The 57671-nt window shown below is 67.4% G+C and carries 46 protein-coding genes (1 of these 46 running past the window's edge); 29 read left to right on the forward strand and 17 right to left on the reverse strand.

Annotated features, from left to right (window positions below; translation table 11 throughout):
• Together ACREPD_RS03755 and ACREPD_RS03760 are read left to right on the forward strand one after the other, a co-directional pair.
• Positions 1 to 432: SPOR domain-containing protein (locus ACREPD_RS03755; protein WP_431598054.1), on the forward strand; the 432-nt coding region annotated here is incomplete at its 5' end.
• A gap of 98 nt (positions 433 to 530) precedes the next feature.
• Complete coding sequence (locus tag ACREPD_RS03760) at positions 531 to 1748, forward strand: D-alanyl-D-alanine carboxypeptidase family protein (protein ID WP_421569205.1); 1218 nt, start codon at positions 531 to 533, stop codon at positions 1746 to 1748.
• Between the two features lie 239 nt (positions 1749 to 1987).
• On the opposite strand, the gene ACREPD_RS03765 is transcribed toward ACREPD_RS03760, so the two are convergent.
• Positions 1988 to 3052, reverse strand: a complete 1065-nt coding sequence (locus ACREPD_RS03765) for a lipid A deacylase LpxR family protein (protein WP_431598055.1) — start codon at positions 3050 to 3052, stop codon at positions 1988 to 1990.
• A gap of 193 nt (positions 3053 to 3245) precedes the next feature.
• On the opposite strand from ACREPD_RS03765, the gene ACREPD_RS03770 reads away from it, so the two are divergent.
• From ACREPD_RS03770 to gnd, 7 genes are all read left to right on the forward strand, one after another.
• Positions 3246 to 3524, forward strand: a complete 279-nt coding sequence (locus ACREPD_RS03770) for a DUF493 family protein (protein ID WP_421569207.1) — start codon at positions 3246 to 3248, stop codon at positions 3522 to 3524.
• Positions 3512 to 4219 (forward strand): lipoyl(octanoyl) transferase LipB, encoded by a 708-nt coding sequence (gene lipB / locus ACREPD_RS03775; RefSeq protein ID WP_421569208.1) that lies wholly within the window; start codon positions 3512 to 3514, stop codon positions 4217 to 4219. Before ACREPD_RS03770 ends, lipB begins: the two co-directional genes overlap by 13 nt.
• Before the next feature lie 18 nt (positions 4220 to 4237).
• Positions 4238 to 5248: a lipoyl synthase gene (gene lipA, locus ACREPD_RS03780; RefSeq protein ID WP_431598056.1), complete on the forward strand. Its 1011-nt coding sequence runs from the start codon at positions 4238 to 4240 to the stop codon at positions 5246 to 5248.
• 508 nt (positions 5249 to 5756) lie between these two features.
• The gene (locus ACREPD_RS03785; RefSeq protein WP_431598057.1) at positions 5757 to 7934 is read left to right on the forward strand and encodes a carboxy terminal-processing peptidase; all 2178 of its coding nucleotides are present in this window, start codon (positions 5757 to 5759) and stop codon (positions 7932 to 7934) included.
• A 166-nt stretch (positions 7935 to 8100) separates the two neighbouring features.
• Positions 8101 to 8796, forward strand: a complete 696-nt coding sequence (locus tag ACREPD_RS03790) for a DUF2242 domain-containing protein (RefSeq protein ID WP_431598058.1) — start codon at positions 8101 to 8103, stop codon at positions 8794 to 8796.
• 13 nt (positions 8797 to 8809) lie between these two features.
• Complete coding sequence (locus ACREPD_RS03795; RefSeq protein ID WP_431598059.1) at positions 8810 to 10096, forward strand: hypothetical protein; 1287 nt, start codon at positions 8810 to 8812, stop codon at positions 10094 to 10096.
• A gap of 3 nt (positions 10097 to 10099) precedes the next feature.
• Entirely contained in the window at positions 10100 to 11005 is a 906-nt protein-coding gene (gene gnd, locus ACREPD_RS03800) for a phosphogluconate dehydrogenase (NAD(+)-dependent, decarboxylating) (RefSeq protein ID WP_431598060.1), read from the forward strand.
• 289 nt (positions 11006 to 11294) lie between these two features.
• On the opposite strand, the gene ACREPD_RS03805 is transcribed toward gnd, so the two are convergent.
• Positions 11295 to 12338 carry an oxidoreductase gene (locus tag ACREPD_RS03805; protein WP_431598061.1) on the reverse strand — a complete coding sequence of 348 codons (1044 nt, stop codon included), beginning with the start codon at positions 12336 to 12338 and terminating at the stop codon, positions 11295 to 11297.
• 171 nt (positions 12339 to 12509) lie between these two features.
• Here ACREPD_RS03805 and ACREPD_RS03810 point away from each other — a divergent pair, with 171 nt between their 5' ends.
• Positions 12510 to 12887 (forward strand): BON domain-containing protein, encoded by a 378-nt coding sequence (locus tag ACREPD_RS03810; protein WP_431598062.1) that lies wholly within the window; start codon positions 12510 to 12512, stop codon positions 12885 to 12887.
• Positions 12888 to 12943: 56 nt separating this feature from the next.
• On the opposite strand, the gene gstA is transcribed toward ACREPD_RS03810, so the two are convergent.
• A complete protein-coding gene (gstA, locus tag ACREPD_RS03815) occupies positions 12944 to 13549 on the reverse strand; it encodes a glutathione transferase GstA (protein WP_431598063.1) in 606 nt (201 codons plus the stop codon).
• Positions 13550 to 13674: 125 nt separating this feature from the next.
• On the opposite strand from gstA, the gene ACREPD_RS03820 reads away from it, so the two are divergent.
• From ACREPD_RS03820 to ACREPD_RS03835, 4 genes are all read left to right on the forward strand, one after another.
• Complete coding sequence (locus ACREPD_RS03820) at positions 13675 to 14556, forward strand: LysR family transcriptional regulator (protein ID WP_431598064.1); 882 nt, start codon at positions 13675 to 13677, stop codon at positions 14554 to 14556.
• Positions 14557 to 14772: 216 nt separating this feature from the next.
• On the forward strand, positions 14773 to 16593 hold the full coding sequence (locus ACREPD_RS03825) for a sensor histidine kinase (RefSeq protein ID WP_431598065.1): 1821 nt from the start codon (positions 14773 to 14775) through the stop codon (positions 16591 to 16593).
• Positions 16590 to 17030, forward strand: a complete 441-nt coding sequence (locus tag ACREPD_RS03830; protein WP_431598066.1) for a response regulator — start codon at positions 16590 to 16592, stop codon at positions 17028 to 17030. Before ACREPD_RS03825 ends, ACREPD_RS03830 begins: the two co-directional genes overlap by 4 nt.
• Positions 17031 to 17034: 4 nt before the next feature.
• Positions 17035 to 18549 (forward strand): ATP-binding protein, encoded by a 1515-nt coding sequence (locus ACREPD_RS03835; RefSeq protein ID WP_431598067.1) that lies wholly within the window; start codon positions 17035 to 17037, stop codon positions 18547 to 18549.
• 4 nt (positions 18550 to 18553) lie between these two features.
• Here the strand turns inward: ACREPD_RS03835 and ACREPD_RS03840 are convergent, their stop codons facing one another.
• On the reverse strand, positions 18554 to 19291 hold the full coding sequence (locus ACREPD_RS03840) for a 20S proteasome subunit A/B (RefSeq protein ID WP_431598068.1): 738 nt from the start codon (positions 19289 to 19291) through the stop codon (positions 18554 to 18556).
• Positions 19292 to 19376: 85 nt separating this feature from the next.
• Between ACREPD_RS03840 and folK the strand changes: the two genes are divergently transcribed.
• The gene (folK, locus tag ACREPD_RS03845; RefSeq protein WP_431598069.1) at positions 19377 to 19859 is read left to right on the forward strand and encodes a 2-amino-4-hydroxy-6-hydroxymethyldihydropteridine diphosphokinase; all 483 of its coding nucleotides are present in this window, start codon (positions 19377 to 19379) and stop codon (positions 19857 to 19859) included.
• Between the two features lie 75 nt (positions 19860 to 19934).
• Here the strand turns inward: folK and ACREPD_RS03850 are convergent, their stop codons facing one another.
• Positions 19935 to 20672 carry a pteridine reductase gene (locus ACREPD_RS03850; RefSeq protein ID WP_431598070.1) on the reverse strand — a complete coding sequence of 246 codons (738 nt, stop codon included), beginning with the start codon at positions 20670 to 20672 and terminating at the stop codon, positions 19935 to 19937.
• A 55-nt stretch (positions 20673 to 20727) separates the two neighbouring features.
• Between ACREPD_RS03850 and ACREPD_RS03855 the strand changes: the two genes are divergently transcribed.
• Positions 20728 to 21912 (forward strand): class I SAM-dependent methyltransferase, encoded by a 1185-nt coding sequence (locus ACREPD_RS03855; RefSeq protein ID WP_431598071.1) that lies wholly within the window; start codon positions 20728 to 20730, stop codon positions 21910 to 21912.
• 1 nt (position 21913) lies between these two features.
• Positions 21914 to 22303, forward strand: a complete 390-nt coding sequence (locus ACREPD_RS03860) for a VanZ family protein (protein ID WP_431598072.1) — start codon at positions 21914 to 21916, stop codon at positions 22301 to 22303.
• Positions 22304 to 22578: 275 nt separating this feature from the next.
• On the opposite strand, the gene ACREPD_RS03865 is transcribed toward ACREPD_RS03860, so the two are convergent.
• The 3 genes from ACREPD_RS03865 to ACREPD_RS03875 form a co-directional block, all read right to left on the reverse strand.
• A complete protein-coding gene (locus tag ACREPD_RS03865) occupies positions 22579 to 24915 on the reverse strand; it encodes a family 20 glycosylhydrolase (RefSeq protein ID WP_431598073.1) in 2337 nt (778 codons plus the stop codon).
• A gap of 91 nt (positions 24916 to 25006) precedes the next feature.
• A complete protein-coding gene (locus ACREPD_RS03870) occupies positions 25007 to 27667 on the reverse strand; it encodes a TonB-dependent receptor (protein WP_431598074.1) in 2661 nt (886 codons plus the stop codon).
• A gap of 115 nt (positions 27668 to 27782) precedes the next feature.
• Positions 27783 to 28757: a glucokinase family protein gene (locus tag ACREPD_RS03875; RefSeq protein ID WP_431598109.1), complete on the reverse strand. Its 975-nt coding sequence runs from the start codon at positions 28755 to 28757 to the stop codon at positions 27783 to 27785.
• A gap of 413 nt (positions 28758 to 29170) precedes the next feature.
• Between ACREPD_RS03875 and ACREPD_RS03880 the strand changes: the two genes are divergently transcribed.
• The 6 genes from ACREPD_RS03880 (at position 29171) to ACREPD_RS03905 (ending at position 37735) form a co-directional block, all read left to right on the forward strand.
• Positions 29171 to 30463, forward strand: coding sequence for a sugar MFS transporter (locus ACREPD_RS03880; RefSeq protein WP_431598075.1), 1293 nt, complete (start codon positions 29171 to 29173; stop codon positions 30461 to 30463).
• A 42-nt stretch (positions 30464 to 30505) separates the two neighbouring features.
• A complete protein-coding gene (locus tag ACREPD_RS03885; protein ID WP_431598076.1) occupies positions 30506 to 31573 on the forward strand; it encodes a LacI family DNA-binding transcriptional regulator in 1068 nt (355 codons plus the stop codon).
• A 7-nt stretch (positions 31574 to 31580) separates the two neighbouring features.
• Positions 31581 to 32609 carry an SIS domain-containing protein gene (locus tag ACREPD_RS03890; RefSeq protein ID WP_431598077.1) on the forward strand — a complete coding sequence of 343 codons (1029 nt, stop codon included), beginning with the start codon at positions 31581 to 31583 and terminating at the stop codon, positions 32607 to 32609.
• Positions 32609 to 33757: an N-acetylglucosamine-6-phosphate deacetylase gene (gene nagA, locus ACREPD_RS03895; protein WP_431598078.1), complete on the forward strand. Its 1149-nt coding sequence runs from the start codon at positions 32609 to 32611 to the stop codon at positions 33755 to 33757. Before ACREPD_RS03890 ends, nagA begins: the two co-directional genes overlap by 1 nt.
• Entirely contained in the window at positions 33754 to 34821 is a 1068-nt protein-coding gene (locus ACREPD_RS03900; RefSeq protein ID WP_431598079.1) for an acyltransferase family protein, read from the forward strand. Before nagA ends, ACREPD_RS03900 begins: the two co-directional genes overlap by 4 nt.
• Before the next feature lie 112 nt (positions 34822 to 34933).
• Complete coding sequence (locus tag ACREPD_RS03905; protein WP_431598080.1) at positions 34934 to 37735, forward strand: autotransporter outer membrane beta-barrel domain-containing protein; 2802 nt, start codon at positions 34934 to 34936, stop codon at positions 37733 to 37735.
• 257 nt (positions 37736 to 37992) lie between these two features.
• On the opposite strand, the gene ACREPD_RS03910 is transcribed toward ACREPD_RS03905, so the two are convergent.
• Both ACREPD_RS03910 and ACREPD_RS03915 read right to left on the reverse strand, forming a co-directional pair.
• A complete protein-coding gene (locus ACREPD_RS03910) occupies positions 37993 to 39234 on the reverse strand; it encodes a multifunctional CCA addition/repair protein (protein ID WP_431598081.1) in 1242 nt (413 codons plus the stop codon).
• Positions 39235 to 39238: 4 nt separating this feature from the next.
• A complete protein-coding gene (locus tag ACREPD_RS03915; RefSeq protein ID WP_431598082.1) occupies positions 39239 to 41218 on the reverse strand; it encodes a transglycosylase SLT domain-containing protein in 1980 nt (659 codons plus the stop codon).
• Positions 41219 to 41447: 229 nt separating this feature from the next.
• Here ACREPD_RS03915 and ACREPD_RS03920 point away from each other — a divergent pair, with 229 nt between their 5' ends.
• From ACREPD_RS03920 to ACREPD_RS03930, 3 genes are all read left to right on the forward strand, one after another.
• Entirely contained in the window at positions 41448 to 41855 is a 408-nt protein-coding gene (locus ACREPD_RS03920) for an ExbD/TolR family protein (RefSeq protein WP_431598083.1), read from the forward strand.
• 305 nt (positions 41856 to 42160) lie between these two features.
• The gene (locus tag ACREPD_RS03925) at positions 42161 to 45031 is read left to right on the forward strand and encodes a TonB-dependent receptor plug domain-containing protein (protein WP_431598084.1); all 2871 of its coding nucleotides are present in this window, start codon (positions 42161 to 42163) and stop codon (positions 45029 to 45031) included.
• A 122-nt stretch (positions 45032 to 45153) separates the two neighbouring features.
• Positions 45154 to 45783 (forward strand): LysE family translocator, encoded by a 630-nt coding sequence (locus ACREPD_RS03930; RefSeq protein WP_431598085.1) that lies wholly within the window; start codon positions 45154 to 45156, stop codon positions 45781 to 45783.
• A 5-nt stretch (positions 45784 to 45788) separates the two neighbouring features.
• Here ACREPD_RS03930 and ACREPD_RS03935 read toward each other — a convergent pair whose 3' ends face one another.
• Positions 45789 to 46271 carry a hypothetical protein gene (locus ACREPD_RS03935; RefSeq protein ID WP_431598086.1) on the reverse strand — a complete coding sequence of 161 codons (483 nt, stop codon included), beginning with the start codon at positions 46269 to 46271 and terminating at the stop codon, positions 45789 to 45791.
• 183 nt (positions 46272 to 46454) lie between these two features.
• Entirely contained in the window at positions 46455 to 48617 is a 2163-nt protein-coding gene (gene fhuE / locus ACREPD_RS03940) for a ferric-rhodotorulic acid/ferric-coprogen receptor FhuE (RefSeq protein WP_431598087.1), read from the reverse strand.
• Between the two features lie 304 nt (positions 48618 to 48921).
• Between fhuE and ACREPD_RS03945 the strand changes: the two genes are divergently transcribed.
• The 3 genes from ACREPD_RS03945 to ACREPD_RS03955 all read left to right on the forward strand — a co-directional run bounded on the left by ACREPD_RS03945 (position 48922) and on the right by ACREPD_RS03955 (position 51122).
• Positions 48922 to 49401, forward strand: coding sequence for a VOC family protein (locus ACREPD_RS03945; protein ID WP_421569238.1), 480 nt, complete (start codon positions 48922 to 48924; stop codon positions 49399 to 49401).
• Positions 49402 to 49473: 72 nt separating this feature from the next.
• Positions 49474 to 50187, forward strand: a complete 714-nt coding sequence (locus ACREPD_RS03950) for a hypothetical protein (RefSeq protein WP_431598088.1) — start codon at positions 49474 to 49476, stop codon at positions 50185 to 50187.
• Between the two features lie 56 nt (positions 50188 to 50243).
• Positions 50244 to 51122, forward strand: coding sequence for an EamA family transporter (locus ACREPD_RS03955; RefSeq protein ID WP_431598089.1), 879 nt, complete (start codon positions 50244 to 50246; stop codon positions 51120 to 51122).
• Positions 51123 to 51185: 63 nt separating this feature from the next.
• Here ACREPD_RS03955 and betA read toward each other — a convergent pair whose 3' ends face one another.
• The 5 genes from betA to ACREPD_RS03980 form a co-directional block, all read right to left on the reverse strand.
• Positions 51186 to 52856 (reverse strand): choline dehydrogenase, encoded by a 1671-nt coding sequence (betA, locus tag ACREPD_RS03960; RefSeq protein WP_431598090.1) that lies wholly within the window; start codon positions 52854 to 52856, stop codon positions 51186 to 51188.
• A gap of 25 nt (positions 52857 to 52881) precedes the next feature.
• Positions 52882 to 54354 carry a betaine-aldehyde dehydrogenase gene (gene betB / locus ACREPD_RS03965; protein ID WP_431598091.1) on the reverse strand — a complete coding sequence of 491 codons (1473 nt, stop codon included), beginning with the start codon at positions 54352 to 54354 and terminating at the stop codon, positions 52882 to 52884.
• 35 nt (positions 54355 to 54389) lie between these two features.
• Complete coding sequence (gene betT, locus ACREPD_RS03970) at positions 54390 to 56369, reverse strand: choline BCCT transporter BetT (protein ID WP_431598092.1); 1980 nt, start codon at positions 56367 to 56369, stop codon at positions 54390 to 54392.
• A gap of 80 nt (positions 56370 to 56449) precedes the next feature.
• On the reverse strand, positions 56450 to 57190 hold the full coding sequence (locus ACREPD_RS03975) for an endonuclease/exonuclease/phosphatase family protein (RefSeq protein WP_431598110.1): 741 nt from the start codon (positions 57188 to 57190) through the stop codon (positions 56450 to 56452).
• A gap of 52 nt (positions 57191 to 57242) precedes the next feature.
• Positions 57243 to 57671, reverse strand: partial view of a thiol:disulfide interchange protein DsbA/DsbL gene (locus ACREPD_RS03980; protein WP_431598093.1) — the 3' portion only. Its footprint extends 402 nt past the window's final position; the window shows 429 of its 831 coding nt (coding positions 403-831); its start codon lies off the right edge, out of view; the stop codon is at positions 57243 to 57245.

Below are 57671 nucleotides of genomic sequence, written 5' to 3' on the forward strand. Positions count from 1 at the left end.
GACCGGCTGGTCGGCAAGCTGCCGCCCGCGCCCGCGCCGACCCCGGCGGTCCCCGTCGGCACCCGTGCGGCGTCCACCCAGGCGGCTGCGATCGACGATCCGACAGTCGCGGTCAGCACCTTGCCGGCGGCCGCGCCGGTGGTGGCCGCGGCACGCCCATCCCCCGTTGTGGCGCCCACGCCTTCGCTGCAGCAGCAGGTCGGCAACGTGCTGCTGCAGGTGGCCAGCTTCGCCAGCCGCGACAACGCCACCCGTGCGCTGGGCAAGCTGTCCGCGGCCGGCATCGTGGGCGCCAGCATCAGCGATATCGTCAGCGGCGACCGCACCCTGTGGCGGTTGCGGGTGTCAGCGACCGACCACGCCACCGCCTCGGAACTTGCAGGCCGCATTGCCGGTCTGGGGTTCGGGTTGCCGCAGATCGTCAAAGACTGAATGCCTCCCGCCGGGCGCGCCTGCGTCCGGCCTCCCCATGGGCCTACAATGGCCGTCCCCTGTAATCCCCTTGGCGCCCTTCTGGAGCTTGCTGTCCGATGAAATTCCGCTTTGCCGCTGCTGCCATGGCCACGACCCTGTTCGTGGGCATGGTCTCCGCCCAGACCCCTCTGCCGACCCCGGCGCCGGCACCCGCTCCTGCCGCCGCCGCCCCGGCCTCCGTCGCCATCCCGCCGGCCCCCAAGCCCAGCGTGTCCAAGGCCTGGATCCTGATGGATTACGCCACCGGCCAGGTGCTGGCCGGCGAGAACATCAATGAACAGCTGGCCCCGGCCAGCATCACCAAGGTGATGACCTCGTACGTGGTCGCCGCCGAAGTGAAGAACGGCAAGGTCCGTACCGACGACCAGGTGATGATGAGTGAGCGTGCCTGGCGCGAAGGCGGCGCCGGCACCGACGGCAGCTACAGCGGCTTCCCGGTCAACCAGACCGCGCGTCTGGAAGACATGGAAAAGGGCATGGCGATCCAGTCGGGCAACGACGCCGCCATCGCGCTGGCCGAACACGTGGCCGGTAGCGAAGAAGCGTTCGCCTCGCTGATGAACAATTACGCCGCCAAGATCGGCATGAAGGATTCGCACTTCGTCAACGCGCATGGTCTGAGCGCTCCGGGCCACCACACCACCGCCTACGACCTGGCCCTGCTGGGCCGTGCGTTCGTGCGTGACTACCCGGAGACCTACGCCTACAACAAGGTGAAGGAATTCACCGTGGGCAGCATCACCCAGCCCAACCGCAACCTGCTGCTGTGGCGCGACCAGAGCGTGGACGGCATCAAGACCGGCCACACCTCCGAGGCGGGTTACTGCCTGATGAGCTCGGCCCAGCGTGGCGACCAGCGCCTGATCGCCGTGGTGCTGGGTGGCAGCTCGGAAAAGCAGCGCGCCGATGACAGCCTGGCGCTGCTCAACTGGGGTTTCCGCTTCTTCGAAACCCACCGCATGTACGAGCCGGGCAAGGCCGTGGCCGAGCACAAGGTGTGGAAGGGCAAGACCCCCACGCTGCAGCTGGGCGTGGCCCAGCCGCTGCTGGTGAGCGTGCCGCGCGGTCGTTACAACGACCTCAAGCCCAGCATCGACGTGCCCAAGACCCTGGAAGCGCCGTTCACGGCGGGCCAGCAGGTCGGTACGCTGAAGGTCACGCTGGACGGCAAGGTGGTGGCGCAGGCCCCGCTGGTGGCCGTGGCCGCGGTGGAAGAAGCCGGCTTCTTCAAGCGTTTGTGGGACAGCTTCTGGATGTGGTGGGAATCGGAGTAAAAGAGAGGCCCGCTTAACGCGGGCCTTTTTTTTGGGGAGAACCCGACGGGGTAGAGCCGACTGTTAGTCGGCTGCCCTCCGTTCCAACGTCATGAACACCTGACGCGCGGCTTCGTTTGATTGTTCAACCCGGCTTCAACCCTGCAGCGTTCAGCCCCCTGGCTCCGGACGCTTGTGCCGCGCGTTGGGCTTAAGCCGACTAACAGTCGGCTCTACCCAGTCGGCTCTACAGCAGGTCGCTATAGCGACCTGCTGATCGTGAAGGACCCATAGATCGGCGACTGGTCCTGTAGGTCGAACTCGCGGGTGCTGTGGTAGCGGGCGAGGGCGAACTTCCAGCGGTTGTACATCACCGCCAGGCCATACCCGCCTTGGGCGACCCAGTTGCGCTTGTCCACGCTGTGGCTGTTGCGGAAGGTGTTGCCGTCCAGCGTGATGTCCCGGATCACCCAGGCAGCATCGGAGGTGGCGAACAGGTGGAACGACCACCCCGTGGGCTTGCCGCCGCGCGTGGGCGCGGTGTTCTCACCGGCCGGGCGCAGCGGGGTGCTGCCGAAGTCGTCGGGCAGCTTCCAGCCGAAGCGGACTTCGCCACCGGCATTGAGGTGGGTGGCCAGGTTGCCGACCGCGCCGCCGTAGTGGCTGATCGCATCCCAGCCCCAACCGCTCAGGTTGTCTGTGGCATCGGCCGGCCAGCGGCGCATGCGCTCGTGGGTGAGCATGAACACCGGCTCGTTGTGCAGCTGGTTGTCCCAGCCCTGGAACTTCTCGTCGCCCAGCAGCTCGTGCACCGCGTTCTGCACCTGTTTGCCCTGCGCCCAGGGCCCCACCACGCCGAGCGCCAACTGCGTGGTCTGCAGGCGGTCGCCACGGCGGGCGTTGTAGCCGAAGCTGCCGATCAGCACGCCGGCATACGGCCGGTCGTCCTCGATCAGGTCTTTGCGGGTGAAGTCGGTGGGGGTGAAGATGCCCTGGGCCAGGCTGAAGATCATGTTCTGCTGCTCGAACTCGCCGGGGGCCAGGCGTTCGAGGTGGCGGTTGACCCAGCGGGCCAGCCGGGGCAGGCACGGATCGTCGGTGTAATCGACCAGGTTGGGCGAGACCAGGGTGATCTGGGCGCCGTTGGTATAGCCCTGGTCCTGGTCCGCGCCGCCGAACAGATCGTTGTCGACGCGGAAGTTGATCTGGGGCGGGTGCTCGCGCATCGCGTCGGGCCCGCATTGTTCGGCTGCCTGTACTGCAGGCACAGCTGCTGCAAGAACACCGGCGAGTGCGGCCGGCAACGCGTATCGCTTCAGAAGCATGAAGTTCCCGCTGAATGGTTTGTAATCTTGTAAGCGGCAGCAGCGTAGTCAGGGTGTGAGGCCGGGGCCAGCGCTGCGCACGCATTGCTGCGTTTTGCTGCTGAAGGCCGATTTTCACGTGGCGTTGGGCGCAACTGTGCACACGATTGCGCACCGCTTGGGTTCGGGCGCATCCGTCCCCATAATCGCGGTCATGGAAATCAAGTCTGACAATCCCGAACACGGCTTCCAGTTCCCCGGTCAGTTCGAGCTCAGTGCGATGGGCTCGGCGAACATCGGACTGGAGCACGACCTTCCACTGCTGCTGCAGGCCGCCGGCATCCAGGTGCTCAAAGAGCGCATCACCTGGAAGACCTCGTCCAACGGCAAGTACGTCTCCGTAAAGCTGGTCTTCATGGCGGAAACCCGTGAACAGCTGGACACGGCGCATGTCGCGCTGCGCGACCACCCGGAAGTGAAGTGGACGCTGTAGCCAGCTGCGATCTGAAGGCCGCCCCGGGCGAGCGCCCTGCGCTGCCGGCGGTGGTGCGCGACCTGGGCCGGCAGCCCTACGCGCCGGTCTGGCATGCAATGCAGCGTTTCACCGATGCGCGCACCGACGACACCCCCGACGAGCTGTGGGTGGTGGAGCACGACCCGGTGTTCACCTTGGGCCAGGCCGGCAAGGACGAACACGTGCTGGCGCCGGGCGACATTCCGGTGCTGCACGTGGACCGCGGCGGCCAGGTGACCTATCACGGGCCGGGCCAGATCGTGGTCTACCCGCTGCTGCAGCTGCGCCGGCTGGGGATCGGGGTGCGCGATTACGTGTGCCGGATCGAGCAGGCGATCATCGACACGCTGGACGAATGGAATATCGGCGCTGAACGGCTGGACGGGGCGCCCGGGGTGTATGTGGGCGGGGCCAAGGTGGCCGCGCTGGGCATCCGGGTCCGCCGTGGCTGCACGTTCCACGGGCTGGCCTTCAATGTGGCCATGGACCTGGAGCCATTCCACCGCATCAACCCCTGCGGCTACCAGGGGCTGCAGGTGACCTCGATGGTAGACTTGGGGGGACCGTCCGGCATGGCGGCCGTCAAGCCGGTGCTGCTGGGCCATCTGGCCCGCCAGTTCGGACTGGACCTCCAGCCTGCCGATGCTTTGCCCGATCTGACTGACGCGGCCTGAGTGCCGCCGACCAAGGCCATGACTGAAACCACCGCTCGCATCATTCCCCTGCAGGTCGTGCAGGGCGACACGCCGTCCGCCGCGCCGTTGCAGGCCGGTGTCAAACAGCTGGGCGGTGACAAGATCGGCCGCTCGCCGGTGCAGTTCGCCGACGCGCCGGTGCTGCGCAAGCCGTCGTGGATCCGCGTGCGGATTCCGTCCGGCAACGCGGTGCAGACGCTGAAGGCGAAGCTGCGCGAGAACCGTCTGGTGACGGTCTGCGAGGAAGCCAGCTGCCCGAACATCCACGAGTGCTTCAGCCACGGCACGGCCACGTTCATGATTCTGGGCGAGGTCTGCACCCGGCGCTGCTCGTTCTGCGACGTGGCCCACGGCCGGCCGAAGCCGCCGGACGCGGGTGAGCCGGCCAGCCTGGCGCAGACGGTGGCCGACATGGGCCTGAAGTATGTGGTGGTGACCAGTGTGGACCGCGACGATCTGCGCGACGGCGGTGCCCAGCACTTCGCCGACTGCATCGGCGCGATCCGGGCGAAGTCCCCGAACACCCGCATCGAGGTGCTGACCCCGGACTTCCGCGGCAAGGGCCGCATGGAGCGGGCGCTGGACATCCTGGCGACCAACCCGCCGGACGTGTTCAACCACAATATCGAAACGGTGCCGGACCTGTACCGCAATGTGCGGCCGGGTGCGGATTACCAGTGGTCGCTGACGCTGTTGAAGAACTTCAAGGCGCAGCACCCGGGCATCGCCACCAAGTCCGGCATCATGCTGGGCCTGGGCGAGGAGATGGACCAGGTGCGGGCGACGATGCGCGACCTGCGCGCGCACGACGTGGACATGATCACGATCGGCCAGTACCTGCAGCCGACCGCGCATCACCACCCGGTGCTGCGTTACTGGACGCCCGAGGAATACAAGGAGCTGGAGGTCTACGGCTACGAGCTGGGCTTCAGTCACGTGGCCTCGGGCCCGATGGTGCGCTCTTCGTACCATGCGGATGTGCAGGCCAAGGGGGCAGGCGTCGCCTGACCCCGGGCGGCGCTGGCGCGGCCGGGCAGGGCGCCGTAGAGCCACGCCATGCGTGGCTGTTCTTCGTTCCGAGGTCATGAACGCCGGATCGGCGGCTTCGGTTGGGTCTAAACGCCGGTTGGGTGGTCGCGAACGGTGTTTGGTCGGCTTCGGGGGGGTGTGCCGCGCGCTGCGCGGTGGCCACGCATGGCGTGGCACTACGAATTGTTACGGGCCCATTGGGACCCGGATACATCACCACGGGTTCCGGATACCCCCGTGGCCTCTGACACCCCTCCCGGCCTGAATGCCTGCCGACCGCCGAATGGTTCAGGCCGCTGCGCGGTTTCGCCCGAAAACCCCATTCCCTGCGGGAATTCCGCGTCATTCACAATTTGATACAGCGCCGCGTTTAGGCTGGAAATCCGCGTTCTGACGCGGTGGATGACAAACCCCGCAACTTTCGGCACTGTCGTGTGGTCTGATCCGCACGCAGTCTCCCCGTTGGCAAGGTGCCATGAGCAAGTCGATGAAACTCAAAGTTCCCGCATTCCTGATGGCCCTGGCGCTGACCGCGCCGCTGGCGCTGGCTGCCTACGCCGATTCGCCGGCATTGCCGTCGGCGGCGACGCCCGACCAGGTGACGACCTCCAAGCTGGTCTACGGCCTGCTCTCGGACAGCCGCTATGCCTACCGGCCGCGCGCGCTCGACGCGGCGACCTCCAAGGACGTGTTCAAGCGCTACCTGGAATCGCTGGACGGCAGCAAGCAGTTCTTCACCCAGGCCGACATCACCAAATTCGCGCCGTTCGAGGCCAATATTTCCTCGGCGATCCGCGGCGGTGAGCTGGAGCCGGCCTTCCAGGTGTTTGCGGTCTACAAGCAGCGGGTCGGCGAGCGGGTGGGTTACGCGCGCAAGGTCCTCAAGCAGGACTTCGATTTCAGCACCGACGAGCGCTTCGAGTACGACCGCAAGGACGTGCCGTGGGCCGCGAGCAGCGCCGAACTGGACGACCTGTGGCGCAAGTCGGTGAAGAACGACTGGCTGCGGCTGAAGCTGGCCGGCAAGCAGCCGGCCGAGATCCGCAAGACGCTGGACAAGCGCTATGCGCAGCTGGAAAAGTCGGTCAACGAGCTGAAGGGCGAGGACGTGTTCCAGTTCTTCCTCAACGCCTATACCAGCGCGGTGGATCCGCATACGGATTACTTCACCCCGCGCACGGCCGAGAACTTCAACCAGGCCATGTCGCTGTCGCTGGAAGGCATCGGCGCGCAGCTGCAGCGCCAGGACGACATGGTGGTGATCCGTGAGGTCATCGCCGGCGGCCCGGCGGCGGTCAATGGCACGCTCAAGCCGGGCGACCGCATCGTCGGCGTGGGCCAGGGCAAGTCGGGCCCGGTCGAAGACGTGATCGGCTGGCGCATCGACGACGTGGTGGCCAAGATCCGCGGCAAGAAGGACACCCAGGTGCGGCTGGAATTCATTCCGGCCGAGGAAGGCGTGGACGGCAAGCACCACATGCTGGTGCTGACCCGCCAGAAGGTGCGCCTGGCCGAACAGGCCGCCAAGGGCGAAACGCTGACCATCCCGGCCAAGGACGGTGAGCCGGAGCGCCGGGTGGGCGTGATCAAGCTGCCGACCTTCTACCAGGACTTCGAAGGCCGCCGTCGCAACGCGACCGACTACGCCTCGGCGACCCGTGACGTGGCCAAGCTGTTGGCCGGCTTCAAGAATGACAAGCTCGACGGCGTGGTGCTGGACCTGCGCAACAACGGCGGCGGTTCGCTGGACGAGGCAATCGAGCTGACCGGCCTGTTCATTGAACAGGGCCCGGTGGTGCAGGTGCGCGAATCCGGTGGCCGGGTCACGGTCAACAACGATCGCAGCGAAGTGGTGGCTTGGGACGGTCCGCTGGCGGTGCTGATCAACCGCGGTTCGGCCTCGGCCTCGGAGATCTTCGCCGGCGCCATCCAGGACTACGGCCGCGGGCTGGTGATCGGTGAGACCACCTTCGGCAAGGGCACGGTGCAGAACATCGTCGACCTGGACCGCTGGCCGAGCGGCGAGACCCAGCGCTACGGCCAGGTCAAGCTGACCATCGCGCAGTTCTTCCGCGTCAGCGGCAGCAGCACCCAGCACAAGGGCGTGGTGCCCGACCTGGCGTTCCCGGCCAGTGTGGACGCCAGCGAGTTCGGCGAAAGCACCTACGACAATGCGCTGCCGTGGACCCGCATCGCCGCCGTGCCGCACACCCAGTACGGCAACTTCGGCCCGCTGCTGCCCAAGCTGGAAACGCGGCATGCCTCGCGCATCGCCGCGGACAAGGAATTCCAGTGGTGGAATGAAGACGTGCAGCAGTTCCGCACCGAAGCCGCCAAGAAGTACATCTCGCTCAACGAGGGCGAGCGCCGTGCCGAGCGCGAGCGCCAGGACACCCAGCGCAAGCAGCGCCAGGCCATCCGCAAGGAACTGGGCCTGGACCTGGACCCGCTGGCCGACGACAGCAATGACGACGGCCTGACCGGCAACGAGCGCGACATCGTCAAGGACGCCGCGCGCGAGAAGGCCGCCGAGAAGCGCCCGGACCCGCTGCTGCGTGAGTCGGCCGCCATCCTGGCCGATGCGGTGAATCTGCTCGAGCAGGACCGCCCGCTGTCGGCGCAGGTGCTGCCGCAGTCGACCGCGGCGGGCCGCTGGGCCGACTGATGATCGCAGGGCGCCGGCCCCGACCGGTAGGTCACGACTGTTAGTCGTGACCGGCGTGAACCAACCGAAAACGAAGGGCCGGCGGAAACGCCGGCCCTTCGCGTTTAGACCCCGCGCATACGCGGCCGGGCCTATGCTGGGGCGATTCCCTCCTGCAGGAGCGCCCATGCGGCCTTCCCATGCACTGGCGGCCAGCCTGCTGGCCGTATCCCTCAGCGCCTGCGGCGGCCGTGCGGCCGACAGCACGCTGCTCCGCGAATCCTTCGATTCGGGGGATACCTATTCGCGCACCGTCCCCGGCACCCCCGCCCAGGCCTGCGAAGCGGCGCGGCGTACGCTGCTCAGCCAGGGCTACGCCATCGCGCGTGCCGATCCGGATGGGGTGGAAGGCAACAAGAACTTCCAGCCGCGCGAGGACGAACACGAGCAGCTGGTGCTGCGCATCTCGTGTGCGCCACGCGGCGATGAGGCGCTGGTGTTCATCAGCGCGGTGCAGGACCGCTATGCGTTGAAGAAGAGCCCGACCTCGGCCAGTGTCGGCGTGGGTGCGCTGGGCTCGGTGTCGCTGCCGTTCGGCAGCAACGACGATTCGCTGGTGAAGGTGGCCAGCAGCACCGTGCAGGACGCGGACTTCTACCGCCGCTTCTTCGCCCGCCTGCAGCAATACCTGCCGGCCGCGAAGGCGGGTACGCCGGAGCCGGTTCCGCCGGCAGCGGCGACGGTGCCGGCGACGGTGCCGCAACCACAGCCGCAGCCGCAGCCGCAGCCGCAGCCGCAGCCGACCGTCTCCGAGCCCGCACCCGTCCCCGTCCCCGCGCCAACGCCTGCGCCAACGGCCGATACGCCGATCCCGGCGAACTGAGCAGGCGCGCAGGGTGCCACGCGCGCGTCTCCGTTCCTGGTGCCGTGCGCATGCCGCAGGCGCGGCACTGGTCGCATTGCTCTGCGTCGGGTCAGTCGCGGGCAGTGAGGCAGATGCGGCCGATTGCCTGCAGCCACTGCTGGAGCGCCTGGGCTGGCAAATAGACGTCGCCGCCATCGATGCACCGCGTGTGCACGGTGGTCCGGTCTGCGAACGTGCCGACCTTCGCCAGGCACAGGCCGCAGGCGACCTGCGGGTGGAGCTGCCGCGGGCGTGGGCGGCCGACCAGCGCCAGCGCTTCCTGCAGACGTTGGTGGACGATCCGGCCACGGTCTGCGCGTATGCATTCGTTCTGGGTGAGGCGACCCGGCGCGCCGCTACCCAGTTGCAGGACAACCCGGGCTACCGGTTCTCTGCCCTGCAGCTGGGCTGGATCGGGTTTGGCGTGGGCGGTTCGCGTGCGCAGGGCTGGGAGGGCTTCCGCAGCCTCGGCCGCGGCTACCAGCCGGCAGGGAGCAACAGCGCGGCCCTGCAGGCGTTCTACGACGGCCGGGTGCGCAGCGAATGCGGCGTGGGCCGCCAGGTCGCGCAGTTGGCGACGCAGCGCGAACTGTATGGCGATGCCGCCTTCGATACGGCATTCACCCCGGGTGAGCTGTCCATCGGCACCTTCCTCACCCTGCACGACACCGACAGCATCCTGCTCGGCCACCACGCGGGGGAGTTCCTTGCCGACGGCAAGGCGGTGCGCACCGCGCAGCGCGGCCGCCAAGCGTTCATGGGCGCGCCGGGTTTCATCGAACACGTGTTCGACCGCGTGTATCTCGACGACATCAACAACCAGGCCGAGAACTTCGTCATCGTCGACGTCAGTGCTGCAGCGGTCGACGCACTGCGCTCGCATGGCGGATTCGCGTATTACGACCGCATCAACCACCGCATCTGGGAACTGGCCAGCCGCATGCCCGGCCCGGGCCTGCGCCGCTTCGAGCGGCTGCTGGCCGAGCGCGACCCCGAACTGCGCGCCGCGTTGCCGGCCGACCAGCAGCCGCTGCTGGCTGAACTGGACCGGCTGCTGGACGATCCGTTCTACCGGGAGTTCGTGATTTATGTGCACCCACGCGGTATACGTCCCGTGGGCTATTACATCGCACGCCTGCTCGACCGCAATCCGCGCACGCCGTTCGCGTTCGAGCTGGGCCTGCACAACCTGCATACCACGCTGTACCGCCGCTGGATCGACACGCAGCTTCGGCAGTGCGCGGCAGCAACGATCTATTCGCAAACCGAGCAAAGGTGAGTCATGGACATTGCAATGATTGGACTGGGGCGCATGGGCGCCAACATGGCCGAGCGGCTGCACCGCGGCGGCCACCGCGTCATCGGCGTGGATCCCGGTGAGGCGGCACGTACCAGCGCCGCCGCGCGTGGCTTCCAGGTCAGCGCCACCGCTGCCGAGGCGCTGGCCGCGCTGCCGGTGCCGCGCGTGGTGTGGCTGATGGTGCCGGCCGGCGAGGTGGTGGACCAGACCCTGGCCGCGCTGTCGCCGCACCTGTCCGAAGGCGACGTCGTGATCGATGGCGGCAACTCGTACTACAAGGACTCGATGCGCCGCGCAGAGCAGTTGCTTGAAGAGGACGTGGCCTACCTGGATTGCGGGACCAGTGGCGGCGTGTGGGGCCTGCAGGAAGGCTACAGCCTGATGATCGGCGGCGATGCCGCTGCGGTGGGGCAGGTCGAGGCGATCTTCCGCACGCTGGCGCCGGCCGAAGACCGTGGCTGGGCGCACGTGGGGCCGAGCGGCGCGGGGCACTTCTGCAAGATGGTCCACAACGGCATCGAGTACGGCATGATGCAGGCCTACGCCGAGGGCTTCGCGATCATGCAGCGCAAGACCGGGTTCGACCTGGACCTGGGCAAGGTGGCCCAGGCGTGGCAGCACGGCAGTGTGGTGCGTTCGTGGTTGCTCGACCTCAGCGTGGAGGCGCTGGAGCAGAACCCGCAGCTCGACGGCATTGCCCCGTTCGTGTCCGATTCGGGCGAGGGTCGCTGGACCGTGGCCGAGGCGATCGACCTGGATGTCTCCGCGCCGGTGATCACCCTGTCGCTGCTGGAGCGCCTGCGCTCACGCGAAAAGAATTCGTACAGCGATCGCATGCTGTCGGCGCTGCGCAATCAGTTCGGCGGCCACGCGATGGTCAAGGAATGATGCGGGACCACGAATGACCGGTGGCAATCGGCGGTAGGGTCGGTTCCCGAACGACTGCACGGAGGGATGATCGGCACTTGGACGCATGACCTTCGCCGGCGCGATGTCTCCGATGAGGTTCATGCCCCACCGCTCTGATCAGCCGTATCGGCAGTTGATCGGGATGCAACCCTACCCGCCGATCGCCTCGTCGGCAAAGAGGGCGGATTACCGCACCGCCGGATCGCCTCGTCGGCAAAGAGGGCGGATTACCCCACCGGCGGATCGCCTCGTCGACGCAGAGGGCGGATTACCCCAGCTGCACGCGCCGGCCGCTGTCGGCGCTTTCGCGGCCTGCTTCCAGCAGGCGCATCAACTGCAATGCTTCCTCCGTGCTGACCGGCGCATCGCCGACCCCCAGCATCGCATCGCGGAACGCCGCATAGAACCGCCGGTAATCGCCCAGCGCATTGTCCACGCTGTGGCGTTGCGCGTGCCCCTCGTCATCGACCCGTACGATCTGCCCATGCAGCGGGTCCAGGCCCCAGCCCGGTGCGCCGGGCGCGGTGCCCTGGCGCAGCTGGTCTTCCTGCACGTCGCGGCCGTCCTTCAGATAGCTGCCCAGGCTGCCATGCACCGCAAAGCGGGGTGCCGATGCCGCCACCAGCGAACCGGCATGCACGATCGCGCGCAGGCCCGGGTAATGCAGCACCGCATGGAAGTAGTCGTCGCTGCGCGCACCCTCGCGCTGTGCGGCGATGTCCGCGCTGATCGCCTCGGGCCAGCCGAACAGCTGCAGCATCTGGTCGAGCAGGTGCGGGCCCAGGTCCATCCACAGGCCGCCACCCGGTGCGTCACTCTCGCGCCAGCGGTCGCGTACCTGCGGGCGGAAACGGTCGAAGTGCGAATGGCATTCGGCAATGCGGCCCAGCGTGCCCTGTTCAACGACGGCGCGCAGGCTGAGGAAATCCGCATCGAAGCGTCGGTTCTGGAACACGCTGACCACGCGGTCGGCATCACGCGCGGCGTCGACCACCGCGCGCGCCTCGGCGCTGCTCAACGCGAAGGGCTTGTCCACCAGCACATGCTTGCCCGCGCGCAATGCGGCCAGCGCCAGCGGCGCGTGCTGCGCGTTGGGCGTGGCGATCACCACCGCGTCCACCGCCGGGTCGGCCAGCAGCGGCGCCACGTCGGCATGCACATGCACATCGGTGAAGCTGCGCAGCAACCGGTCGCGCTGCGAACTGACGATGCTGTGCAATGCCAGCCCCGGGGTGTGCTGGATCAGCGGCGCATGGAATACGCTGCCGGCCAGCCCGTAGCCGATCAATCCCACCTGCGCGATCGTGGTCATGTCATGTGCCTGTTGCGGAGCCTGCGCTAAGGGTAAACGCGAATGATGCAGTGCGGAAATATGAACGGTTTTCGGACAACTCCTAAAGGTTCACGGCAGCGTGATGCGGCGGCGACGCCCCCTGTACACCCTTACCCGGACACTGGCCACACACACCAGGAGACACCGCACATGACCAACACCACCCGTAATCTGCTTGCTGCTTCGCTCGCCTTCGGCATGCTGTTTGGTACCTCGGCGGCGATGGCAAAGGATCCGCCGAAGACCACCGATCACAGCGCCATGACCCATGCCGACACGCATGAGTCGGCCGAGCCGGTCACCGACACCTGGATCACCACCAAGGTCAAGAGCGACCTGGTCACCAGCAAGGGCGTACCCGGCACCGAAGTAAAGGTTGAAACCGTGAACGGCGTGGTTTCGCTGTCCGGCACCGTGGCCACCAAGGCCGAGCACGACAACGCCATCGCCAAGGCGAAGGCCATCAAGGGCGTCAAGAGTGTCGATGCCAGCATGCTGAAGGTCGCCACCGCGGCTGCCAAGCGCTGATCGACGCAGCACCGGAACACCAAGGGGCGCGCCGCAGGGCGCGCCCTTTTTTATTTCTACAGCACAGCTTCGACACGCAACGCCGCCTTCACGGCAGGCCGTGCTCCAACTCGCTTCACATAGGCCGGCAGTGCAGGCCAGCGGCTCAGGTCGATGGAGAAGAACCTGCACCAGCCCAGCACGGTGAACAGGTACGCATCAACCACGGTGAAAGACGCGCCCATCAGGTAGTCCTGCTGGGACAGAGAGGCTTGCAGGAATTCGAACCGCCTGAACAACTTGTGGCGGAAGAACGTCTTGGCTTCCTCGGGTAGCGCGGTGTTGAACAACGGGGCCGAACCTGCATGGATCTCGCTGGTGACGAAGCTCAGCCACTCCTGCAGGCGCACCCGTTCCCAGCTGCCGGCCGCTGGAGCCAGGCCGGTTTCCGGCTTGAGATCGGCCAGGTACTGCACGATGGCCGGGCCTTCGGTCAGGACTTGGCTGTCGTCCAGCTCCAGTGCGGCGACGTAGCCCTTGGGGTTGAGGGTGCGGAAATCGCGGCCATCGGCAGTCTGCTTGGTCGTGTTGTCTACCTTGACCAGCTCGAATGGCAGGCCGAGTTCGCGAAGGACGATGTGTGGGGAAAGCGAGCAGGTGTATGGGGCGTAGTACAGCTTCACGGGGACTCCGGGGACGTTGAAAAACCAGTGGCGCGGCAGGTTGCGCCGGGCCACTGTGCTTGCCAGAAGAGGCCCTGTAAAATTAATGTTCAATTTCTTATGTATTAGTTGAGCTACTTCTATTCATGATGAACCTCCTGCATTGGCGTCTGATCGTGGCCGTGGCCGACGCAGGCAACATCTCGCGCGCCGCAGAGCGCGTGGGCATCACCCAGTCAGGTGCCAGCCAAGCCATTGCCCAGTTGGAGGCATCGCTGGGTTTCCAGGTATTCACACGCGAGCGGCGGCATATCGGCGTCACGGCTCTGGGTGAGCAGGTCATCGAACACGCGCGGGCGATGCTGGAGCGGCTCGACGCGATCCGCTTGCTGGTCGATGACAGCAAGGGATTGAGTGGTGGACGCATTCGATTGGCGAGCTTTCCATCAGTGATTTCGGTGCTGCTCCCCGGTTTGCTGCGGGACTTCCAGCGCCGTCATCCCGGCATCGAGCTGGTGGCACTGGAAGGCACGGACGAGGAAGTGGAAGACTGGCTGGCCGCAGGCACCGTGGAGTTGGGCGTGGTGCTGAACCCCACGCCGGACCGGGCCGCGATGGTGCTGGGTCGCGATGCCTGGGTGGCAGTGCTGCCGGTCAACCATCCGCTGAGGTGCCGTGCCAGTGAGAGGGGCGTTACCTTGGAAGAACTGGCCGAACAGCCCTTCATCCTCGCCACCGGCGGCTGCGCCGCGAATGCGAAAAGCCTGGTTGAACACGCGGGCCTGCATCTCTCGGACGTGCGGGTGACGGTGCGCGACTGGACCAGCGCCTGCATACTGGTGCGTGAAGGCATGGGCGTGGCGTTGGTGCCTGAATCAACGTTGCCCGATGACCAGCGTGGCCTGCGCGTGATGCCGCTGGTGCCGGCGATACACCGCACGTTTGGGCTGGTGTGCTCGGCTGCCGGGAAGGCGTCGCGGCCGGTACAGGCGCTGCTGGAAGGACTGCCAGGATGGTCTCGTCAGTAGCAGACGATGGCGGGTGCTCGGCAACAACGTTCGACTTGATGCTTCTCTGCACCAAGTACCAGACGGTGGTGATTCATCAAGGAAATCGCGCGCTGTCCGGTCTCGTCCCGTATTCACGTTCGCGTGGAGTATATTCAGGACTTCGCCCCTGCGGGCGTCGTTCCGGAACCGGGGCGCTGCAGGCAGGGAGGGGGACATGCGAGCTGACGAGGGTCTATGGCGCTGGTTTTCAGTGATGAACTCTGGGACCGCTGGCGGTTGCCGGCCCTCGGCCTGGCGGCTGTTGCCATCATCGTGGTGCCATGGCTGACCCTGCGCAAACTCGCCGACGAGAATCTGGACGCGATGCGTTGGGTGACCCACACCCAGGACGTCGGCGTCGCGGTTTACCAGCTGCAGGCCGACGTGCGCGACGTGGAATCGGCCGCGCTGACGATGTCCAAGGGCATCGACGCCCCCGGCCTGCGCGAGCGTCTGGGGCAGGCCCGCTACATCCCGCAGCGGCTGGCCCGGCTGACCGAGCTGACCCGCGACAATCCCGAGCAGCTGGTGCTGGTCGGCCGCATCCAGTCGCTGCTCGACCGGCGCATGGAGCTGGCCATGCAGCTGGCGCGTTCCAAGCCCGACGACGACCAGCGCCAGCTGGTGCAGGACCTCACCACCCGTTACCCGATCCGCGGCCTGATCGAGGAACTGCAGACGCGCGAGGAGCAGCTGCTGAGCCAGCGCTCGGCGATGTTCGCCCAGCAGCAGCGGCAAAGCGAGCTGGTGTCCTGGAGCGCGTTGCTGGTGCAGCTGCTGCTGCTGGGCCTGGTGCTGTGGCTGCTGCACCGGCAGATCCTGCACCGCGCCACGGCCGAGCGCGCCACCCGGCGCGCCTCCGCACGCGCCGCCTCGGTGCTGCACACGGTGCGCGAGCCGATCGTGCTGCTTGACCGCGAACTCCGGGTGCAGCTGCACAACCCGGCCTTCGCCGAGCTGTATGGCCTGCCCGATGATGAGACCACCGATGGCCGCGTGCTCGATACCTTGGGCGGCGGCGCGTGGAGCGATCCGGCCGTGCGCCAGCGGCTGATGGACGTGCTGCTGCGCGGGCGCGAACTGTGGGACTTCGAGCACGAACAACGCACCGACGATGACCAGGTACGCACCATGCTGATCAACGCGCGGCGCATGCCACTGCCCGACCGCGACGATGAAGTGGTGCTGATGACGGTCAGTGATGTCACCGTCCAACGCGCCGTGCAGCAACACGTGGAAGAGCTCAACCGGCAGCTGGAAGGCAAGGTGGAGCAGGTGTCGGAGGTCAACCGCGAGCTGGAAGCCTTCAGCTACTCGGTCTCGCACGACCTGCGCGCGCCGCTGCGGCACGTGGCCGGCTTCTCGGACAAGCTGGCGCGGCACCTGGGCGAGGGCGCCGATGAGAAGTCGCGCCATTACCTGGATGTGATCGCCGGTTCGGCCCGGCGCATGGCCGCATTGATCGACGACCTGCTGGTCTATTCGCGGCTGGGGCGCGCCGCGATGCGTCTGCAGGCGGTGGACATGCAGTCGCTGGTGGCCGACACCCGCGCGCTGCTCGATGCCAACCTGCAGAGCGACGCCGCACCCGGCAGCGTGGCGCGCCGGGTGGAGTGGAACATCGCCGCACTGCCGATCCTGGTGGCGGACGAAAACATGATGCGCCAGCTGTGGCTGAACCTGCTGGGCAACGCGGTGAAGTATTCGGCCAACGTCAACCCGGCCCGGATCGAGGTGGAACACGAGCGCCAGCCCGACGGCAGCCACCTGTTCAGTGTGCGCGACAACGGCGCCGGCTTCGACATGGCCTACGCCGACAAGTTGTTTGGTGTTTTCCAGCGCCTGCACAAGGCCAGCGAGTACCCCGGCACCGGTATCGGCCTGGCCAGCGTGCGCCGGGTACTGGCCCGCCACGACGGCCGCATCTGGGCCGCCTCGGCCGTGGGCGAGGGCGCCACCTTTCACTTCCTGCTTCCTTCCTCCCTTGATGCACTCAACAAAGGCCCCGTCGCATGACCGCACTTCGAACCATCCTGCTTGCCGAGGACAGCCCAGCAGACGCCGAGATGGCCATCGATGCGCTGGAGGAGGCGCGCCTGGCCAACCCGATCGTGCACGTCGAGGACGGCGTGGAAGCGATGGACTACCTGCTGCGCCGCGGCGCCTTCGCCAACCGTGAGGAAGGCCTGCCTGCAGTGCTGCTGCTGGACATCAAGATGCCGCGCATGGACGGGCTGGAAGTGCTGCGCGAGATCCGTACCACCGAGGAACTCAAGCGCCTGCCGGTGGTGATCCTGTCGTCCTCGCGCGAGGAGAGCGACCTGGCCCGCAGTTGGGACCTGGGCGTGAACGCCTATGTGGTCAAGCCGGTGGATGTGGACCAGTTCTTCGGCGCCGTGCAGACGCTGGGCAAGTTCTGGGCGCTCATCAACCAGGCACCCGAGGTCGAGTGATCCCATGCCGCTGACCGGGCCATTGTTGGGACATCTGCGCATCCTGCTGGTGGAGGATTCGCCGGAAGACGCCGAACTCATGTGCGAGCAGATGCTCGACGCGGGGCTGGAGGCCAGCTTCGAGCGGGTGGAGACCTCGGCCGAGCTGCGCGAGGCCCTGCTGCGTTTCGCGCCGGACATCGTGCTTTCGGACCTGGCCATGCCGGGATTCTCCGGCAACCAGGCGCTGGAGATCGTGCGCGGCTGGCATCCGGACGTGCCTTTCATCTTCGTGTCGGGCACGATCGGCGAAGAGAACGCCGTGGCCGCGCTGCACCAGGGCGCCAACGATTACATCATCAAGCACCAGCCCGCGCGGCTGCCGTCGGCGGTGGCGCGTGCGGTGCGCGAATCGCGCGGCACGATCGACCGCCAGCGGGTGGAGGCCGAGCTGATGCGCGCGCAGCGGCTGGAGAGCCTGTCGCTGCTGGCCGCCGGGCTCAGCCATGATCTGCGCAACATCCTGCAGCCGCTGCTGATCATGCCCGAGCTGCTCAAGGCGCGGACCGATGACCCGCATCTGCACCACCTGGCCGACGTGATCGCCGAGTGCGGGCGGCGCGGCCATGAGATGGCCGAGTCGATGCTGTCGTTCGTGCGCGGCTCGCGCAACCCGAGCGAGCGGATCCAGATCGCGCACCTGTTCGAGGCGATGGAGCTGCTGTTGCGCAGCAACCTGCCGCCCAAGGTCAGCCTGCACCTGGAGGTGGCCGAGCCGACCCTGGCGGTGGATGCGAACTACACCGAACTGCAGCAGGTGCTGTTGAACCTGGCGTTGAACGCGATCCAGGCGATGCCGTCCGGTGGGCGGCTGAGCCTGCGCGCGTTCGGCGAACGCGACCTGCAGGGCCAGGAATGGCTGCACCTGTCGGTTGCCGACGAGGGCGTGGGCATGAATGCCGAAGTGCTCTCGCATCTGTTCAATCCCTTCTTCACCACCAAGCCCAATGGCACCGGCCTGGGCCTGGTGTCGTGCAAGCGCATCATCGAAGGCGCGCAGGGCAGCATCCGGGTGGACAGTTCGCCGGGCGTGGGCACGCGCTTCGACCTGTTGCTGCCGATGCGGGCATTGCCGGCCGAAGTCGTGCCGCTGGAGCTGCCGGTGGCCGCCGGTACCGGTCAGTCGATCCTGGTGGTGGATGGTGAGGTGACGCGGTTGTCGCTGCTGGGCAACGCGCTGTCCAGCCAGGGGTACCACCTGCAGCTGGCCTCCGACGGCGGCGCCGCGCTGCGCTGGATGCAGCAGGAGGCGATGCCTGCGCTGGTGATCGCCGACGCCGGCGCCAAGCTGCTGTCGGCCAGCCATCTACTGGGTGCGATGGCGGCGCTGGGTTATCGCGGTCCGGCGCTGGTACTGGAGGAGGCCGACGTCACCGTCTCACGCACGCGCTTCCCGGCCGGGATCAGCGTGCATGTGCTGCGCAAGCCGCTGGAGATGCAGCAGGTGTTCCGTTCGGTGGCGGAGGCGTTGGCGGGGTAGCGAGCTACCCCGTTTCCCACGGGAAACGCGGTAGGCTCGCTACCGCCTGTTCCAATCGCCGTGACCAGTTGCCGTGGATCTCGGCATACAGGGGGCTATCGCCGGCCAGGCGCATGCGCTGGGTGATGCGCAGGTCGCCCGCGCGCAGCAGCACCAGGTCCACCGGCAGGCCGACCGACAGGTTGGAGCGGATGGTGGAATCGAGCGACACGATCGCGGTCCGCGCCGCGTCGTCCAGCCGGGTCTGCGGGCGGATGATGCGGTCCAGGATCGGTTTGCCGTACTTGGACTCGCCGATCTGCAGGAACGGCGTCTCCGGGGAGGCGGCGATGGCATTGCCCAGCGGGTAGATCATGTACATGCCGGGGTGCTCGCCGCCGACCTGGCCGCCCAGGATCAGCGTGGCCTGGGTGTTGACCCCATCATGGCCGTGCTCGGGGGTGCTGGATTTGACCTGGCTGTCCACCAGCACCCGGCCCACGTACTCGGCGACCTCGAACAGGTGGCGGTAGCTGCGCAGGTTTTCCGGCCGCTGTTCTTCCACGTCGCGATGCAGGCGGGAGATCAGCAGCTGGGTGGTGGCCAGGTTGCCGGCGGCCATGATCACGAAGGCGGCCTCCCCCGGAAACTCGAATTCGTGCAGCTTGCGATGCACGCGTACGTCGTCCAGCGACGCGTTGGTACGGGTATCGGCGGCGAAGACCAGGCCCTCATCCACCGCAATGCCGACGCAATAGGTCATGTCGGTGTCCTATGATGTGCACCCCGATTCTATGCGCTGGCCATGTTGGCCCCGTGTGGATTCGCCCCTACGTACGCTGAATATCATGACCACTGTGCTCCTGAGCCTGGGCAGCAACCTGCAGCCGCAACAGCATCTTCACGCCGCGGTGGCCGCGCTGCGCGAGCGTTTTGGTGCGATCCGGGTGTCGCCGGCCTACCGTACCGCCGCCGTGGGCTTCGACGGCCCGGCCTTCCTCAACAATGCGGTGGCCCTCGAGACCGACATGCCGCTGGAGGCGCTGGACCCGTGGCTGCACGCGCTGGAAGACGCCCATGGGCGCGACCGCAGCGGGCCGCGTTTCAGCGACCGTACGCTGGACATCGATGTGGTGTTCTACGGCGACCTGATCGTGGAGGGCCCCGGCCATCTGCGCATCCCGCGGCCCGAGCTCAAACATGCGTTCGTGCTGAAGCCGCTGGCAGACATCGCGCCGGACTTCATCGACCCGGTCAGCGGCCTGCCGCTGGCCGCCTTGTGGCGCGCACATGCGCAACACGACGACGCGTTCGAGGTGGTCGAGCTGTGACGACCAACGGTCGTCACCTACCATCAGACGGGGTTGCCCGGTAGGTATCGACCGTTGGTCGATACCTACCGGAAGTCACGACAACATCCGCCCGCCATCCACCCGCAGGGTATGCCCGGTCACGAACGGGGCGTCATTGACCAGCCAATAGACGGCCTCGGCGATCTCTTCCACCGTCCCGGTGCGGCCCAGCGGCGTACGCGCCAGCAGCGCCTGCTGGGCGTAGTCGTCCTTGCCCTGTTCCGGCCACAGGATCGCGCCGGGCGCCACGGCATTCACCCGCACCTTGGGCGCCAGCTCCAGCGCCAGCGAGCGGGTGATCATCTCCAGCGCGGCCTTGGCGGCGGCGTACACCGGATGGTCGCGCATCGGCTGGGTGCCGTGGAAATCGGTCAGATTGACGATGCAGCCCTGGTGGCGGCGCAGCTGCGGCGCGGCGGCCTGGGCCAGCAGCAGCGGGGCGCGGGCGTTGACCGCGAACAGGTCGTCCCACTGCGCGGCGGTGATCTGGCCCAGCAGGGTGGGGTAGAAGTTGGAGGCGTTGTTGACCAGGGCGTCCAGCCGGCCGAACTGGGCCACCGTCTGTTCCACCAGGTCGGGCAGGGCATCGGCATCGCGCAGGTCGGCCTGCAGCGCCAGCACGCTGCCCGGGCGCAGCATGTCCAGGTCGAAGGCCATCTGCTGCAGCTCGGTGGTGGAGGTATGCGCGTGCAGCACCACCGACCAGCCACAGGCGTGGAACTGGCGGGCAATGGCCGCGCCGATGCGGCGCGCGCTGCCGGTGATCAGCACGACGGGTGTGGTGGCGGTCATCGGGGCTCCTTCCTGCTCGGCTATGCTGTGCATTGTCACCGCAATTGCCCGCGCCATGCATTCCTCACTGCCCACCCCCGATACCGACGCCCTGGCCCACAGCGACCAGCTGGCCGATGCGCTGCGCGCGGAGATCCTCGCCAACGGCGGTGCGATGCCGTTCGCGCGGTTCATGGAACTGAGCCTGTATACGCCCGGCTTCGGCTACTACAGCGCCGGTGCCAGCAAGTTCGGGGCGGCCGGCGATTTCACCACCGCGCCCGAGATGGGACCGCTGTTCACCGCCACCCTGGCCAACGCCATCGCGCCGGTCATGCAGCAGCTCGGCCCGAAGGCGCGGTTCCTCGAGCTGGGCGGCGGCAGCGGCGCCTTCGCCGAGATCCTGCTCAAGCGCCTGCTGGAACTGGATGCGCTGCCCGAGCGCTACGCGATCCTGGAACCCAGCGCCGACCTGCGCGAGCGCCAGCGCGAGCGCCTGGAACAGGCGCTGATTCCGCCGCTGTTCGCGCTGGTGGAGTGGCTGGACGGTCCGTTCGACGACGACTGGGACGGCATGGTGTTCGCCAACGAGGTGATCGACGCGCTGCCGACCCCGCGCTTCCTCGCCCGCGACGGCATGGTCTACGAAGAGACCGTGGAACTGGATGCCGAAGGGCAGTTCATGCGCGGCGCGCAGCCGGCCGATGCCATGCTCACCGCAGCGGTGCGTCACCTCGAACGCTACCGCGAGAAGCCCTTTGCCGATGGCTACCGTTCCGAACTGCTGCCGCATCTGCCGTACTGGATCCAGGCGGTAGCCGGTGGCCTGAAGCGCGGCGCGATGCTGTTCGTCGACTACGGCTACCCGCGCAACGAGTATTACCAGGATGATCGCGACGACGGCACCGTGCGTGCGTTCTACCGCCACCACGTACACAACGACGTGTTCCGCTGGCCCGGCCTGCAGGACCTGACCGCGTCGGTGGACTTCACCGCGCTGGCCGAGGCCGGCACCCACGCCGGGTTCGAGCTGGCCGGTTACTCCACGCAGTCCAGCTTCCTGCTCGGCAACGGGCTGGATGCATTGCTGGCGCTGGCCGAAGCGCGCTCCGACGAGATCGGCACGCTGCGCCTGCGCGAACAGGTCAAGAAGCTCACCCTGCCCAGCGGCATGGGCGAGCGCTTCCAGGTGATGGGGTTCCAGCGTGACGTCGATTTCGAGGCTGCGTTCCAGCTCGGCGACCTGACCTGGCGGCTCTGAGATGGCCGCAACAGGGATGTTGAAGCCGCTCCGCTTCCCGCGCTTCTGGCTGGGCCTGTGGTGGTTGGCGATCGCGCTGACCATCATCGTCTGCCTGATTCCGCCACCGCCGCTGGACCTGCCGCCGAACAGCGACAAGGTCGAGCATTTCCTGGCGTACTTCCTGCTGGCCGGTTCGGCGGTGCAGATCTACCGCACGCGTGCGGCGCTGCTGTGGGCGTGCGTCGGCCTGGTCGGCCTGGGCGTCGGCATCGAATTCCTGCAGGGCGCGTTGACCGTCAACCGCATGGCGGACCCGATGGATGCGCTGGCCAACAGCGTGGGCGTGCTGGCCGGCATGGCGCTGGTTTTCACGCCGTTGCGCGATGTGTTGCTGCGCCTGAAGGGCTGATCCCGGAGTGCGGGAGCAGGTTGCCCGATTTCGTTCGCGGACTGTGGTGGTAGGGTCGGTTACCAAACGACTGCACGTGGTGCCGGCCAGATCCGGTAACGCATGACCGTTGATCGGTAACGGCTCTGCAACCTGAAACGGCAAACGCATCCTTTGATGAAGGTCATGCGTTACCGAATGTTGACCCGTTCACGGCGGTAGTTTGGGAACCGACCCTACCGTGCGTGGACGCTCCATCTGCGCGGTGCCGGCCATCGGCCGGCACCGTGTTGCGGTCAGCGCGGCACCAGCTCCAGGGTGTCCAGCACCCACATCGTCGGGCGCGTGTCGCCGGTGAAGCGCACGCACAGATCCTGCGTGCCCTTCACCGAACGCGGCAGCGCGGCCTCCAGCGTGATGAACCCATCTGCGCCCGGGGTGGCCGGCAGCGGCACCGAGGCCAGCGGCTTGCCATCGCACTGCGCGTTGAGGATGTCCATTTCGCCGTGTGCGCTGCGCGCCTTGACGAAGCGGCGCTGCGGTTCGTCATGGGCCAGCTGGAAGTAGTACGGAATCTGGCCGGCACGCACGCGCAGCGTGGCGATGCCGTCCACGTTCGCGCCCTGCCACAGCCAGCACGGGTTGAAGATGTTGACGTTGAAGATCGCGCGCGCACCGTCCGCCGGGCCGTCGTCTTCCAGCCGCAGCAGCAGCTTGCCTTCGCCGGGGCACATGGCCAGCTGCTCGTCGGTGCGGCGGAGCAGCGAGCCGGCGGTGACATCGAAACGGCTCGCCGCCTTGGCCAGTGCCTGCCCGTCGAAGAACGTGGCCGCCTGCAGGCCCACCGGCAGTGGCTGGGTGAGCGGCGCGGTGTACTGCGGCGACTGCGCGGTCACCGCGCTGCCATCCACGCTGTAGTGGATGTCGTAGCCCAGCGGCGTGCGCAGCGCCAGGGTGGCGGTGCCGGCCTTGCGGTCGTCACTGATATCGGCCTCCACCTCGAACGGCGTCTGCGCATACGCGATGCCCATCGCCTGCCAACGCTGCAGCTGCGTGGGCAGGCGGGCCAGGAAGTCGGCGAAGTCGCGGCGCTCGCGCGGCGACCAGCCGGTTTCGGCCACGGCCGCCAGGCGCGGGAACAGGTTGTGCTGCAGGCGCGCGTAGCTGCGCGTGTGCTCGGTGAACATGTTGGCCTGCAGGCCCAGGATGTGCTGCTGCTTGTCTTTGGCCAGCGTGTCGGGCACCGGCTCGAAGCCATAGACGCGCCCGAGCGGGGTGCTCAGCGGCCGGCCCGGCGGCTCGTTGGGCGAGTTGGTCTGCAGGTAGTCCATGTACATGTCGGTGACCGGCGACATCACCACGTCGTGCCCTTCGCTGGCGGCCTTGAGCCCGCCTTCGGTACCGCGCCAGGACATCACCGTGGCCTCGGGCGGCAGGCCGCCTTCGAGGATCTCGTCCCAGCCGATCAGGCGCCGGTCGTGCTGCTCCAGGTACTTCTCCAGGCGCTTGATCAGGTGGCTCTGCATTTCCATTTCATTGCTCGCGCCCACCTCGCGCATGCGCGCCTGCACGCGCGCCGATGCCTCCCACTGGTCCTTGACCGCCTCGTCGCCGCCCACATGCACGTACTTGGCCGGGAACAGCTCGATCACTTCGTCCAGCACGTTCTCCAGGAACTGGAACGTGCTTTCCTCGGTGTTGAACAGGTTCGGGAACACACCCCATTCGCTCAGCGGCTGCAGCGGCGTGTCGATGGTGCCCAGCTCGGGGTATGCGGCGATCGCGGCGGTGGCGTGGCCGGGCACGTCGATCTCGGGAATGACCTGGATGTGGCGTGCCGCCGCATAGGCGATGACCTCGCGGATCTGCGCCTGCGTGTAGAAGCCGCAGTACGGGCGCGGCGCGCCGGTGGCCGGGTCGCGGCCGCCATCACCGGCCGGAATGCGGCAGCTGCCCACGCCGGTGAGTTTCGGGTAGCGCTTGATCTCCATGCGCCAGCCCTGGTCGTCGGTCAGGTGCCAGTGGAAGGTGTTGAGCTTCTGCTCGGCCATGGCGTCGAGCACCTGCTTGATCTCGTCCAGGCTCTGGAAGTGGCGTGCCGAATCGAGCATCAGGCCGCGCCAGCTGAAGCGGGGCGCATCGTCGATGCGCAGCGCGGGCACGGCGCCCTTGCTGCCACCGGTCAGCAGCTGCGACAGCGTGGCGGCGCCGTAGAACAGGCCGGCCTCGGTGGCGGCCTGTACGGTGATGCCGCGCGCATCGCTGCGCAGCTGGTAGCCCTCGGCGCCCGTCTTGAGGCTGCCGTCGAGCACGAAGCGCACGCCGTCGGTGCCGCGCGCGCTGGACAGCTGCAGCGCCGGGCCGCCGCTGCTGCGCAGCACGCCGGCGAACTGGCCGGCCACGCGGCGGGCGGTGTCGCCCTGCGCGCGCAGCGCGGTGCTGGCGGTCACGGTGTAGCCGGCGCCATCGATGCGTTCGAGATGGGCCGGTGCGGGAATCAGGGGGAGCGACCCGGGCAGGGCGCGCGGGCCGGGCGCGGCCGCGGTATCGGCGGCATGCGCCAGCGGGGCCAGGGTCAGTGCCAGTGCAAAGGACAGCAGCGACAGCGAGGTACGACGGGCGCGGGTATGCATCGGGTCATTCCTTTGGTGCGGTTTAAAAAAAACGGGCCCGGAAGTCCGGGCCCGTTTCAGGTGTACAGCTTTACCACATGGCGCGGATCGATCAGTACTTGAAGCGGAAGTTCAGGTAGTACTGGCGACCGTTGGAGTAGAACGAGGTCGGAATGGCCGCGCTCTGGTAGTACTTGTAGGTCGGGTTGTTGAGGTTCAGGCCGTCCAGCGTGATGCTCAGCCAGTCGGTGGCCTTGTAGCTCAGCGACGCCGACAGCGTGCCGAAATCATCCTGGTAGTACGGGTTGGCACCGGACAGGCTGATCAGGAACGACGAACGGCGGGTGTAGCTGACGCGTGCACCGAAGGTGTCGTTCTCGAAGAAGGCGCCCACGTTGTAGGTGTTCTTCGAGGTACCCAGCAGGTTGTGGCTGCCGTCCGCCCAGGTGTGCGCCGAGGTGCCGTTGGCGTAGGTGTAGTTGGCGTTGATGCCGAAGTTTTCGCCGATCGGCTGCTCGTAGGCCACTTCCACGCCGGTGACCTTGCCGTCGGCATTGATCGGGGTGGAGACCGCGTAGGTTTCAAGCTGATTGGTCAGTTCGCTGAAGAGCTGCTTGTTGACCACGTCGAAGGCGATGTAGTCCTTCATGTCCATGTGGTAAGCACCGACCGACAGCAGGCCGCGCGGCATGAAGTACCACTCCAGGTTGGCATCCAGGTTGGTCGACAGGGTCGGCTTCAGGTTCGGGTTGCCGCCGCCGCCGGTGCGGTTCAGGTCCGAGCCCCACGCCGAAGCACCCAGCGCCGAGTAGTCCGGCAGGGTCTGGGTCTGCGACGCGGCGACGCGCAGCACCAGGCTGTCATCCAGGTCGAACTTGATGTTGGCGCTCGGCAGCACGCGGCTGTGCTTGTTCTGGAAGGCCTGGCGCTGCCACATGCCGAACAGGCTGCTCACGTCGGCGCGGGCCGGGTCGCTCACCGCCAGGAAGGTGTCGATGTCCTGCTTGATGTCGACATAGCGCAGGCCGACGTTGCCGCTCCACCAGTCACCGGTGAAGTTGGCCTGCACGTAACCGGCGAAGTTCTTTTCCTTCACCTTCCACTCGGCACCATAGTTGTGGCGACCGCTCGGACCGTCGTTGTTGTACAGCCAGGTGGAGTTGTTGATGATGGCGCTCTTCAGCGCATCCGGGGTGTAGTACCAGAGGTCGCGCGGGAAGTTGCCACCGACGCCACTGGCGAAGTTGCCCGGGAACTGACCGGTGGCGCTGCCCTGCAGCGCAGACCAGATGTCGCCCGGCGAAGCGCCTTCCGGCGACAGCGCCTCACGCTCGTGGTCGGCAAAGCGCAGGCCGAAGTCCACCGAGCTCAACGCGCCGGCCGAGAAGTACTGGCTGAAGTCCAACGTTGCCCAGTCTTCCTTGTCCTCGGCGGTGACTTCCTGGTTGCCCCAGGTGCCGCCCCACGTTGCACCGGCCGGGCTGAGGTCGCCGCCCACGTTCCAGTCCACCGGGGAGCTTGCGCCGTGCGTGGTCCAGCTCGCGCCGCCACCAATGGCCGAGTTCAGTTCGGCGATGAACTGGCGCGGGGTGGAGCCTTCACCCTTGGTGGTGCCGGCCTGGAACTTGGCATTGAGGTTGTCGTTGATCTGCCAATCGGCGTCGAAGGTGACGTAGTTGGTCTTCGCGGTGGCTTCGCGATAGATCATGTCGTAGACCGCGTACGGCCTGCCCGCAACGCCGGCATAGGTGGCATTGCTCAGCACGCCGTCGGTGATGGTGTAGCCCGGGTTGGGCGCCTGCACCTTGGCGAAGCTGTTGCCCCACATCATGTAGTTGCGGTTGTAGTTGTTCGCTTCCAGCTTGGAGCTGAAGCCGCTCAGCTGCAGGCTGAGGTTGTCGATCGGCTTGAACTCGATCGTCAGCAGGCCGCCCTTGCGGGTACGGGTCTGTTCGAACAGGGTGGAGCCCAGCAGGCCGGGCACGTTCACACCGACCAGGTCCGGGTTGGTGAGCGCAACCGGATCGTTGGCGGCAATCTTGAAGAAGCCGCCGGGAATTTCCTGCGCTTCGCGGCGCAGCTCGCGCTTCTGGTAGAAGGCCTGCAGCAACACGCCGAAGTTGTTGGCGTCATTCTTGTAGTTGAACAGCGCCGAATACTGCGGATCGGTCGAATCGGCCTGGTCCGAGCGCACGGCGCCCACCGAGGCTTCGGCGCTGAACTGCTTGGAGAACTGCAGCGGGGTGCGGGTGATGATGTTGACCGTACCGGTGGTGCCGCCGTCCTGCAGCTTGGCCTGCGAGGACTTGTTCACTTCCACCGAGCTGACCAGCTCGGACGGCAGCAGCGAGTAGCTGACGCTGCGGCCCACGTTGTTGCCCTGGCTGAGCACGAACCAGTCGGCCGAGCCGACGCTGTGGCCGTCGATCAGGGTCTGGGTCAGGCTTGGCGCCGTGCCGCGCAGGCTGACGCGGTCGGCTTCATCGAAGCCACCTTCGTCGGCGCTGGCCGAGCTGATGTTCACGCCGGGCAGGCGCTGCAGGGTGTCGGCCACGTTGTGCGCCGGCAGCTTGCCGACGTCTTCGGCGGTGACCACTTCCAGGCGCGAATTGGCTTCACGCTTGGTGTCGAGGGACTTTTCCATCGAACCGCGGATACCGGTAACGGTCACGGTGTCCAGGTCGGTGGCGGTGGGCTGTGCGTCCTGCGCGTGGGCGCCGAAGGCGATACAGCTGAAAATGGCTGCCGAAAGCAGGCTCTTGCGGTGGTTCATGATGTCTCTCCTCATCAAGCGTTAGTGCGCCAGCGACGGCGTGCGGTTTGCGATGCGTACGACCTTGCCCAGCGACCGTTGCCGGTGCGCGACTTACCTTCCACGTACTGCGTGTTCAAGCGTCCGTGCGGCCGAGATACCAACTGGCGGCGCCGATGACGCCCAGCTGCCCGTGCTCGACCACCTTCACGGGAATACGTTCCAGCGCCTCACGCATCGGCCCCTTGTTGAGGTAGCGGGTGACGAAGGTGCTGTTCAACAGGAACTCGCGGATCTGCGGCAGGATCCCGCCGGCCAGGTACACGCCCCCGTGGGCGCCGTACTGCAGCGCCATGTCGCCGATGGTGCTGCCGAGCAGGCCGCAGAAAATTTCCAGGCTCTGGCGTGCCAGCACGTCCTGGTTGCCCACGGCCGCGGCGGTGATCGCATCGGGCGTGGCCAGCACGGCCGGCTGGCCTTCGATGGCGCACAGGGCGCGATAAAGATTCATCAGGCCGGGGCCGGACAGGGCATGTTCGACCGACACGTGCGCGTGCTCGGTCTGCATCTGCCGCACGATCGCCATTTCCAGTTCGGTGCTCACCGCCAGCGTTGGCTGCCCGGCTTCGGTAGCCAGCACCACGGCGCCGTGCGCGGTGGGAATCCACAGCGCCGCGCCCAAGCCCGTGCCCGGGCCGACCACCAGGGTCGGGCCGCGCGGGGCGGTGGCCGGGCCGGTCAGCTGCAGCACGCCGCTGGCATCGACCTGGGCGGCGGCGTAGGCCACGGCCTCGAAGTCGTTGACGATGTAGACCGCTTCCAGGCCGAGGTCGGCTTCGATCCGGCGTGCCGACAGCGGCCACGGCACGTTGGCGGTGATCACCGTGCCGTCTTCACGGGCATACCCGGCGGTGGCCACCACGCAATGCGCGGGGCGTTCGCCGTCGGCGATGAAGGCCTGCAGGATGGCGCTCAGGCCGGGGTAATCGGCATTGCGGAACTTGCGGTATTCCAGCAGCTGGACCGGATGGGCCGGGTCCTGGCTGGCCTGAACACGGGCCACGCGGACATGCGTGCCCCCCACGTCGGCGGCCAGGAACGGCGGCGGCATCGCGGCGGGGGCATGGGCCGGTACGGCGTGGGCGGCTGCGGTCACACGGGCTCCCTTGGGATACGTACGGCCAGGTCTGGACCCGGCGATTGAGCGGAGTCTGTAATCGTTCTGACAACGATGTCAACGATAACCTCACACTTTCGATGCTGCGCCGCAGCGACCTGTGTCACAAGAAAACGTTTTCAGTCCACTCCCGTCAAGATTTCGTAAAGCCGTTGCAATCAGTGGCCGCGTGAAGGCGTGGCGGGGCGTTGCGGCCTCTTTGCGCAGGTGCAGCACGGGGTTTTCTGCGATGTGCGCAGAAACCAATTGTTGACAAAGCCGGGTGGCCCATCGAATAAATGTGACAACGTTGTTCCCAGCCACTCTTCCGACGCCGCCCGCGCGCCGTCGATGCAGGAGCCTTCCAGATGTCTGCAGTGCCTGCTGCCTCCGCGCGTTCAAGCGTGGTCACCTCGATCATGATCATCGGGGTGCTGTTCTTCCTGATCGGCTTCTTCACCTGGCTCAACGGTCCGTTGATCACCTTCGTCAAGCTGGCCTTCGAGCTGGACGAGGTGGGCGCCTTCCTGGTGCTGATGGTCTTCTACCTGTCGTACTTCTTCCTGGCGCTGCCGGCCTCATGGATCCTCAAGCGCACCGGCATGAAGAAGGGCCTGAGCCTGAGCCTGCTGGTGATGGCGGCCGGTGCGGTGGTGTTTGCGCACTTTGCGCAGCAGCGCTGGTACCCGGGCGCGCTCAGTGGCCTGTTCATCATCGGCAGCGGCCTGGCCCTGCTGCAGACGGCGGTCAACCCGTACATCAGCATCCTCGGCCCGATCGAGACCGCCGCGCGGCGCATCGCGCTGATGGGCATCTGCAACAAGATCGCCGGCATGATCGCCCCGTTCCTGATCGGCACGCTGGTGCTGCACGGCATCGGTGACCTGTCCGACCAGGTGGCCAGCGCCGACCCGGTCACCCGCAACGCGCTGCTGGACACCTTTGCCGCCAAGATCCAGATGCCGTACATGGCCATGGCCGGGCTGCTGGTGGTGCTGGCGGTGGGCGTGCTGTTCTCGCCGCTGCCGGAACTCAAGACTGCCGAAGCCAACGCCACCCCGGCGCGCGCGCCCGGCCTGGCTGAGCGCACCAGCATCTTCCAGTTCCCGCACCTGTGGCTGGGCGTGCTGTGCCTGTTCGTGTACGTGGGCGTGGAGGTGATGGCCGGCGATGCCATCGGTACCTACGGCCACGGCTTCGGCCTGCCGCTGGACCAGACCAAGCTGTTCACCTCCATTACCCTGTTCGCCATGCTGGTGGGCTACCTGGCCGGCCTGGCGCTGATCCCGCACCTGGTCTCGCAGTCGCGCTACCTGAGCATTTCGGCCAGCCTGGGCGTGCTGTTCTGCATCGGCGCGCTGCTGACCCACGGCTATGTGTCGGTGGGCTTCGTGGCCGCACTGGGCTTTGCCAACGCCATGATGTGGCCGGCGATCTTCCCGCTGGCGATCCGCGGGCTGGGCCGTTTCACCGAAACCGGCTCGGCGCTGCTGGTGATGGCCATCGCCGGTGGCGCGATCATCCCGCAGGCGTTCGCGGTGCTGAAGCAGCATTTCGACTTCCAGTGGGTGTTCGCCGGGCTGATGGTGCCGTGCTACCTGTACATCCTGTTCTACTCCCTGCGCGGCTACCGGATCGGACTGCCCCGCGACGGGCAGTGATCGGCGATCATGGACGCTCAACCGGTGAGCCAGGAAAAGAGCATGCGCAGAGCGACCATCAAGGATGTCGCCGAACGGGCCAAGGTGTCGTTGAAGACCGTGTCGCGGGTCATCAACAACGAACCGTCGGTCATGCAGGCCACGCGTGCGCGCGTGCTCCGCGCCATTGCCGAGCTGGACTACGAGCCCGATCCCGCCGCGCGCAACCTGCGCACCGGTACCACGCTGGTGATCGGGCTGGTCTACGACAACCCCAACCCGTACCACATCATCGGCGTGCAGAATGGCGTGCTGGCCGCGTGCCGCGAGACCGGCTTCGGGCTGCAGATCCATCCCTGTGATTCCAGCTCGCCGATGCTGGCCGAGGAACTGGCCGACTGGGTGCAGCGCTCGCGCCTGGCCGGGCTGGTGCTCACCGCGCCGATGTCCGAGCGCCGCGACCTGGTCGCGGCACTGACCGCACGCGGCATCAAGCTGGTGCGCATCATCGCCGCCACCGCCGATCCGCAGGATGGCGCGTGCGTGTTCGTCGACGACCGCGAGGCCGCCTACGAGATCACCGAACACCTGATCCAGCTCGGCCACCAGCGCATCGGTTTCCTCTGGGGTGGCTCGTCGCACCGCTCCAGCGGCGAACGCCATGCCGGCTACGAGGCCGCATTGCGCGATTACGGCATGACCGTCGACAAGCACCTGGTGGTGCAGGGCGACTACACCTTCGACGACGGCTTCCGTGGCGCGCGCCGCCTGCTGGCGCTGCGCGAGCCGCCCACCGCGATCTTCGGCTCCAACGACGAGATCGCCGCGGGCGTGCTGGCGGCGGCCAAGTCCGCGGGCATGAACGTGCCCTACGACCTCTCCATCGCCGGCTTCGAGGACAGCCCGTTCTCGCGCCAGTCCTGGCCGCCGCTGACCACCGCCAAGCAGGCCACCGAAGACATCGCGCGCCACGCCGCGCGCCTGTTGATCGCGCAGCTGCGCAGCGACGCCTACGACGATGCGCCGCTGCAGCTGCAGAACCAGGGCTTCGTCCCGCAGCTGGTCGTGCGCGGTTCCACCGCGCCGATGCGGCCGCTCGCGTCGCGGCCCCCCACTCCTGAAACCACCTGAGCCCCGCATGTCCTTGCCAGCCCCGCACGACACCCTGATGTTCCGCGAAGCCGCCGAAGCGGCCGACGTGATCGCCGCGCAGTTCGCGCGCAACGAAGCGACGGTGCAGACGCTGGCCGCGACCCTGCGCGCGGCGCCGCCGCCGTTCGTGGTGACCTGTGCGCGTGGCAGTTCCGACCATGCGGCCACCTACGCCAAGTACCTGCTGGAAACGAAGCTGGGTCTGGTCACCGCGTCGGCGTCGCCGTCGGTGGGTTCGGTGTACGAATCGCCGCTGCAGCTGCGCGGCGCGCTGTACATCGTCATTTCGCAGTCCGGCAAGAGCCCGGACCTGCTGCGCAATGCCGAGGCCGCGCGTGCCGCCGGTGCGCGCGTGGTGGCGCTGGTGAACGTGGAAGATTCGCCGCTGGCGCAGCTGGCCGAAACGGTGATTCCGCTGGGTGCGGGCGCCGAGCGCAGCGTGGCGGCGACCAAGAGCTACCTGGCCTCGCTGTCGGCGATCCTGCAGCTGGTGGCCTACTGGAGCCAGGATGCCGGGCTGATCGCCTCGCTGCGCACGCTGCCCGACGCACTGCGCCAGGCCTGGAACTGCGACTGGTCGGCACTGACCGACGGCCTGGTGCCGGCGCACAACCTGTTCGTGGTCGGCCGTGGTCTGGGCCTGGGCGCGGCGCAGGAAGCGGCGCTGAAGTTCAAGGAAACCTGCGGCCTGCACGCCGAGGCCTACAGCTCGGCCGAGGTCAAGCACGGCCCGATGGCGCTGGTCGGCCCGGGCTTCCCGGTGCTGGCCTTCGCCCAGCCCGATGAAACCGGTGCAGGCACCCGCGCGGTGGCGGCCGAGTTCGCCGCGCGCGACGCGCAGGTGTGGCTGGCCGCGCCGGACGGTGACCTGCCGCTGCCGCAGGCACCGCACCCCGCGTGTGCGCCGCTGCTGACCGTGCAGGCGTTCTACAAGGCCATCAACGCGCTGGCGCTGCGACGCGGGCACAACCCGGACCTGCCGCCGCACCTGAACAAGGTGACGGAGACCGTCTGATGAAGACCGTCCTGCGCAACGCCCGCATCCTGGCCGGCGACGAGTTCCGCGACGACCTAGCGGTGGTGATCGAGGACGGGCGCATCACCGCGCTGGTCTCCGACGCCGCGCCGCAGCTGGGGCTGGCCGACGAGCAGGTCGACCTGGGCGGCGGCTGGCTGCTGCCCGGCTTCATCGATGCGCAGGTCAATGGCGGCGGCGGGGTGCTGTTCAACAACACCCCCGACGTGGCGAGCCTGCGCACGCTGGCCGCCGCGCATCGCCGCTTCGGCACCACCGCGCTGTTGCCGACGCTGATCAGCGACGACATGCAGGTGATGCGCAAGGCGATCGACGCTACCCGTGAGGCGATCCGCGAGGGCGTGCCCGGCGTGATCGGCATCCATCTGGAAGGCCCGTACATCGCGCCTGCGCGCAAGGGCACGCACGACGCCAACAAGTTCCGCGTGCCCGATGCCGAAGAAATCGCGCTGGCCGCCTCGCTCGACAACGGCGTAACGCTGCTGACCCTGGCCCCGGAACGGGTGCCGCTGGAGAGCATCCGCGCGCTGGTCGAGCGTGGCGTCATCGTCGCCGCCGGGCACACCGCGGCAACCTACGAAGAAGCACGCGCGGGGCTGGATGCCGGTATCCGCGGGTTCACCCATCTGTACAACGCGATGTCACCGCTGACCGGGCGCGAGCCGGGCGCGGTGGGCGCCGCCCTGGAAGACCGCGACAGCTGGATCGGCATCATCGCCGACGGCGTGCACGTGCACCCGGCCAGCCTGCGCGTCGCGCTGGCGGCCAAGCCGCGCGGCAAGGTGATGCTGGTGACCGACGCGATGCCGCCGGTCGGCGCCGACAGCCCCAGCTACGAACTCTATGGCGAGGTGATCACTGCCGTGGACGGCGTGGTGCGCAACGCCGCCGGTTCGCTGGCCGGCTCCGCACTGGATATGGCCACCGCCGTGCGCAACGCGGTGCACCTGCTTGGCCTGCCACTGGACGAGGCCGCACGCATGGCCGCGCGCTATCCCGCGCAGTTCCTCAACGTGGATGACCGCCTGGGCGAGATCGCGGAGGGCTACCAGGCCGACCTGGTGCTGCTCGACGATGCGCTGCAGGTACGCAGCACCTGGATTGCCGGACAGCGCGAGGACGCATGAGCACGCCCCTGTCATCGCGGATGGGCTCCATTGATGCCCTGCGCGGGCTCACCGTGGCCGCCATGCTGCTGGTCAACAACCCGGGCGACTGGAGCCACGTGTATGCACCGCTGCTGCACGCGGAGTGGCACGGGTTCACGCCGACCGACCTGATCTTCCCGCTGTTCCTGTTCATTGCCGGTGTGTCGATGGCCTTCAGCCTCGCGCCGCGCGCCATCGATCCCGCCGCGCGCCCGGCATTGAGCCGCACGCTGCTGCAGCGTGCGCTGCGCATTCTCATTGCGGGCGCGTTGCTGCACGTGCTGGCCTGGTGGTTGTTCGAGCTGCCGGCGTATCGGCTGTGGGGCGTCCTGCAGCGCATCGCGCTGTGCGTGGCGGTAGTGGGCCTGCTCGCCATCCACACGCGGCAACGCACGCAGTGGGGGGTGCTGTGGGGCCTGCTGCTGGGCTACGCAGCGTTGCTGCTCGGTGCCGACACGCTGGCGCCGTGGCTAAATCCGGTCAGCCAGGTAGACACCGCGTTGTTCGCGCCGTTCCTGTACAAGTACGACGCCATCACCAAACTTGGCCATGATCCCGAAGGCCTGCTCAGCAGTGCCGGGGCGATTGCCACCACGCTGCTGGGCCTGCTCGCCGGGCGCTGGTTGCGTGCCGGCAGCCTGGGCGCGCTCGCCGGGCTTGCGCTCGCGCTGCTCGGTGCCGGCCTGCTGCTGGCGCCGATGCTGCCGTTCAACAAGAACCTGTGGACGCCCAGCTACGTGCTGTGGAGCGGTGGGTTGTCGATTGCGGCGCTGCTGCTGGCGCACCTGCTTATCGACCGCATGGGTTGGCCTGCCATCGGCCGCCGCTTCGGTGTCAACGCCATCGCGGCGTATCTGGGCTCGTCGGTGATGGCACTGGTGCTGATCTCCAGCGGCGCGTGGGCGGCCTGGTACGCGCTGCTGCTGTCGGCGTTGCCGACTGCGCCGATGCTCGCCTCGCTGCTGTGTGCGGCAGGCTTCGTCGCGTTCTGGTGGGTGGTCGTATGGGTTCTCGACCGGCGTCGCGTGTACTTCAAGATCTGACCGATCTTGACCTTTCCGTCACGTCGGCAGGTAAACAGTAGGCCCGCCGGCCCTACGGGGGGAACCAAAGGTCCGTTGCAGTACCCACCTCACTCGATGAAAGGAAGGGTGTATGCAACACCATGCCTCCGCGCCGGCCCGCACAGGGCTGGCCTCTGCTGTCGCGTGCTGCCTCGGAATCGGCTGGCGGGGTGCGTTGGGGACCCTGTTGCTGGGCACCGTGACGCCAGCCTGGGCCGGCTGCGACAACACTTCGCCCACCAGCGGACAGACCGTCACCTGCAGCACCGCCGCGCCCAATCCGGATACCACGCCGGTCGCCAGCCAGGTCGGGTCGGCCAACGTCACCATCAACGTACAGAGCGGCGCGCAGCTTGCGCTGGCCAGCGGCGTGGCCATCGCGCTGGACGGCGGCGGCGGGCAGCAGATCAACAACAGCGGCAGCATCGTCAACACCGGCGGCTTCGCGATCCTCAGCAACACCGCCACCACCGTGATCAATCGCGGCGTCATCAGCGGCAGCAGCGGCGCGCTGTTCCTCGGCGCCGGCGCCGACCGCGTGGAGATGCTGGGCGGTACCATCACCGGCGGCGTGCTGCAGGGCGCCGGCACCGACACGCTGGTGATGCGCGACGGGGTAGTCGACCGTATCGACCAGGGCGATGGCCAGGACAGCCTGGAGATCAGCGGCGGTACCGTGACCGGTGAGGTCAACCAGGGCCGCGATCCCGACACGTTCGTGATGACCGGCGGCACGATCGGCTCGCTGGTGCAGGGCGACGGCTACGACAGTTTCCGCATGACCGCCGGCCACATCGTCGGCGGCTTCGACGACGGCGATTTCGCCGAAATGACCGGCGGCCGCATCGGCCGGGTCAACATGAAGCTGGACGACAACGTGTTCCGGATGTCGGGCGGCAGCATCGATGTGAATCTGGTGACCGGCCTCGGCAAGGATCTTGTGGAGCTGTCCGGCGGCGATATCGGCGGCAACATCAGCGTCAGCGGCGGCGATGACGTGGTGAGGATCACCGGCGGCAGCGTCGGTGGCAACGTGCTGCTCAGCGTGGGCAACGATCGCCTGGAATGGAGCGGCGGCGGCGTGGTGCGCGGCCTGCTGGATTTTGGCGAGGGCAACGACAGCGCCAGCCTGGCCAACCTGACGCCCGCCCAGCTGGGCGTGCTGTCGGCGTTCGACGGCGGCGCGGGCACCGACCGGCTCGACATGAGCAACGTCAAGACCGGCGGCGTGGCGCGTTTCAGCAACTGGGAGCAGGTCAACGCCACCGGTGGGACCGAGCTCGACATGGACGGCTCGCTGACGCTGGGCGATGCGGCCAGCGGCACCGGGTCGCTTTCCGTTGACGCCAACAGCGCGCTGCTCGCCGGCGGTGGCCAGGGCCGCGTCGCGCCGTTCGGCGCCGGCCAGCGTGTCACCGTCACCAATGCTGGGCGCATCGATCTGGGCAATGGCGCGAGCGCGCCCGGTGATGCCTTCACCATCGTGGGCAACTACGTGGGCAGCGGCGGCACGCTGCGGCTGCAGACCGTGCTGGGCGGCGATGCGTCGGCGTCCGACCGGCTGGTGATCGCGGGGGGAACCGCCACCGGCAGCACCGTGATGAACATCCTCAACGTGGGCGGCGCCGGCGGCAGTACCGTGGCCGATGGCATCCTGGTGGTGCAGGCGGTGGATGGCGCCACCACCAGCCCCACCGCCTTCGCGCTGGGTGGCTCGGTATCGGCCGGCGCGTACGACTATTTTCTCTTCAAGGGGGGTGTGAACGCAGGTACCGGTGAGAGCTGGTACCTGCGTTCCACCATTGTTCCCGGGCCGGTGCCCGCGCCCGTGGTGGTGGCGACGCCCGGCGACCCCACACCGGCGCCGACGGTGAGCCCGCTGCTGGTGCCGCCGACGCCGAACGCGCGGCCCTCGGAGCTGGCGGTCATTCCCATCTACCGCGTGGAGACGCCGCCGTACGCGGTGGTGCCACCGCTGGTCCGCGAAGCGAGCCTGGCCAGCCTGGGCGCGTTCCATGAGCGGCAGGGCGAACAGCGCCTGCTGCGCGGCGAGGGAGGGTTCCGCACGGCCTGGGGCCGCATGATCGGCCAGAGCCACGAACAGCATTGGGAAGGCGATGCGCAGCCCGGCTTCGACGGCGATTTCGTGGGCGTGCAGGCCGGCGCAGATCTGTACGCGCATGCCGGCGACAGCCGCGACCAGATCGGCGTGTTCGTCGGCCGTACCCGCGCGCGCGGCAACGTCACCGGTTTCGCGCTGGGCTGGGAGAACGTCGCCGCCGGTCGCGCCAGCCTGGACGACAAGCACGTGGGCCTGTATTGGACCCGCGTGGGAGCCGCCAACGGGTATCTGGATGCGGTGCTGATGCGCAGCCGCTACGACGGCGACAGCGTGTCCAACCGCGGCATCGGTGTGGACCTCAAGGGCGACGGCACCACCGCGTCGCTGGAGATCGGCAAGCCGCTGCTGCGCCTTGGCCAGTCGAACTGGTGGCTGGAACCGCAGTTGCAGGTGATCTGGCAGCGCACCGCCATGGACGACACCGCCGACGCGGTATCCACATTGAAGATCGACACCGACACCGCCTGGACCGGCCGCGCCGGCCTGCGCCTGATGGGCGATTACCGCCTGGCCGACACCGGCTGGCAGCCATACCTCAAGCTCAACTACTGGCAGGCGCTGAGCGGCGAAGACCGCATCGACATCGGCGGCGACCCGCTGGTGAGCCAGCAGGCCTACCGTGCGCTGGAGGCCGGCGTGGGTGTGGTGGCGCGCTTCAATGCCAACGTCAGCGCATTTGCCGTGGCCGACTACACGCGCGACCTGGAAAGCAGCCGGCAGAAGGAGCGCACGGTGCTGGAGGGCAACATCGGGCTGCGGTTCGATTTCTAGCGCAGCGAGCCGTTGCTCCGGCACGGGTCATGCGTTACCGGACGTGGACACGGCGAGGGCGGTTGTTTGGGAACCAACCCTACCGGCAGGCCATCGTGTGACTCCGCACGGGCGGTTGTTCGGGATCCAACCCTACCGGCAGGCCATCGTGCGACTCCGCTTTGGTAGGGTCGCATCCCAATCGACTGCCGTGGAAGGGCCAACGTTCGGTGGTGGCATGACCGTTGGCGGAGACGCGCGTTCTGCTCCGCCACAGGTCATGCGTTACCGGACGTGGACCGGCGAACCGCTGCGATTGCCTGGATGCGCGCCCGTGCCAATGCATCGCCGACGGCCGGGCCCTTCAGGTGGGTCAGGTCCAGGTCGCGGGCCTGCACGGCCAGCGCCGCCTGGTGCACGCGCTTGAGTGTTTCGCCCTGCGGGTAGTCGCTGTCTTCGAAGCCGAGCCGGCCGCGCTTGTCCGCTTCGCAGCAGAGCGCGATACGGGCGATGCGTTCGGGGCGGCGGAAGCCGTCGAAGCGGCCCAGCAGTTCCAGCACGGTGGCATCGCGCAGCTCGTCGATGCGGTGCACGTTGAGGTGGTCGCGGCAGACGGCCTCGGCCAGCTGGCGATGTTCCAGCGGCACCTTCATGCGTTCGCACAGCGCCTGCAACGGTTCGAGACCGCGCTGTTCGTGCATGAGGTGGCGCGGCCATTCCGATTCGGGGGTGAGTCCCTTGCCCAGGTCGTGGGTGAGCGCGGCGAAGCCGACCAGGTCGTCGCCGGGGGCGAGCCGCGCGGCCATGTCGCTGACCATTTCCTGGTGCACGCCGGTATCCACCTCCGGATGGAACTCGGCGCGTTGCGGCACGCCGTACAGCGCCTCCAGTTCGGGCAGCACCGCGCGCAGCGCGCCGGCGTCATGCAAGGTGCGCAGGAACGCCGAGGGCTGCGCCGAACCCAGCGCACGGCGCAGTTCCTGCCACACGCGTTCGGGCACCAGCGCGTCCAGCTCGCCACTCTCGGCGATCTGCCGCATCAACTGCAGGGTCTCGGGTGCGACGGTAAAGCCGAGCGGCGCGAAGCGCGCCATGAAGCGTGCCGCGCGCAGCACCCGCAGGGGATCTTCAACGAAGGCCGGGCCGACGTGGCGCAGCACACGCTGCTCGATGTCGCGCACGCCGCCATACGGGTCCACCAGCGTGCCGGTGGCCTCGTCGCAGGCGATGGCATTGATGGTGAAGTCGCGGCGCAGCAGGTCCTGTTCCAAGGTCACCGACGGATCGGCATCGACCACGAAGCCGCGATAGCCGCGGCCGGACTTGCGTTCGGTGCGCGCCAGCGCGTATTCCTCGCCCGTGTCCGGGTGCAGGAACACCGGGAAGTCCTTGCCCACGGCTTTGTAGCCCAGGGCTTCCATTTCAGGCTGGGTGGCACCGACCACCACCCAGTCGTGGTCGCCGGGCGAGCGCTGCAGCAGGCGGTCGCGCACCGCGCCGCCAACGAGATAGATCTTCATGGGGTCAATCGCCGCCCTTGTCCGCGTCGGTCGGGCAGGTGAAGGATTTGCGCTTGGCCTGCAGCCGGCCGTTCATGCGGTCGGTGACCGGCAGCGCGTTGCCGTTCAAGCGCCAGTCGTAGATCACGCTGAAGGCCAGCACGCGCGCCACGTATTCGCGGGTTTCCTTGTAGCTGATGGTCTCGATCCAGATGTCCGGATCGAAGTTCGGGCGCTGCGACTGCCAGCGTGCGGTCGGGGTCGGGCCCGCGTTGTAGGCGGCGATCGTCACGTAGGGCAGGCTGTCGTACTTGTTCATCAGCTGGCGCAGGTAGGCGGTGCCGATGGCGATGTTGGTGTCGGCGTCGTACAGGCTGGCCGCACCGCCATAGTTGGTCAGCCCGACCGACTTGGCCACGCTCGCGCCGGTGGCCGGCAGCACCTGCATCAGGCCCATCGCATTGGCCGGCGAGCGCGCCTTCGGATTGAAGATGCTCTCGGCGCGGATCTCCGCCGCTACCCAGGCGGGATCGATCGCATTGCGTGCCGATTCGCGGCGGATCGCATCGTCGTGATGCAGCGGGAAACGCAGGCTGTACAGGCGCTGCTCGTCCGGGGTCTTGCCGAGCGAGAACACCGCGCGGTCGAACCAGCCGTTGTCGCGCGCCACTTCCACCGCGATGCGGCGCTGGGTGGTATCGAAACGGGTCAGCGCGTCGTTCCATTCGGCCACGGCCCAGCCGGCGCGTTCGATCTTGAACAGCTCCATCGCACGCACGATGGCCGGGTCACGCGCCACGGCGGCCTGCGCCTGCTTGCTGTCGTTGGGTTCCCACGGGCACAGCGTGTAGGTGCTCTGGCCCAGCTGGTCGGCGGCCAGGAAACCATGGAAGGTGGCCGCGCGCGCGGCCTCGCGGTACAGCGGCAGCGCTTCGCTGCGCTTGCCGGTCTTGTCGAGCATGCGCGCCTCGAAGTAGCGCCAGCGCGAGTCGCTGCGCTGGGTCGGGCCCATCTTGCGGATGGCGCTCAGCGTTGCCGGCCAGTCGCCGCGCGACATCGCCTCGCGCGCACGCCATTCGTGCAGGCGCTCGTCGTAGGCCGAGTCGGGCACGGCATTGAGCCGGCGCGCGGAGTCCGGGCCGTAGGAGGCCACCGTCCACAACGCGATCTGGTACAGCACATCGGCCTGCTGCGCGGCAGTCAGCTGCAGCGCGTTGGCGTACTGCGGCAACTGCTGCTCGGTGGCGTCCGGGTCGGCCTTGGCCAGCTTGGACAGGCCATCGGTCGCGATGCGCCGGCTGCGCTCGTTGCGCGGCCAGTTCAATGCGCCGGCATTTGGTTTGTCCACGAACGCGGCGTAGGTATTGGCCAGTGCCAGGTCCGCCGCGGGCAGGCCGCGGGCGGCGCTGCGCATCACGGCGGGCTGCTGGGCATCGGCGGCGGCATCGATGCGCGCCCAGCGCAGCTCGGCGCTCAGCCCGCCCTTGGCGTCCAGCACGGCAAAGACAGGATCGCAGGCGTCGGGCAACGACTTGCCGGTGCTGCGCCAGATCGCCTGGGCCTCGCTGATCCACTGCGCATCGGCCTTGCCGGTGGCCTGGCGGGCATTGAGCTGGGCGCAGCGCAGGCCGACATTGTCGGTGGGCGTCCAGTTGGCCAGCAGGGTCGGCCAGTCCTGGCGGCGCGCCACCGCCGGCAGCCACACGCTGCGGAAACTGCTGGCCACGGCCTGGCCGTTGTAGCGGGCAAGGAAGTCCTGGGCCTGCGCATTGCTGACGGTATCGATGCTGCGGCGCAGGTTGGCGTACTCCAGCCAGCCGTACAGCGGGTGCTTGCCCAGTGCCGCCGCCTGGCCAGGATCGAACTGGCCACGCTCGGCATTTTCGATGGCGGCTTTCATCTGCGCGCGCTGCGCGTCCAGGCTCTGGGCGCCGCTGTCGGCGACCACGGCGGTGCAGGCCAGCAGGGTGGCGGAACCGAGGATAAGCAGGGGGAGTCGTTTCATGCCGAAAGGATAGCGGGCGAGGGTGAAAGGGGGTGAGGGCAAGCCAACTCGATCATGAACGGCGGCCGTCGCCCTCCTGAACAGGCTCCTCGCCCAGGCGTACTGTCCGAGCTGCCGGCGCAATGGACCGCACCGTAGCGCCAGCCCATGGCTGGCTGCATTGCAGCAGCGAAGCGCCGGCCTCTGACCGGCTACCCGTGAACCAACGCCGTTCAACAAGGGGATCACCATGGCATTCAGTGCAGCAGGAACGTCCGGACCACTGGCCGACATCAACGTCACCCCGTTGGTGGATGTCATGCTGGTGTTGTTGATCATCTTCATCGTGACCGCCCCGATGGTGTCCATGCCCATCCCGGTCAATCTGCCGCAACCCACCACGGTGGTGCCGCCGACCGTGCCACCGCCGCCGATCGAGCTGCGCGTGGATGCCAGCAACCAGGTCAGCTGGAATGGCCAGGTGGTTGCCGTGGCCTCGCTCCAGCAACGCATGCAGGAGGCGGCGCAGGCCAACATCGGTAACGTGCCCGAACTGCGCATCGCCACCGACCCCAACGCCGAATACGACGTGATGGCCAAGGTGCTGGCGGCGGCGAACAACGCGGACATGGAAAAGATCGCGTTCGTGCAGCCGTAAACGCGCCGCGTACCCGGCCGGGGGAATCCCCCCGGCCGTAGAGCCACGCCATGCGTGGCTGTTTTTCGATGGGCACCGCGCAGCCACCCATCGGGTGGCTCTACCCTACGAGCGCAAGATCCGTCGCTTTTGCCTTCCGTTTGTCGGCTGAATACGCCGCCGATTGGCGTTTTCGTTAAGTGTGGGTGAAATAGGCATTTTCATCACACCTTCATCTTTACAGGTTGTTTACAAGGGAGACGCTGCCGCGTTTCAGGGGGAGACGAGGCGGTCCCAGACCAACATTCCTTTGGAGAGAGAAGCGAATGAACACCCTGCACCACCGCCCGCTGGCGGTTGCCGTAGCGTTGTGCCTGTTGGCCGTACCCGCGCTTGCAAGCGCCCAGGAAACTCCCCGTACCACCACCGAACTCGACCGGGTGGAAGTGACCGGCACCCGCATCAAGCGGGCTGAGGTCGAAGGCCAGGTGCCGATCCAGACCCTGACCCGCAGCGAGATCGAACGCACCGGCCTGAACTCCATCGGCGAGGTGCTGCAGCAGCTCACCGGCTCCGGTTCGGCCCTCAATGCCAAGTTCAATTCCTCCGGCAACTTCGGCTTCCCGCCCGACGGCAGCGGCGTGGGTGCCGGTTCGGCGCAGGTGGACCTGCGCCACCTAGGCGCCAAGCGCGTGCTGGTGCTGGTCGATGGCATCCGCTGGGTCAACGAGTCTTCCGCTTCCGGCGTAGGCGCGGCCACCGACCTCAACACCATTCCGCTGGCCATCGTCGAACGCATCGAAGTGCTCGAAGACGGCGCGTCGTCGCTGTACGGCTCGGACGCCATCGCCGGCGTGGTCAACATCATTACCCGCCGCGAGTTCGACGGCGGCCAGGTCACCGTGAACTACGGTGAATACAGCAATGGTGATGGCACCCAGAAGGGCGTGGACCTGGCCTGGGGCACCAGTGGTGACCGCTACAGCCTGTTCCTGGGCGCCAGCTGGACCAAGCAGGACCCGGTGTATGCCAACACGCGCGAACAGTCGCGTTACCCGATCCCCGGCACCGGCCTGTCATTCGGCAGCTCGGCCACGCCGACCGGCCGCTTCATGTTCACCGACCCGAACACCGGCATCGCCTACAACATCACGCCCAACAACGGCGCGACCAACCCCACCTTCAACGGCGTTGGCGGCTGCGCGCGCACCGACGACTACCACTGCTTCACCACGGCAGACCGCTTCAACTTCGCCGAATACAACCTGCTGTTCACCCCGTCCGAGCGCAAGGGCATCTTCGGCCAGTTCCGCTTCGACATCACCGACAACCTGCAGTGGTACATCAAGGCGCTGGGCAACCGCCGCGAATCCACCAACCAGGCCGGTCCCGAGCCGCTGTTCTTCGGCCCTGATGGCGCCACCGGCAATCCGCTCGCCGACAACATCGTCATCTCCGCGCTCAACCCCTACAACCCGTTCGGCTTCGACCTGGATTCGTCCAGCAACCTCAGCATGATCGGCCGCCGCCCGGTTGAAGGCGGACCGCGCATCTTCGAGCAGGAAGTGAACACCACGTACTTCGCCACCGGTCTGGTCGGCATGTTCCAGGCGGCCAACCGCAGCTGGTCGTGGGACGTCAACGGCATGTACAGCAAGAACAAGGCCGAGCAGACCAACTACGGCAGCTACAACATCTACAACGCCAACATCGCGCTGGGCGATCCGGCCATCTGCGCGGCCACGCCGGGCTGCGTGCCGCTGAACATCTTCGGCGGCCCGGGCACCATCACCCCGGCGATGCTCGGCTGGATCCAGCCGGTGGTGCACGACCGCAGCCAGAATGAGCTCAGCCTGTTCACCGCGAACCTGAGCAGCGACCTGTTCACGCTGCCGGCCGGCCCGGTGTCGTTCGCCACCGGGTACGAGTACCGCAAGTACGAGGGCGAGTACCAGCCGGATCCGATCACCGTGGCCGGGCACTACAACGGCGTGCCGTCGCTGCCCACCTCCGGGTCGTATGACGTCAACGAGATGTACCTGGAACTGGCGATTCCGATCTTCGCCAAGAGCGCGCTCGGCGACCGGCTCGACCTGAGCCTGGCCGGACGCTATTCCGATTACTCAACCTTCGGTGGCGAGTTCACCCCCAAGTACGGCCTGCGCTGGCAGGTGACCGACGACTTCGTGCTGCGCACCAGCTATGCCGAAGGCTTCCGTGCGCCGTCCATCGGTGAACTGTACGGCTCGGCCGCGCGTGCCGACCTGCAGCTGTTCGACCCGTGCTCGGTGGGCCTGGGCGGTACCCCGCCGCGCGGCAGTGCGGCCAACTGCGCCGCGCTCGGCGTGCCCACCGGCTTCCAGCAGGCCAACTCGCAGATCTCGGTCACCACCGGTGGCAATGACCAGCTGGATCCGGAAACCTCGCGCAGCTTCAGCGCCGGGTTCGTGTGGAGCCCGTGGTTCGGCAACAACGCCTCGTGGTCCGAGCGCTTCGACGTGGAGGTGACGTTCTACCGCCACAACATCGAAGGCGCCATCCAGGCCATCAACGCGCAGACCCAGCTCGACCTGTGCGTGGATACGCTCGACCCGCTGTACTGCGGCGGCATCACCCGTGCCTCCACCGGTGCGGTGAGCGGCTTCAACAACCGGCTCACCAACCTGGGTTCGATCAAGACCGACGGCTGGGACGTGGACCTGTTCTGGACGCTGCCGCAGAGCGACATTGGCCAGTTCAAGATCGGCTGGCAGAACACCTTCGTTGGCCGTTACGAGGCGGTGGGTGCGGCAGGCCAGCGGCAGCCGCAGGAACCGGGCGTGGAAGTCACCGACAGCTCGATTCCGGAATGGACCAGCAACGCTTCGCTGAGCTGGAACCTGGGCGCCTGGAATGCGTCGTGGACCGTGCGGCACATCTCCAAGCTCACCGAACAGTGCGGTGATGCCGCCGCGTTCCCGGTGTGCAGCGACCAGACGGCCGGCACCAACGAACTGGCGGCGACCACCTACAACGACTTCCAGGTGGGCTACAAGGTCGACTGGATGAAGGGCCTGCAGCTCAGCGCCGGCTTGAACAACGCGTTCGACAAGGATCCGCCGATCTGCCTGTCGTGCTCGCTGAACGGGTATGACGCGTCCACCTACGACATCCCGAAGGGGCGTTACTGGTACCTGCGCGCGGACCTGCGCTTCTAAGCTGGGGTGGATTCAAGGCTGTACCAACCGGGGCGCCTGCTGGGCGCCCCGGTTGTTTTTGGCGGCATCGCGGGCATGATGAGTGGCCGGGCAGCGCCCGGCGTTACCTTTTGGGCATTGTCATGAACCTGCATACCTGGTGGATCTTCGCCGTTACCGTGTTTGTCCTGTGCGGCACGCCGGGCCCGAACATGCTGCACGTGATGACGCGCAGCGTGCGCGTGGGCTTCCGCCGCAGCGTGGCGGCGATGGCCGGCTGCCTGACGGCGCTGGTACTGGCGCTGACGATTTCCGCGGCCGGGCTCGGCGCGGTGCTGAAGGCGTCTCCGCTGGTATTCGATGTGCTGCGCTATGCCGGCGTTGCGTATCTGGTCTACCTGGGCATCAAGGCCTGGCGCGGCGGCGATGCGCCGCTGGATGTGGGCAGTTCCGAGGCCGTGGTGACCCCGACCCTGCGCCGCGTGCTGTTCCGCGATGGCTTCATCATCGGCATCAGCAACCCGAAGCTGCTGCTGTTCGCATCCGCGTTCCTGCCGCAGTTCGTCGATCTTTCCCAGCCGCAGCTGCCGCAGTTCGTGGTGCTGGTGGCGACCTTCGCGCTGATGGAAGTGTTCTGGTACGCGGTGTATGCCGCCGGCGGCCACAGCCTGGCTGGCTACCTGTCGCGGCCGGGCCTGCGCAAGGTGTTCGACCGCGTGGTGGGCACGATCTTCATCGGTTTCGGCGTGTTGCTGCTGCGCGCGCGGGTGTGAGGGCGCTATGCCGGAATGAAGTGGATCTGCTGCAGGGAGTTGCTGTCCGCATTGAGCTTTGGATACTGACGGGCGTCCAGCACGTTGTTGGATCGCACCGAGCCGGGCGACTCCTCATAGGCGATCGCGTAGTGCGCGGCATCAAAGAATGCTCTGATGTGAAACCTGACCGCTTCCGAGCGGTGCTCGCTGCACACGACAACAAGTTGGATGAGGTCCAGTTGGTCGTTATCCCGGAACAGGTCAAGTGCGAATATGTTGCTGCGGGTAGGGACGCTGTGGAAGACGTGCGTGTGACCTACGAAGGTGGGGACGCCGCTGAAGTAATCGTCGTACAGCCGCCTGACATCAATCTGTAGCCCGAGCGTGGCAATCACCGCGTCCAGCGATGGATGCGCGACGTAATCGTCATCGCCCTCTCCAACATAGAGCACGAGGTCGGTCATGGAGACGCACAGGCAGAAGGTGTTGGGCTTGGGGTATGACATGGCCGCATCCTACCCTCGATTCGTGGGTGCCGAGAAGGGCGTGGTACGTGTGCACCGACGTGCTCTGGAAGGCAGAAAGCCGGGCATTGCCCGGCTTTCTGGTGGTGTTGTGTATTGCCGGGCAGAGCCCGGCATTACATCTTGCCGGGCAGAGCCCGGCGCTACGTCAGGGCGTGCGGTCGGTCAGAACTGCCAGGTGAAGGTGAGCGAGCCGTTGCGGCCGTCGCCGAAGGCACCGTAGCCGTTGATCTGCGAGAAGTACTTCTTGTCCAGCAGGTTGTTGAGGTTGGCCTGCACGCTGAACTCCGGCGAGATGCGGTAGCGCGCGAATGCGCTGACCAGCGCATAGCTGCCCTGTTCGATACGGCCGTAGGCCGGTACCGGGTAGTAGATGCCGTTCTGCCAGTTGGCGCCGCCACCAACGGTCAGCGCGTCCAGCGACCGCGGGGTGTAACTGGTGAACAGCTTGAGGGTGGTCTGCGGCAGGTTGGTGTTGATGTCGGCGCCATCCACGTCCTTGGCCACGTAGCGCGAGGCACCGAAGGTGGCGTTCCAGCCCGGGGCGAGCTCACCGTTCAACTCCAGCTCGAAGCCACGGCTTACGGTGCCGCGCGCGGCGATGTACGCGAACTCGTTGGGGCTGCCCTGCACCGGAATGGTGGTGGCCTGGCCGACGTTGTCCTGTTCGATGCGGAACACCGCCAGCGAGGCGTTGAGGCGGTTGTCGAACCAGGCCGCCTTGACGCCCACTTCGTAACTCTTGCCGTCCACCGGGTCCAGGTAGCTGCCGTCCTGCTGCTTGAGCGTCTGCGGCTGGAAGATCTCGGTGTAGGCGGCGTAGGTCGACCAGGTGTCGTTGAGGTCATAGACCAGGCCGGCGTACGGGGTGGTGACCTTGTGCGAACGGTCGGCGCCTTCGCCCTCGCTCTTCCAGTCGGTGTAGCGCGCGCCGAGGATCAGCTTCAGCGGGTCGGCCAGCGACAGGCGGGTCGCGGCATAGCCGGCCTTCTGGGTAATGGTGCCTTCGCTCTGCAGCGGCAGGGTGCCCAGCCAGTTGGGTTCCGGGAAGTCGGCAACGCCGTTGAGGTAGTTGTCGAGCGGCGCCCAGCCCCCCTGGTAATCGCCGTAGTTCGCGTACCGGCGCTTGTTGTAGCTCAGGCCGGCCATGACCTGGTGCTCGCGGCCGAACAGCTGGAACGGGCCTTCCACGTAGCCGTCCACCGCATCGACCTTGCGCTCGGTGTTGTAGAAGCCGGCCGACGGGGTGACGCCCGCGCCGGTGACCGGGTCGAGCAGCGAGGCGCCCGTGGTCCAGTCGTTGTAGGCCGGGTAGAACAGCTTGTCGTCGGCCTTGGTCTCGTCATGCGTGGCGCCGACGCGGACCTTCCAGTCGTTGGCGAAGCCGTGTTCGAGCGTGGCGAACAGGCGCTTGCTGGTGGTGTCCCAGTACGTCCAGCGCGGGTTGGCGCTGAAGGATTCGTCGAACGGGGTCGGGCTGCCATCGGAGAACAGCATCGGGAAGCCGCCCCAGGTCACGCCGTTGGCGCGCTTCTGCTGGTAGTCGTAGCCCACGCTCAGCTGGGTGTCCGGGGTCAGGTCGGCGTCGATCACCGCATAGCCCAGCGTCTTGTGCTGGTCGTAGCCGTCCATCTGCGATTCGGTATCGAGGTAGCTGCCGATCACGCGCGCGCGCACCGAGCCGCTGGCGTTCAGCGGCGTGGTCACATCCACGGTGCTGCGGGTACGGCCCCAGCTGCCGACGTTGACCGACACGCTGCCGGTGAGCTCGGCGCTGTCGGCGTGCTTGCGGATCAGGTTGACCGAGGCCGACGGGTTGCCCGCGCCGGTGAGCAGGCCGGTGGCGCCGCGCACTACTTCCACGCGGTCGTACAGGGCCAGGTCCAGGCCGGAATCGCCGTAGCTCCAGTTCTGCACCATCTGGGTGGGCAGGTTGTCGTACTGGTAGCTGTCGATGTAGAAGCCGCGCGAGAAGAACTCGGTGCGTTCGGTGTCGGACTGGGTGCTGCTGATGCCGGTGGTATTGGCCAGCACGTCGATGATGTCGTCGAGATTCTGGTCCTCGATGCGCTGGTGGCTGATGATGCTGATCGACTGCGGGATCTCGCGCGGGGCGAGGTCGAAGCGGGTGGCCGCCGAGGTCTTGCGGACCGAATAGCCCTCCGCGCGCTCGCCCTTCACCACGATCTTGTCGAGGGTGGTGGCGTCGGCGGTCGCATCCTGCGCGAAGGCCGGGGCGGCGGCCAGGGTGGCCAGCGCGATCAGCAGCGCCTGCGGCAGGCGGGCGTGGGGCAGGGTGCGGGACAGCACAGCGGAAGTACGGGTCATCGACGATTCCTGGGCGGCGGCGCGCACCAGGCGGGATCCTCGGATGCCGGGGCGCTGCGAACGGTGGGGGCAGTACGCGGCTGGCGGGTGCGATGACGCAGGCACGGGCTTCGGCTGACTGATCGCCGCTGCGCCTCCCTGGCGCGAACGGGATCCCATTATGGTAATGCGAATCACTCCTATCCGCAATGCGATCCATGGCCGCAACGACGTCACGGTCAACGGTCGTGACCCACCGGGCCTTAACGCTGGCGGGCCTACCGTGGGCGCACCCGGGCCGTGGCCCGTTCCCAAGGAACGACCGATGATCGCCAAGAACACGCTCTGCCTCTGGTACGACGGCACCGCCGAGGAAGCTTCCGCCTTTTACGCCGCGACCTTTCCCGACAGCGCGGTGCAGGCCGTGCATCGCGCCCCATCGGATTTCCCCGGGGGCAAGAAGGGGGATGTGCTGACGGTGGAATTCACCGTGGTCGGCATTCCCTGCATCGGCTTGAACGGCGGGCCGGTCTTCAAGCACAGCGAGGCGTTCTCGTTCCAGATCGCCACCGACGACCAGGCCGAGACCGACCGGTTGTGGAACGCCATCGTCGGCAACGGCGGCCAGGAGAGCGACTGTGGCTGGTGCAAGGACAAGTGGGGGCTGTCGTGGCAGATCACCCCACGGGTGCTGACTGCCGCCTTCAACAGCGCGGACCCGGCGGTGGCCCAGCGCGCCTTCGAGGCGATGATGACGATGCGCAAGATCGACGTGGCGAAGATCGAGGCGGCGGTGCGCGGCTGAGCCCGGCATCCCTTATGCTGGCGCGCATCGGGCCCGACGGAACCGGGCGGCACACGGCGAGGGGGGAACAGGGTGGATATCGGCACCGCAGTGATCGGATTGGTTTGCGGCCTCCTGCTTGTAAACGTGGTGCTGTACGGCAAACCGCGAATTGCGCCGAATCTGGGCCACCCGGTGCGCTGGCGGCGGTGGCTTCACCGTGCACTCGCCTATCCCTGCTGCCATTTCCTCAGCTTTGGGGTCGTCCTGCTGATTCTCGACGGTCTGTCCGACTATTTCCCCGCGTTGCACGTGTCGCACTGGGCGCGCACGTACTGGTCCGGAGCCGTGGCGCTGCTCCTGCCGGTGCCGGGGGCGCTGCTGCTGATGAAACTGGGCATCTGGTCGCAACGTGCACTGTTCGGATACGAACACTGGCCCCCTGCGGCGCCGGAGGCCCCGCTACCACCGGCCTGGGTGCCACCGCCGCCGCGGCGGAACGACTATTCCGGGCTGGACCTGCATGATCCGGAACTGGTGCGGGAGCTGGCGCGCTCACATTGGCGCGTTGTCCGCGAGGCCGTGGAGCAGGGCACGTCGATGGACGACGCCGAAGCGCTGCACCGGAGTTTCCTGCACGACTACCTGGGCACGGTAGAGCGCCCGCTCGCCCAGCAGGTCACAAGGATCTACGCCGAGGAAATGGCGGCCCAGGCGCAGGCCGCCCACGTGAATGCCGCGCGCATTGCAGCCCTGCGCGACCATCAGATCGCCGTCCTCAACGGTGAGGTCGACGTTCGCCGATAGCGTCATGCGGCGACAGTTGTTGAAGTGCGGGGCGGCGCTCGGCGTATGCTGCGCGGATGTCTACGTCACGCCTCTCCAGCCTGTTCCCCGTCCTGGCCGTACTCGGCTCGGTCACTTCGCTTGCCGTGGGTACCTCGTTCGCCAAGGATCTGTTCCCGGTGATCGGTGCGCAGGGCACCAGCGCGCTGCGCGTGGGCTTCTCCGCGCTGGTGCTGCTGGCGGTGTTCCGGCCGTGGCGCTGGACCACTACGCGGGCCGACGCCGGCGCGATCTTCCGCTACGGCATCACCCTGGGGGTGATGAACCTGCTGTTCTACATGGCGTTGCGCACGATCCCGTTCGGCATTGCGGTGGCGATCGAATTCTGCGGGCCACTGGCGGTGGCGATGTGGTCCTCGCGCCGCCCGATCGACTTCGTCTGGGTGGGGTGTGCGGCCGCCGGCCTGCTGCTGTTGCTGCCGCTGGGCCATGGCGAGTCGCTGGACCTGACCGGTGTGCTGTACGCGCTGGGCGCGGCGGTGTGCTGGGCGCTGTACATCATCTTCGGCAAGCGCGCCGGGCACCTGCCGGCCGGGCATACGGTCTCGCTGGGCATGTGCGCGGCGGCGCTGGTGGTGGTGCCGGTGGGCGTGGCCCATGCGGGCATGGCGCTGCTGGACCCGAAAATCCTGCTGTTCGGGCTGGGCGTGGCGGTGGTGTCGAGCGCGATTCCGATGTCGCTGGAGATGGCGGCGTTGAAGCGGTTGCCGAAGGAGACCTTCGGCATCCTCATCAGCATGGAACCGGCGGTGGCCGCCCTGCTGGCGATGGGGCTGCTGGCCGAGCACCTCACGCCGCTGCAGTGGGCGGCGATCGGCTGCACGGTGCTGGCGTCGGTGGGGAGCACGGTGACGGCGAAGCGGCGGGCGCCGGCGCTGCCGGACCCGGCGGGGTAATGCCGACGGCACCGCCGACCCAATCGGCCCGGTCGGCGTGGCCGTCGGACCCGCATTTGTGCATCAGCGCCGCACCGGCGCATCCCCTGCCACGTAATACGTCGCGGTGCTTCGCGGCAGCGGTGTCCGCCCGCGGATGCGGTCGGCGATCTTCTCGGCCATCATGATCGTGGTCGCGTTGAGGTTGCCGGTGATGATGCGCGGCATGATCGAGGCGTCCACCACGCGCAGGCCCTGCATGCCGTGCACGCGGCCCTGGCCATCCACCACGCTCATCGCGTCGGTACCCATCGCGCACGAACAGGACGGGTGGTACGCGGTCTCGGCGCGCGCGCGCACGAAGGCATCCAGCTCCGCATCGGTGCGGCAGTCGGCGCTGGGGCTGATCTCGCGGCCCCGGTACTCGTCCAGTGCCGGCTGGGCGATGATCTCGCGGGTGATCCGGATCGCATCGCGGAACTCCTGCCAGTCCTGGTCGGTGGACTGGTAGTTGAACAGGATCGACGGATGCGCGTGCGGGTCGAGCGAGCGCGCATGCACGCGCCCACGGCTGGGCGTGCGCATCGAGCCCACATGCGCCTGGAAGCCGTGCTCCTTCACCGCATTGGTGCCGTTGTAATTGATCGCCACCGGCAGGAAGTGGTACTGGATGTTGGGCCATGCGAAGTCGTCGCGGGTGCGGATGAAACCGCCCGCCTCGAACTGGTTGCTGGCGCCGATGCCGGTGCCGTTGAACAGCCACTCCGCGCCGATGCCCGGCTGGTTCCACCACTGCAGCGCCGGGTACAGCGATACCGGCTTGGTGCAGGCGTACTGCATGTACACCTCCAGGTGGTCCTGCAGATTCTCGCCCACGCCGGGCAGGTCGTGCACCAGCGGCACGCCGAGCGCGGCCAGCAACGCCGGCGCGCCGACACCGGAGCGCTGCAGGATCTGCGGCGAGGCGATGGCGCCGGCACACAGCAGCACTTCACGGCGCGCCTGCGCGTCGATCGGATCGGCGCTGCCGCCGGCCAGGTAGCGCACGCCTACCGCGCGCTTGCCATCGAACAGGATGCGGTCGGTAGTGGCGTGGGTGACGATTTCCAACCCTTGCCGACCCTTTGCCATGTCCAGGTAGCCACGCGCGGTGCTGGAGCGGCGGCCGCGCGGGGTCACCGTGCGGTCCATCGGGCCGAAGCCTTCCTGCTGGTAGCCATTGAGGTCGTCGGTGCGCGGGTAGCCCGCCTGCACGCCGGCCTCCACCATGGCGTGGAACAGCACGTTGTTGCCGTTCTTCGGCGTGGCCACGCTGACCGGGCCATCGCCGCCGTGATACTCATTGGCGCCGATGTCGCGGGTTTCGGCCTTGCGGAAGTACGGCAGCACGTCCAGGTAGCTCCAGTCGTCCAGCCCGTCGAACGTGGCCCATTGGTCGAAGTCCAGCGCGTTGCCGCGGATGTAGCACATGCCGTTGATGAGCGAGGAACCGCCCAGGCCCTTGCCGCGCCCGCATTCCATGCGCCGGTTGTCCATGTGCGGCTCCGGCTCGGTTTCATAGGCCCAGTTGTAGCGCCGGCCCTGCAGCGGGTAGGCCAGTGCGGCGGGCATCTGGGTGCGGAAATCCAGCCGGTAGTCCGGTCCGCCGGCTTCCAGCAGCAGCACGCTGATGCCGGCGTCTTCGGTCAGGCGCGCGGCCAGCGTGTTGCCGGCCGAACCGGCGCCGATGATGATGTAGTCGTACTCGCGCTTCATCGCGGTGTCTCCTGGTCAGGCCGGTTCAAAACACCGACGCGTAGCGGTCCAGCTCGATCTGGATGGATTTGGTGCGGGTGTAGGCACGCAGCGTGGCCAGGCCGTTTTCGCGGCCCACGCCGGACTGCTTGTAACCGCCCACCGGCATCGTCGCCGGCGATTCGCCCCAGCAGTTGACCCAGCAGATGCCGGCCTCCAGCTGGTGGATCAGCCGGTGCGCACGGCTCAGGTTCGCGGTCACCACGCCGGCCGCCAGCCCGTAGTCGGTGGCATTGGCACGGCGCACGGCCTCTGCTTCGTCCTCGTAGGACAGCAGGCTGAGCACCGGCCCGAAGATCTCTTCGCGCACGATCCGCATGTCGTCGCGGCAGTCGCTGAAGATGGTGGGGGCCACGTAGCAGCCCTTGCCCAGCGCGCCTTCGGTCAGGCGCTGGCCGCCGCAGACGAGGCGCGCGCCCTCCGCCTTGCCGCTCTCGATATGCTCCAGCACCCGGCGCATGTGCGCCGTACTGACCAGCGGGCCGAAGTTGGTGTTTTCGTCCAGCGGGTCGCCGATGCGGATGCGCGCCACGCGTTCGCGCAGCGCCAGTTCAAGATCGGCCATCAGGTAATGCGGCACGAACACGCGGGTGCCGTTGGTACACACCTGGCCGGAGCTGTAGAAGTTGGCCATCATCGCCACATCGGCGGCGAGCTCGATGTCGGCGTCGTCGCAGATGATCAACGGCGACTTGCCGCCCAGCTCCATCGTCACTTCTTTCAGCGTCGAGCTGGAGGCGCTGGCCATCACCTTGCGCCCGGTGGCGGTGCCGCCGGTGAAGGAGATCTTCTCGATACCGGGGTGCTCGGTGAGTGCCGTGCCCACGCCTGCACCGTCGCCGGGCAGCACGTTGAACACGCCGTCGGGCAGGCCCGCCTCGGTAAACAGCTCAGCCAGCTTCAGCGCGGTCAGCGGGGTGACCTCGCTGGGCTTGAAGATCATCGCGTTGCCGGCGGCCAATGCGGGGGCGGCCTTCCACAGCGCGATCTGGATCGGGTAGTTCCAGGCGCCGATCGCCCCGACCACGCCCAGCGGTTCCTGCCGCGTATAGAAGAAGCTGCCCTCGCGCAGCGGCACCTGGCTGCCTTCCAGCCCGTGCATCACCCCGGCGTAGTACTCCAGCACGTCGGCGCCGGTGACGATGTCCACGCTGCGGGTTTCGCTGAGCGGCTTGCCGGTGTTGCGGGTCTCCAGCTCGGCCAGCGCATCGTTGCGCTCGCGCAGCAGCGCCACCGCGCGCAGCAGGATGCGCGAACGCTCCACCGTGGTCAGTGCGGCCCACACCTTCTGCCCGGCCTGCGCGGCTTCCACCGCGGCGTCGAGGTCGTCGCTGTTGGCGCTGTGCACCTTGGCCAGCACCTCACCGGTGGCCGGGTTGACCACCTCGAAGGTGCGGTTGCCCTGCGAGGGCACGTAGCGGCCGCCGATGTACAGCAGCTGGTCGGGGAGGGTAGGCATGTCGATGACTCCTTTGCGGCGGGAGACCAGCGGGTTCAACGGGTCAGATGCAGGAACTGCAGGTGGCGCTCGTACTGGTCGATGATGTCGTTGATGATCTGCTGGCGGCTGTAGCCCACCAGCTCGTAATCCTGGCCACCCTCATACAGGTGGACCTCGGCGCGGTAGTAGCGCTGGTTGCGGAAGCGCTGGGCGGCGAAGGACGGGGTGAGGTAACCGCGCATCACCACCTGGTAGCGGAACACCTGCTGTTCGCCGTGGTCCACCACCAGCTCCATCTGCCCGGGCTCGAAGTGGGTACTCACGTCCAGCCCCTGCTCGCGCAACTGGGTGGCCACTGCTTCCATTGCGGGGCGCACGTCGGTGTCCATGAAGCGGTACACCTCGTCGCGGACCGGGAAGTGCACCGCCTGGGTAATGCGCTGGCGCCAGCCACGCTGGTGGCGCGACTGCCCGGCCAGCGGAATGGGCGAGTACTGCGAGGCCTTCCTGCGCTGCGATTCCTCGCCCAGCGCACGGGTCAGGCCCCACATCATCAACAGCAGCACCACCGAGAACGGCAGCGAGGCCAGTACCACCGCCGATTTGAGCGCGTCCATGCTGCCGGCCAGCAGCAGCCCGGCGGTGACCAGTGCGGTCATCACCCCCCAGAACACGCGCAGCCAGCGCGGGCCGTCGTCTTCGGGCGCGCCGCCATGCGAGGACAGCGTGGACAGCACCACCGTGCCGGAGTCGGCGGAGGTGACGAAGAAGATGAAGCTCACGATCACCGTGACCGTGATCAGCGTGCGACTCCACGGGTAGTTGTCCAGCAGCGCGTACAGCACGGTGGGCGGGTTATCCACGGCCATCTGCGCCAGATGTTCCTGGCCGTGGTGCAGCACTTGGTCCAGCGCGCTGTTGCCGAAGATCGACAGCCACGCCAGGGTGAAGCCGAGCGGAATCAGCAGCACGCCCAGCACGAACTCGCGGATGGTGCGGCCGCGCGAGATGCGCGCGATGAACAGGCCCACGAACGGTGCCCAGCCGATCCACCAGGCCCAGTAGAACACCGTCCAGTTGCCCAGCCAGTCCGCGCGGCCACCGTAGGCATACACGTCGAAACTCTTGCCGACCACGTTGCCCAGGTAGTCGCCCAGGTTCTGCATGAAGGTGCTGAGCAGGTACTGGGTGGGGCCGGCGAACAGCATGAACAGCAACAGCGCGATGGCCAGCAGCATGTTGATGTCCGACATCCAGCGCACGCCCTTTTCCACGCCCGACACCGCCACGGCGATCGCCGCGCCCATCATCAGCACGATCAGCGCCACCTGCACCCACGGCGCGTGCGGAATCGGCAGCAGGACATTCAGCCCGGCATTGAGGTGCAGCACGCCGAAGCCCATGTCCGCGCCGATGCCGAACACGGTGGCGACGATGCCCAGTGCATCGACGGTGTAGCCGATCGGCCCGTTGATGCGCTTGCCGATCAACGGGTACAGTGCCGACCGCAGCGCCAGCGGCAGGTTGTGGCGGTAGGCGAAGTAGGCCAGCGCCATCGCCGCCAGCGCGAACACACCCCAGCCATGCAGGCCCCAGTGCAGGAACAGCAGCTGCATGGCCTGGCGCGCGCTGGCCTCGCCGCCGCCCACGCCGCCCTGGGGCGGCATCAGGTAATGGGTGAGCGGTTCGGAGACGCAGAAGAAGAAGAGGGTGATGCTGATGCCGGCGGCGAACAGCATGCCGGCCCACGAGAGGTAACTGAATTCCGGCTCGTCATGGTCCGCGCCGAGCTTGACCTGGCCATAGCCGGACAGCGCTACACCGACCACGAACACCAGGTACAGCGTCATCGCCAGCAGGTAGTACCAGCCGACGTTGCGCGACGCCCAGGTCTGCGCCTCCAGCAGCAGCACGCCGGACGGAATGGGAAACGCGGTGACCAGAATGGCGAATGCCGCCACGACGGTGGCGGCAAGCAGGAAGACGGGTCGAAGCGTGCGCACCTCGCTGGGAGGCGTCTCCACGATGCTCATGGATGAAGGGGCTCACGGTGCCGTTGCCGGCAGACCCCACGCATTAGCGCACACGCGCCGTGGACAGGTTGTTTACAGCGTCACGAACGCAGCGCGTCGGTGGGCACGTCGATCGACATGGCCAATGCGAGGTGGTCGGAGAACGCCGCCGGCACCGCTTCGGCGCTGCGCTGCTGCAGGCCGTTGCTGAGCAGGATGTGGTCGATGGCACGATCCGGGCGCCAGCTCGGGAAGGTGGGCACCGCACAGCCAGGCGGCTGCAGGGTGGTCTTCTGGTACAGCACCTGCATTTCCGGCCGCTCTGCCAGGCAGTTGAAATCGCCCATCAGCACCGCGTTGGGGTGGTCGGTCAGCAGGTCGGCGATGAAGGCCAGCTGCGACATGCGCGAATTGGTGCCCAGCGACAGGTGCGCCACTGCCACGGCCAGGCCCTGCGTGCCGTCGCCGAACTTGGCCAGCAACACGCCGCGGCCGCCGATCCGGCCGGGCAGGGCATGGTCCTGGACTTCCACCGGTTCCAGCCGGCTCAACAGGCCGTTGGCACTGGAGGCCACCCCGCCCATGCGGCGGTTGGGCTGGTGGCTCCAGTAATTGAAGCCGGCGCGCTCGGCCAGATAGTGGGTCTGGTTGGTGAAGCCCGAGCGCAGACTGCCGGGGTCGGCCTCCTGCAGGCCGACGATGTCGTGACCCCGGGCCAGCTGGGCGATGGCGTCCAGGCTGGTCCGCTTGCGCCCCGCCGGCAGCGCATGTGACCAGCTGCGGGTCACATAGTCGCTGTAGCGGCGGGTGCTGGAGCCGGCCTGGATGTTGGCCGTCAGCAGGCGCAGGGTCCGCGTGTTGGGGGAAGTCACGACGGTAGCGGTCTCTTGGAAATCAGTTGCTCATGGCGGCGCGTTCGCGCGCGATCAGGTGATCGGCGATGCGCAGCATGTCGGGGAAGCTCTTGCCCTTGACCAGGTACTTGCCGTTGATGATCACCGACGGGGTGCCTTCGATCTTGCTGCGCAGGGCGAACTGCTTGGCGGAATTGGTCTTGGCGGTCACCGCGAAGCTCGACATGGTGCTGGCGAACTGCTTGGCATCGGCGCCGTGCTTGGCGTAGAAGGCTGCGATGTCCTCGACCGAATCACGGCCGCGCTCGCCCTTCAGTTCCTGGTCGACGTGGATGGCCTTGTACAGCGCCTCATGGGTCTTGTCTTCCAGGCCCAGTGCCTGCGCGGCGTAGAACGCCTTGGCGTAGTTGTCCCAGGTACCGCCGAACATGGCCGGCACGTACACGAAGTTCACGTCGCTCGGCAGGCC

Origin of the sequence: Stenotrophomonas sp. (assembly GCF_050737075.1) — a bacterium.
Lineage (GTDB): Bacteria > Pseudomonadota > Gammaproteobacteria > Xanthomonadales > Xanthomonadaceae > Stenotrophomonas.

Excerpts from the sequence above, each read along its gene's own strand:
- ACREPD_RS03760 (WP_421569205.1), top strand. The coding sequence starts at position 531 with ATGAAATTCCGCTTTGCCGCTGCTGCCATGGCCACGACCCTGTTCGTG.
- ACREPD_RS03765 (WP_431598055.1), bottom strand. The coding sequence starts at position 3,052 with ATGCTTCTGAAGCGATACGCGTTGCCGGCCGCACTCGCCGGTGTTCTT.
- ACREPD_RS03770 (WP_421569207.1), top strand. The coding sequence starts at position 3,246 with ATGGAAATCAAGTCTGACAATCCCGAACACGGCTTCCAGTTCCCCGGT.
- lipA (WP_431598056.1), top strand. The coding sequence starts at position 4,238 with ATGACTGAAACCACCGCTCGCATCATTCCCCTGCAGGTCGTGCAGGGC.
- ACREPD_RS03785 (WP_431598057.1), top strand. The coding sequence starts at position 5,757 with ATGAAACTCAAAGTTCCCGCATTCCTGATGGCCCTGGCGCTGACCGCG.
- ACREPD_RS03790 (WP_431598058.1), top strand. The coding sequence starts at position 8,101 with ATGCGGCCTTCCCATGCACTGGCGGCCAGCCTGCTGGCCGTATCCCTC.
- gnd (WP_431598060.1), top strand. The coding sequence starts at position 10,100 with ATGGACATTGCAATGATTGGACTGGGGCGCATGGGCGCCAACATGGCC.
- ACREPD_RS03805 (WP_431598061.1), bottom strand. The coding sequence starts at position 12,338 with ATGACCACGATCGCGCAGGTGGGATTGATCGGCTACGGGCTGGCCGGC.
- ACREPD_RS03810 (WP_431598062.1), top strand. The coding sequence starts at position 12,510 with ATGACCAACACCACCCGTAATCTGCTTGCTGCTTCGCTCGCCTTCGGC.
- ACREPD_RS03820 (WP_431598064.1), top strand. The coding sequence starts at position 13,675 with ATGATGAACCTCCTGCATTGGCGTCTGATCGTGGCCGTGGCCGACGCA.
- ACREPD_RS03825 (WP_431598065.1), top strand. The coding sequence starts at position 14,773 with ATGGCGCTGGTTTTCAGTGATGAACTCTGGGACCGCTGGCGGTTGCCG.
- ACREPD_RS03830 (WP_431598066.1), top strand. The coding sequence starts at position 16,590 with ATGACCGCACTTCGAACCATCCTGCTTGCCGAGGACAGCCCAGCAGAC.
- ACREPD_RS03835 (WP_431598067.1), top strand. The coding sequence starts at position 17,035 with ATGCCGCTGACCGGGCCATTGTTGGGACATCTGCGCATCCTGCTGGTG.
- ACREPD_RS03840 (WP_431598068.1), bottom strand. The coding sequence starts at position 19,291 with ATGACCTATTGCGTCGGCATTGCGGTGGATGAGGGCCTGGTCTTCGCC.
- folK (WP_431598069.1), top strand. The coding sequence starts at position 19,377 with ATGACCACTGTGCTCCTGAGCCTGGGCAGCAACCTGCAGCCGCAACAG.
- ACREPD_RS03850 (WP_431598070.1), bottom strand. The coding sequence starts at position 20,672 with ATGACCGCCACCACACCCGTCGTGCTGATCACCGGCAGCGCGCGCCGC.
- ACREPD_RS03855 (WP_431598071.1), top strand. The coding sequence starts at position 20,728 with ATGCATTCCTCACTGCCCACCCCCGATACCGACGCCCTGGCCCACAGC.
- ACREPD_RS03860 (WP_431598072.1), top strand. The coding sequence starts at position 21,914 with ATGGCCGCAACAGGGATGTTGAAGCCGCTCCGCTTCCCGCGCTTCTGG.
- ACREPD_RS03865 (WP_431598073.1), bottom strand. The coding sequence starts at position 24,915 with ATGCATACCCGCGCCCGTCGTACCTCGCTGTCGCTGCTGTCCTTTGCA.
- ACREPD_RS03870 (WP_431598074.1), bottom strand. The coding sequence starts at position 27,667 with ATGAACCACCGCAAGAGCCTGCTTTCGGCAGCCATTTTCAGCTGTATC.
- ACREPD_RS03875 (WP_431598109.1), bottom strand. The coding sequence starts at position 28,757 with ATGCCGCCGCCGTTCCTGGCCGCCGACGTGGGGGGCACGCATGTCCGC.
- ACREPD_RS03880 (WP_431598075.1), top strand. The coding sequence starts at position 29,171 with ATGTCTGCAGTGCCTGCTGCCTCCGCGCGTTCAAGCGTGGTCACCTCG.
- ACREPD_RS03885 (WP_431598076.1), top strand. The coding sequence starts at position 30,506 with ATGCGCAGAGCGACCATCAAGGATGTCGCCGAACGGGCCAAGGTGTCG.
- ACREPD_RS03890 (WP_431598077.1), top strand. The coding sequence starts at position 31,581 with ATGTCCTTGCCAGCCCCGCACGACACCCTGATGTTCCGCGAAGCCGCC.
- nagA (WP_431598078.1), top strand. The coding sequence starts at position 32,609 with ATGAAGACCGTCCTGCGCAACGCCCGCATCCTGGCCGGCGACGAGTTC.
- ACREPD_RS03900 (WP_431598079.1), top strand. The coding sequence starts at position 33,754 with ATGAGCACGCCCCTGTCATCGCGGATGGGCTCCATTGATGCCCTGCGC.
- ACREPD_RS03905 (WP_431598080.1), top strand. The coding sequence starts at position 34,934 with ATGCAACACCATGCCTCCGCGCCGGCCCGCACAGGGCTGGCCTCTGCT.
- ACREPD_RS03910 (WP_431598081.1), bottom strand. The coding sequence starts at position 39,234 with ATGAAGATCTATCTCGTTGGCGGCGCGGTGCGCGACCGCCTGCTGCAG.
- ACREPD_RS03915 (WP_431598082.1), bottom strand. The coding sequence starts at position 41,218 with ATGAAACGACTCCCCCTGCTTATCCTCGGTTCCGCCACCCTGCTGGCC.
- ACREPD_RS03920 (WP_431598083.1), top strand. The coding sequence starts at position 41,448 with ATGGCATTCAGTGCAGCAGGAACGTCCGGACCACTGGCCGACATCAAC.
- ACREPD_RS03925 (WP_431598084.1), top strand. The coding sequence starts at position 42,161 with ATGAACACCCTGCACCACCGCCCGCTGGCGGTTGCCGTAGCGTTGTGC.
- ACREPD_RS03930 (WP_431598085.1), top strand. The coding sequence starts at position 45,154 with ATGAACCTGCATACCTGGTGGATCTTCGCCGTTACCGTGTTTGTCCTG.
- ACREPD_RS03935 (WP_431598086.1), bottom strand. The coding sequence starts at position 46,271 with ATGTCATACCCCAAGCCCAACACCTTCTGCCTGTGCGTCTCCATGACC.
- fhuE (WP_431598087.1), bottom strand. The coding sequence starts at position 48,617 with ATGACCCGTACTTCCGCTGTGCTGTCCCGCACCCTGCCCCACGCCCGC.
- ACREPD_RS03945 (WP_421569238.1), top strand. The coding sequence starts at position 48,922 with ATGATCGCCAAGAACACGCTCTGCCTCTGGTACGACGGCACCGCCGAG.
- ACREPD_RS03955 (WP_431598089.1), top strand. The coding sequence starts at position 50,244 with ATGTCTACGTCACGCCTCTCCAGCCTGTTCCCCGTCCTGGCCGTACTC.
- betA (WP_431598090.1), bottom strand. The coding sequence starts at position 52,856 with ATGAAGCGCGAGTACGACTACATCATCATCGGCGCCGGTTCGGCCGGC.
- betB (WP_431598091.1), bottom strand. The coding sequence starts at position 54,354 with ATGCCTACCCTCCCCGACCAGCTGCTGTACATCGGCGGCCGCTACGTG.
- betT (WP_431598092.1), bottom strand. The coding sequence starts at position 56,369 with ATGAGCATCGTGGAGACGCCTCCCAGCGAGGTGCGCACGCTTCGACCC.